This is a genomic window from Epilithonimonas sp. (genome assembly GCF_036780765.1).
In the GTDB taxonomy this organism is placed as follows: domain Bacteria; phylum Bacteroidota; class Bacteroidia; order Flavobacteriales; family Weeksellaceae; genus Epilithonimonas.
The window spans coordinates 25,861-76,275 of record NZ_DAIQCG010000006.1 but is presented as its reverse complement, the minus strand read 5'-3'; the positions used below and the strand labels follow the sequence as shown (position 1 = coordinate 76,275).

At 34.0% G+C, this 50,415-nt stretch carries 52 protein-coding genes and 3 tRNA genes (1 of these 55 only partly in view); 19 read left to right on the top strand and 36 right to left on the bottom strand.

Annotated features, from left to right (window positions below):
* The 18 genes from V7P73_RS10795 to V7P73_RS10710 all read right to left on the bottom strand — a co-directional run.
* A tRNA-Asp gene (locus tag V7P73_RS10795) sits at positions 1-21 on the bottom strand; it reaches 153 nt to the left of the window's first position.
* Between the two features lie 135 nt (positions 22-156).
* Positions 157-474 (bottom strand): thioredoxin, encoded by a 318-nt coding sequence (gene trxA / locus V7P73_RS10790; RefSeq protein WP_123281215.1) that lies wholly within the window; start codon positions 472-474, stop codon positions 157-159.
* Positions 475-540: 66 nt separating this feature from the next.
* A complete protein-coding gene (locus V7P73_RS10785) occupies positions 541-1,713 on the bottom strand; it encodes a cysteine desulfurase family protein (RefSeq protein ID WP_333853481.1) in 1,173 nt (390 codons plus the stop codon).
* Positions 1,714-1,763: 50 nt separating this feature from the next.
* The gene (locus tag V7P73_RS10780; RefSeq protein WP_333853479.1) at positions 1,764-2,351 is read right to left on the bottom strand and encodes an HAD family hydrolase; all 588 of its coding nucleotides are present in this window, start codon (positions 2,349-2,351) and stop codon (positions 1,764-1,766) included.
* Complete coding sequence (locus V7P73_RS10775) at positions 2,351-3,019, bottom strand: hypothetical protein (RefSeq protein ID WP_333853477.1); 669 nt, start codon at positions 3,017-3,019, stop codon at positions 2,351-2,353. Before V7P73_RS10775 ends, V7P73_RS10780 begins: the two co-directional genes overlap by 1 nt.
* A gap of 3 nt (positions 3,020-3,022) precedes the next feature.
* The gene (locus tag V7P73_RS10770) at positions 3,023-3,748 is read right to left on the bottom strand and encodes an SDR family NAD(P)-dependent oxidoreductase (protein WP_333853475.1); all 726 of its coding nucleotides are present in this window, start codon (positions 3,746-3,748) and stop codon (positions 3,023-3,025) included.
* A gap of 29 nt (positions 3,749-3,777) precedes the next feature.
* Complete coding sequence (locus V7P73_RS10765) at positions 3,778-5,094, bottom strand: FAD-binding oxidoreductase (protein WP_333853473.1); 1,317 nt, start codon at positions 5,092-5,094, stop codon at positions 3,778-3,780.
* A gap of 54 nt (positions 5,095-5,148) precedes the next feature.
* Positions 5,149-6,042: a decaprenyl-phosphate phosphoribosyltransferase gene (locus V7P73_RS10760; RefSeq protein ID WP_333853471.1), complete on the bottom strand. Its 894-nt coding sequence runs from the start codon at positions 6,040-6,042 to the stop codon at positions 5,149-5,151.
* 87 nt (positions 6,043-6,129) lie between these two features.
* On the bottom strand, positions 6,130-6,816 hold the full coding sequence (locus V7P73_RS10755) for an OmpA family protein (protein WP_333853470.1): 687 nt from the start codon (positions 6,814-6,816) through the stop codon (positions 6,130-6,132).
* A 15-nt stretch (positions 6,817-6,831) separates the two neighbouring features.
* Positions 6,832-7,326 carry a lipocalin family protein gene (locus V7P73_RS10750; protein WP_333853469.1) on the bottom strand — a complete coding sequence of 165 codons (495 nt, stop codon included), beginning with the start codon at positions 7,324-7,326 and terminating at the stop codon, positions 6,832-6,834.
* Positions 7,327-7,434: 108 nt separating this feature from the next.
* Positions 7,435-9,123, bottom strand: coding sequence for a S8 family serine peptidase (locus V7P73_RS10745; RefSeq protein WP_333853468.1), 1,689 nt, complete (start codon positions 9,121-9,123; stop codon positions 7,435-7,437).
* A 33-nt stretch (positions 9,124-9,156) separates the two neighbouring features.
* On the bottom strand, positions 9,157-9,771 hold the full coding sequence (locus V7P73_RS10740; protein ID WP_333853466.1) for a WbqC family protein: 615 nt from the start codon (positions 9,769-9,771) through the stop codon (positions 9,157-9,159).
* A gap of 340 nt (positions 9,772-10,111) precedes the next feature.
* Positions 10,112-11,746: a signal peptidase I gene (lepB, locus tag V7P73_RS10735; RefSeq protein WP_333853464.1), complete on the bottom strand. Its 1,635-nt coding sequence runs from the start codon at positions 11,744-11,746 to the stop codon at positions 10,112-10,114.
* 90 nt (positions 11,747-11,836) lie between these two features.
* Entirely contained in the window at positions 11,837-12,535 is a 699-nt protein-coding gene (gene dapB / locus V7P73_RS10730; RefSeq protein ID WP_333853462.1) for a 4-hydroxy-tetrahydrodipicolinate reductase, read from the bottom strand.
* A 19-nt stretch (positions 12,536-12,554) separates the two neighbouring features.
* Complete coding sequence (locus tag V7P73_RS10725; protein ID WP_333853460.1) at positions 12,555-13,184, bottom strand: DUF5683 domain-containing protein; 630 nt, start codon at positions 13,182-13,184, stop codon at positions 12,555-12,557.
* The gene (locus V7P73_RS10720) at positions 13,185-14,075 is read right to left on the bottom strand and encodes a ParB/RepB/Spo0J family partition protein (protein ID WP_333853458.1); all 891 of its coding nucleotides are present in this window, start codon (positions 14,073-14,075) and stop codon (positions 13,185-13,187) included.
* Positions 14,076-14,132: 57 nt separating this feature from the next.
* Positions 14,133-14,906, bottom strand: coding sequence for a ParA family protein (locus V7P73_RS10715; RefSeq protein WP_333853456.1), 774 nt, complete (start codon positions 14,904-14,906; stop codon positions 14,133-14,135).
* 188 nt (positions 14,907-15,094) lie between these two features.
* A complete protein-coding gene (locus V7P73_RS10710) occupies positions 15,095-15,928 on the bottom strand; it encodes an energy transducer TonB (protein ID WP_333853454.1) in 834 nt (277 codons plus the stop codon).
* 181 nt (positions 15,929-16,109) lie between these two features.
* Here V7P73_RS10710 and V7P73_RS10705 point away from each other — a divergent pair, with 181 nt between their 5' ends.
* Together V7P73_RS10705 and V7P73_RS10700 are read left to right on the top strand one after the other, a co-directional pair.
* Positions 16,110-17,444, top strand: coding sequence for an aspartyl protease family protein (locus V7P73_RS10705; RefSeq protein ID WP_333853452.1), 1,335 nt, complete (start codon positions 16,110-16,112; stop codon positions 17,442-17,444).
* Between the two features lie 29 nt (positions 17,445-17,473).
* Complete coding sequence (locus V7P73_RS10700) at positions 17,474-17,992, top strand: hypothetical protein (protein ID WP_333853450.1); 519 nt, start codon at positions 17,474-17,476, stop codon at positions 17,990-17,992.
* Here the strand turns inward: V7P73_RS10700 and V7P73_RS10695 are convergent.
* From V7P73_RS10695 to V7P73_RS10685, 3 genes are read right to left on the bottom strand one after another with little or no spacing between them, the layout of a single operon-like run.
* Positions 17,989-18,828 carry a glycosyltransferase family 2 protein gene (locus V7P73_RS10695; RefSeq protein WP_333853448.1) on the bottom strand — a complete coding sequence of 280 codons (840 nt, stop codon included), beginning with the start codon at positions 18,826-18,828 and terminating at the stop codon, positions 17,989-17,991. The two genes, V7P73_RS10700 and V7P73_RS10695, sit on opposite strands and share 4 nt — an antisense overlap.
* Positions 18,828-19,439 (bottom strand): recombination mediator RecR, encoded by a 612-nt coding sequence (recR, locus tag V7P73_RS10690; RefSeq protein WP_333853446.1) that lies wholly within the window; start codon positions 19,437-19,439, stop codon positions 18,828-18,830. The genes V7P73_RS10695 and recR overlap by 1 nt, the downstream gene beginning before the upstream one ends.
* Positions 19,440-19,482: 43 nt before the next feature.
* On the bottom strand, positions 19,483-19,977 hold the full coding sequence (locus V7P73_RS10685) for a dihydrofolate reductase (RefSeq protein ID WP_333853444.1): 495 nt from the start codon (positions 19,975-19,977) through the stop codon (positions 19,483-19,485).
* Between the two features lie 172 nt (positions 19,978-20,149).
* Here V7P73_RS10685 and V7P73_RS10680 point away from each other — a divergent pair, with 172 nt between their 5' ends.
* Complete coding sequence (locus tag V7P73_RS10680; RefSeq protein ID WP_333853442.1) at positions 20,150-21,169, top strand: glutaminyl-peptide cyclotransferase; 1,020 nt, start codon at positions 20,150-20,152, stop codon at positions 21,167-21,169.
* Positions 21,170-21,223: 54 nt separating this feature from the next.
* Here the strand turns inward: V7P73_RS10680 and V7P73_RS10675 are convergent, their stop codons facing one another.
* From V7P73_RS10675 to tsf, 5 genes are all read right to left on the bottom strand, one after another.
* On the bottom strand, positions 21,224-21,622 hold the full coding sequence (locus V7P73_RS10675; protein WP_333853679.1) for a DUF6759 domain-containing protein: 399 nt from the start codon (positions 21,620-21,622) through the stop codon (positions 21,224-21,226).
* Between the two features lie 58 nt (positions 21,623-21,680).
* The gene (gene trmB / locus V7P73_RS10670; RefSeq protein WP_333853440.1) at positions 21,681-22,361 is read right to left on the bottom strand and encodes a tRNA (guanosine(46)-N7)-methyltransferase TrmB; all 681 of its coding nucleotides are present in this window, start codon (positions 22,359-22,361) and stop codon (positions 21,681-21,683) included.
* A 103-nt stretch (positions 22,362-22,464) separates the two neighbouring features.
* A complete protein-coding gene (locus V7P73_RS10665) occupies positions 22,465-23,268 on the bottom strand; it encodes a hypothetical protein (RefSeq protein ID WP_333853438.1) in 804 nt (267 codons plus the stop codon).
* A 148-nt stretch (positions 23,269-23,416) separates the two neighbouring features.
* Positions 23,417-25,825 carry a choice-of-anchor L domain-containing protein gene (locus tag V7P73_RS10660; RefSeq protein ID WP_333853436.1) on the bottom strand — a complete coding sequence of 803 codons (2,409 nt, stop codon included), beginning with the start codon at positions 25,823-25,825 and terminating at the stop codon, positions 23,417-23,419.
* 104 nt (positions 25,826-25,929) lie between these two features.
* A complete protein-coding gene (tsf, locus tag V7P73_RS10655; protein ID WP_333853434.1) occupies positions 25,930-26,757 on the bottom strand; it encodes a translation elongation factor Ts in 828 nt (275 codons plus the stop codon).
* 239 nt (positions 26,758-26,996) lie between these two features.
* Here tsf and V7P73_RS10650 point away from each other — a divergent pair, with 239 nt between their 5' ends.
* From V7P73_RS10650 to V7P73_RS10605, 10 genes are all read left to right on the top strand, one after another.
* Positions 26,997-27,554 (top strand): DUF6759 domain-containing protein, encoded by a 558-nt coding sequence (locus V7P73_RS10650; RefSeq protein ID WP_333853432.1) that lies wholly within the window; start codon positions 26,997-26,999, stop codon positions 27,552-27,554.
* 16 nt (positions 27,555-27,570) lie between these two features.
* The gene (locus V7P73_RS10645) at positions 27,571-28,332 is read left to right on the top strand and encodes a hypothetical protein (RefSeq protein ID WP_333853430.1); all 762 of its coding nucleotides are present in this window, start codon (positions 27,571-27,573) and stop codon (positions 28,330-28,332) included.
* A gap of 87 nt (positions 28,333-28,419) precedes the next feature.
* Complete coding sequence (locus V7P73_RS10640; RefSeq protein WP_074232950.1) at positions 28,420-29,034, top strand: deoxynucleoside kinase; 615 nt, start codon at positions 28,420-28,422, stop codon at positions 29,032-29,034.
* 70 nt (positions 29,035-29,104) lie between these two features.
* A complete protein-coding gene (locus V7P73_RS10635) occupies positions 29,105-29,455 on the top strand; it encodes an ArsC/Spx/MgsR family protein (RefSeq protein ID WP_333853426.1) in 351 nt (116 codons plus the stop codon).
* A 154-nt stretch (positions 29,456-29,609) separates the two neighbouring features.
* Positions 29,610-29,858, top strand: a complete 249-nt coding sequence (gene rpmB, locus V7P73_RS10630) for a 50S ribosomal protein L28 (protein WP_333853425.1) — start codon at positions 29,610-29,612, stop codon at positions 29,856-29,858.
* Positions 29,858-30,040 carry a 50S ribosomal protein L33 gene (gene rpmG, locus V7P73_RS10625; protein WP_027384735.1) on the top strand — a complete coding sequence of 61 codons (183 nt, stop codon included), beginning with the start codon at positions 29,858-29,860 and terminating at the stop codon, positions 30,038-30,040. The genes rpmB and rpmG overlap by 1 nt, the downstream gene beginning before the upstream one ends.
* Positions 30,041-30,059: 19 nt before the next feature.
* Positions 30,060-30,215, top strand: coding sequence for a DUF4295 family protein (locus tag V7P73_RS10620; protein ID WP_333853418.1), 156 nt, complete (start codon positions 30,060-30,062; stop codon positions 30,213-30,215).
* Positions 30,216-30,324: 109 nt separating this feature from the next.
* Positions 30,325-31,278, top strand: coding sequence for a signal recognition particle-docking protein FtsY (ftsY, locus tag V7P73_RS10615; RefSeq protein ID WP_333853416.1), 954 nt, complete (start codon positions 30,325-30,327; stop codon positions 31,276-31,278).
* Between the two features lie 38 nt (positions 31,279-31,316).
* Positions 31,317-31,574: a GlsB/YeaQ/YmgE family stress response membrane protein gene (locus V7P73_RS10610; protein WP_333853414.1), complete on the top strand. Its 258-nt coding sequence runs from the start codon at positions 31,317-31,319 to the stop codon at positions 31,572-31,574.
* 108 nt (positions 31,575-31,682) lie between these two features.
* Positions 31,683-34,565: a reprolysin-like metallopeptidase gene (locus V7P73_RS10605; protein ID WP_333853412.1), complete on the top strand. Its 2,883-nt coding sequence runs from the start codon at positions 31,683-31,685 to the stop codon at positions 34,563-34,565.
* Between the two features lie 71 nt (positions 34,566-34,636).
* Here V7P73_RS10605 and coaE read toward each other — a convergent pair whose 3' ends face one another.
* The 7 genes from coaE to V7P73_RS10570 form a co-directional block, all read right to left on the bottom strand.
* Positions 34,637-35,218, bottom strand: a complete 582-nt coding sequence (gene coaE / locus V7P73_RS10600; RefSeq protein WP_333853677.1) for a dephospho-CoA kinase — start codon at positions 35,216-35,218, stop codon at positions 34,637-34,639.
* A 52-nt stretch (positions 35,219-35,270) separates the two neighbouring features.
* Positions 35,271-36,137, bottom strand: a complete 867-nt coding sequence (locus V7P73_RS10595; RefSeq protein ID WP_333853410.1) for an MBL fold metallo-hydrolase — start codon at positions 36,135-36,137, stop codon at positions 35,271-35,273.
* Positions 36,138-36,160: 23 nt separating this feature from the next.
* Positions 36,161-36,778 carry an FMN-binding negative transcriptional regulator gene (locus tag V7P73_RS10590; protein WP_333853408.1) on the bottom strand — a complete coding sequence of 206 codons (618 nt, stop codon included), beginning with the start codon at positions 36,776-36,778 and terminating at the stop codon, positions 36,161-36,163.
* 21 nt (positions 36,779-36,799) lie between these two features.
* Positions 36,800-37,822 (bottom strand): Holliday junction branch migration DNA helicase RuvB, encoded by a 1,023-nt coding sequence (gene ruvB, locus V7P73_RS10585; RefSeq protein WP_333853406.1) that lies wholly within the window; start codon positions 37,820-37,822, stop codon positions 36,800-36,802.
* Positions 37,823-37,899: 77 nt separating this feature from the next.
* Positions 37,900-39,522, bottom strand: coding sequence for an LIC_10190 family membrane protein (locus V7P73_RS10580; RefSeq protein WP_333853404.1), 1,623 nt, complete (start codon positions 39,520-39,522; stop codon positions 37,900-37,902).
* 61 nt (positions 39,523-39,583) lie between these two features.
* A complete protein-coding gene (locus V7P73_RS10575) occupies positions 39,584-40,126 on the bottom strand; it encodes a YMGG-like glycine zipper-containing protein (protein WP_333853402.1) in 543 nt (180 codons plus the stop codon).
* Positions 40,127-40,271: 145 nt separating this feature from the next.
* A complete protein-coding gene (locus V7P73_RS10570) occupies positions 40,272-41,558 on the bottom strand; it encodes an adenylosuccinate synthase (protein WP_333853401.1) in 1,287 nt (428 codons plus the stop codon).
* 505 nt (positions 41,559-42,063) lie between these two features.
* Here V7P73_RS10570 and asnB point away from each other — a divergent pair.
* On the top strand, positions 42,064-43,725 hold the full coding sequence (gene asnB / locus V7P73_RS10565) for an asparagine synthase B (RefSeq protein ID WP_333853400.1): 1,662 nt from the start codon (positions 42,064-42,066) through the stop codon (positions 43,723-43,725).
* 257 nt (positions 43,726-43,982) lie between these two features.
* The gene (locus tag V7P73_RS10560; protein WP_333853398.1) at positions 43,983-44,219 is read left to right on the top strand and encodes a hypothetical protein; all 237 of its coding nucleotides are present in this window, start codon (positions 43,983-43,985) and stop codon (positions 44,217-44,219) included.
* Between the two features lie 380 nt (positions 44,220-44,599).
* Here V7P73_RS10560 and V7P73_RS10555 read toward each other — a convergent pair whose 3' ends face one another.
* The 3 genes from V7P73_RS10555 to V7P73_RS10545 all read right to left on the bottom strand — a co-directional run bounded on the left by V7P73_RS10555 (position 44,600) and on the right by V7P73_RS10545 (position 48,194).
* Positions 44,600-45,064 (bottom strand): hypothetical protein, encoded by a 465-nt coding sequence (locus V7P73_RS10555; protein ID WP_333853396.1) that lies wholly within the window; start codon positions 45,062-45,064, stop codon positions 44,600-44,602.
* Positions 45,065-45,445: a RidA family protein gene (locus tag V7P73_RS10550; RefSeq protein ID WP_333853394.1), complete on the bottom strand. Its 381-nt coding sequence runs from the start codon at positions 45,443-45,445 to the stop codon at positions 45,065-45,067. It abuts the gene before it with no gap.
* Between the two features lie 124 nt (positions 45,446-45,569).
* Positions 45,570-48,194: a putative LPS assembly protein LptD gene (locus V7P73_RS10545; protein WP_333853393.1), complete on the bottom strand. Its 2,625-nt coding sequence runs from the start codon at positions 48,192-48,194 to the stop codon at positions 45,570-45,572.
* 42 nt (positions 48,195-48,236) lie between these two features.
* Here V7P73_RS10545 and V7P73_RS10540 point away from each other — a divergent pair, with 42 nt between their 5' ends.
* The 4 genes from V7P73_RS10540 to V7P73_RS10525 all read left to right on the top strand — a co-directional run bounded on the left by V7P73_RS10540 (position 48,237) and on the right by V7P73_RS10525 (position 50,254).
* Positions 48,237-49,520 (top strand): N-acetylmuramoyl-L-alanine amidase family protein, encoded by a 1,284-nt coding sequence (locus V7P73_RS10540; protein WP_333853391.1) that lies wholly within the window; start codon positions 48,237-48,239, stop codon positions 49,518-49,520.
* A 60-nt stretch (positions 49,521-49,580) separates the two neighbouring features.
* Positions 49,581-49,652, top strand: a tRNA-Glu gene (locus tag V7P73_RS10535).
* Between the two features lie 265 nt (positions 49,653-49,917).
* Positions 49,918-50,172, top strand: coding sequence for a 30S ribosomal protein S20 (gene rpsT, locus V7P73_RS10530; RefSeq protein ID WP_333853390.1), 255 nt, complete (start codon positions 49,918-49,920; stop codon positions 50,170-50,172).
* Between the two features lie 10 nt (positions 50,173-50,182).
* Positions 50,183-50,254, top strand: a tRNA-Glu gene (locus tag V7P73_RS10525).
* Positions 50,255-50,415 lie beyond the last annotated feature (161 nt).

The window sequence follows — 50,415 nt, the reverse complement described above, 5'->3', positions numbered from 1 at the left end:
AACCAGCTGAACTACCGGATCTCTTGCCATAACTAAGGTTATTACCTTTCGTTATTGTGGTTGCAAAAATACAACAATAATTTACATCTCCAAATTTTTTACAAAAAAAAACGCCTTTCAAAAAGAAAGACGCTCATTTTCAATATAATTATTTTCTTACAAATAAGAATTAAGTTTTTCTGCTATCACTTCTTTAGGTGCCACACCCACGATTTTATCTACCACTTCTCCATTTTTGAAGATCAGAACTGTAGGAATATTTCTGATACCATAATCTACAGATACCTGCTGATTATTATCTACATCCACTTTTCCTACTAACGCTTTACCTTCAAAATCTGCAGCAACTTCTTCGATGATTGGTCCAAGCATTCTGCAAGGTCCACACCAAGTTGCCCAAAAATCCACTAAAACTGGTTTATCTGAATTCAATACTGTTTCCTGAAAGGATTGATCTGTAATTTCTACTGCCATGATTTCTTTTTCTTTATTGTTTTATTAAACAAAATTACAAAATTTATAATTGATTTGATCTGTTGATTATCTATGTAAACTATCAGCTTTTTCTATAACGAATTGCTGACCTATTTCTTCTAACGCACTCACAAATGCATCAATATCAGATTTTTGAGTAAAATGACTGAATGAAACTCTTACCGGAGTTGAGTTGTCCAAATCCTCTTCAGACAAAACAGACATCAAAACCATTGACGGTTTTGCCGCACCAGAACTACAAGCACTTCCTTGCGAAATGGCAATCCCTTTCATATCCAATTGCAATCCAATCAAAGGATTTTTATAAGGAAGTAAAAGATTCAAAACTGTATATAAACTTTTTTCATCAGCGCTTCTTCCATTGAATTTTACACCATCAATTTTTTCTTTTAATTGTTGGATTGTATAATTCTTAATCTCTTGAATATGATTCTTATAATCTTCCATTTTATCTTGAGAAATTTCCCAAGCCTTTCCCAAACCTGCAATTCCAGTCACATTCTCAGTTCCTGCTCTCAAACTTCTTTCTTGAGGTCCGCCTGTGATAATTCCTTTCAGACCTGAAGATTTTCTTACGAATGCAAATCCAGCACCTTTTGGTCCGTGGAATTTATGTGCACTGCAAGATGCAAAATCAACAGGAATTTTAGAAAAATCCAAATCCAAATGTGCCATTGTCTGAACTGTATCAGAATGGAACAATGTATTATTTTCTTTACAAAGATGAGCTACTTTTTCGATATCAAGAATATTCCCGATTTCGTTATTAGCGTGCATCAATGTTACAAGGGTCTTCTTGTCTGATGATTTTAAAACTTCTTCTAATTTATTCAAATCAAAGTCACCGTTGGAATCTGGTCTTAGATAAACCAATTCAACACCTTTTAATTTCTTCATTTCAAGGCAAGTCTCAGCAACACACTTGTGTTCCAAAGCGGAAGTGATGATTCTTTCAACACCGAGATAATTAACTGCAGATTTGATAATCATATTGTTGGATTCGGTTCCACAGGATGTGAAAACGATTTCGCCCGGAGTTACTTTCAAAGAATCTGCAATCTTTCGCCTTACTTCTTCCAAAATGGTCTTGGCTTCTTGTCCCAAACTGTGTGTTGATGACGGATTGCCATAATTGAATCTTAAAACATTCACCATACAGTCTATCACCTCATCGTCGAGAGGCGTAGTTGCTGCGTTATCCAGATAAATTCTTTCCATTTTTATACGATTAGAAGCCAGAAAAAAGGCTGAAAAATTAAGGTACTAAATTAGTGAAAAAATCGGTAATGACATTCATTGGCAAATTTGAACATGGCTTTGTCTCCGGAAGTATCTCCAAAAGCGATGATTTTATCAAATTTCTTATCGCCAATTTCAAGCTTAATTCTATTGACTTTCTCTTCTTTGTTACAGTTTTTCCCAACGAATTTCCCTGTGAAAACATCATCTTTGAACTCTGCCTGCGTAGAAAGTAATTTCATATTAAATTTCTCAGCAAATGGCTTAACCCAAATATCTAAAGACGCTGAAACAATATAAGATTCTGTATTAGTTTTATCGATATTATTAATAAAATCCAAAGCGTTTTCTCTGAATAAATTAGGGTAATTCTCTTCAAAGAATTGTTGTGCTTTTTTTTCTATTTGATATCTAGATTGACCTTTTAGAATCGATGAAATTAAGCTCTTCTTCACAGCTTCTGCATCTGCCAATTTCATTTTTAACAAAATAAAAAGCGGAACGTGTTTCAGAAACTGAACAGAAAATTTGGCTGGGTCATAAAACTTCAAAAACAAAAACATCGTGTCTTTGTAAGTCAAAGTTCCGTCGAAGTCGAATAGATATAATTTTTTCATCAATGATTGATTTTATCAAAATAAACTTTTGAGTTTGAATAACTCCATAGAACTGCATTGATTTTATTATAGAAATCAATTTTTTCAACATTTTCCCAATTTGTATAATACATTGGATTATTTACGAATTGTTTTCGGTAATTATCAACATCAACGACAAGTTGAGACAACAAGTTACTATTCTTTCGGTAAATCTCAAAAACAGATTTCAAATCATCATTAATATTCTTATTTTTAATATTCAGAAGAGTATTTGTGGAAATGATAGAATATGTATCCGGAAAATTCTTAATCTCATCGATTAAGAGAATCTTACTTATTCTTGATTTTGGAGTTAATGATTTATACTTGACCTTTTGTTCAATGTAAAAATCTGATTCCATTTTTCTTACTTCAGAAAAATACATTTGATAAATCTTATCCAATAAATCGAGTTCTTTTTTATTTAATTTTTGAATTAAATCATTTGGAATTTGAGTGTAATTAATTAGAACTCTTTTATCTAAATTATTTATGTATTGGATTCTACTATTGATTTCATTATCATAAATATCGTCTTCTGAAACCACACTTTTCAAAAAAGTGTCTATATCTTTATTTTCATCTAATTTTTGAGAATAGATAATATTAAACGAAAAGATAAAAACAGTACAAATCCAAATTTTCATTATTTAAAGCTTTAATTTCTTAAAAATAAATTCAGGAATATTTCTGATTATCATCATAATGATTGCCCAAATTGGTAAAACGTAAGCAACATCTTTTTTATTTTTGTAAGCTTTATAAATCCCTTCTGCTGCTTTTTTAGGCGTTGCAGTTAGAGCAGGATTGAGAGGTAAACCTTCAGTCATTTTGGTATCCATAAAACCTGGCTTTACCGTCAGAACGTGAACTTTTTTATCGAATAAGTAATTTCTCAATCCACTCAAATAAGCTGTCAATCCTGCTTTTGCACTTCCGTAAATGAAATTACTTTGTCTTCCTCTTTCGCCAGCAACGGATGATAAAACGATCATTGTTCCGCTTCTTTTGGATTCCATTTTTTTGGCGAAGAAATTGAGAACAGGAACTAATTTTGCGTAATTAACATCAATAATCTGTGCTGTATTTTCATCGTCATAAAGACCTTCTTCCGTTCCTAAACCAAGATAACCAGAAGCACAAAACAACAAATCCGAATTGATGTTTTCCAAAGTTTTATAATCAATCTCATTCATTAAATCCAACGGAATAATTTCAGAATTCTGAAGAAATTTAACCTGAAGATGACCAGCGAATTTCTCAGTAGTTTCTGGATTGGAACTTAATAAATAAACGATTGGAAATTTTTCTCCTTTAGCTAAACATTCTTCTACAAATGCCTGTGCAACTTCGGAATTGGAACCAAGAACAATCATATAAATTATAAATTATTAGTTATGAATTATTAATTGTTATTGATAATTCTTTTATGTTGAAGCGAAACGAATTTGGACGAATCTACATTTTGAAGATAATTAGTCAAAGAAGATTTGCTCATACTATCTTTTGTTAAGTAAATTCTTCCTCCGAAATTTTCCACAATTGTGTCCAATTGGTCAACCAGTTTTCCCAGTCCTTTATTGACTTTAAAATCTAAAGCCAAAGTATAACCTTCAGCCGGGAAAGAATTATAAGCTTGAGGATTATGTTTTCCGAAAAGCTTCAAAACAGCTAAGAAAGAACCATTTCCACTTTTTGCAATGGCGTCAAGAATTTGTCTCATTCCTTCTTTTCCATTTTCTTTTGGAATTACCATTTGATACTGGATAAATCCACTTTTTCCATAGATTTTGTTCCAATCATTAATAACATCCAAAGGATAGAAAAAGGTTTCGTAATCAATAAAATTATTAAGCTGTTTCTTTGTTTGCTTATTATAATAAAGGAAATTGAAAATCTTAATCGTCAAAGCATTCAAAACAAATCCGGGAAAATAAAAAGGAACTGTCGGCTTGAATTTTTCTTTTAATTTCAAAGATTTTTTCTGAAGACTGGATGGTAATTCAGCTTTCAAAGCGTGTTCGCCTCGCATCAAAATCGAACGTCCCAGATTTTTTCCTTTTTGAAAACAATCAATCCAAGCAACGTTGTAAGTCCAATCTTCGCTCTCGTCAAACAATTTGAAAACCTCATCCAGATTTTCAGCTTTGATGCTTTCTTGTCTGATGTAAGCGGATTCTATATTTTTCAGTTTGAATTTTGCTGATAGAATAATTCCAGTCAAACCCATTCCGCCGATGGTAGCCCAGAATTTATCTGAATTTTCTTCTCTAGAGCAAATAATAACTTCTGAGTTTTCATTCAATAATTTGAATTCTGTTACATATTCTGAAAAGCAACCTTCTGCGTGATGATTTTTACCGTGGACATCAGAAGCAATTGCTCCTCCAACAGAAACAAATTTGGTTCCTGGAGTAACGTAAAGGAAATAGCCTTGTGGAACGGAGACTTCTAAAACTTCTGACAAAAGAACGCCAGATTCACATTCTATGATTCCGTTGAGTCTGTCAAAAGAGATGAATTTATTCAATCTTTTTGTAGAAAAAATATGCTCTCCAAGAGAAGCATCGCCGTAGCAACGTCCGTTTCCTCTTGCGATAACTTCGTTATTTTCTCTAACATATTGTTTGATTTTAGAAACAGAATCATCCGACTTCATTTCCTTCTCTACAATTGGAAAATTTCCCCAGTTGGTTACTTTCTGTACAAAATTCGGTTTCATCTTTCGGTTTTTAATGATTTAAAAATTGAACGTATTAATTCAACTTTTAATATTTTAATTTTCTTTCTTAAAATAGATTTGTAAAAGGAAAACTATTATCCAAAGGACAATTGTCACTTGGATATATCTGTCTTTATAAACGATTTTGGTTGGCGATTCGGTTTTGTTGTAAACCAAAGTTTGTTGTAAATATCTTAAGAATGCAAACACCACAAAAATCACAGTATAAAATACTCTCGGATGAAATCTCGCCTGAACTTCCGGCGACAATGTAAACATCAGATAACAAATAATTGCTAAAGTACAACTGATGGACAGTGCAATATCTGCAAACTGAACATTATAGCCATCCAAAGCTTTTCTGGTTTTCCCTGAAATCTGAGCATTAATTAATTCTCCCCTTCTCTTTCCAATTGCTAAAACTAAAGCTAAAACAAAAGTTAATAAAACTGCCCAATTCGTAACCACAACTCCTGTCACATATCCACCGGCTAAAACTCTTAGGACAAAACCAATGGCGATGATACAGATATCTACAATTGCTACTTGTTTTAGTTTGAATGTATAGAAAAGATTCATCACAAAATAAAATGCGATAATAACTCCGAATTTCCAGAAATTATTATTAAAAATATAATTCCCAATAAAAATGGATGATACTGATAAGAGAATCAGCAATGCAAATAATATTTTTGCGCTTGTTTTAGAAACAGCTCCGCTTGCTAAAGGACGATGTTTCTTTTCCGGATGCTTTTTATCCGATTCTATATCAAAATAATCATTAATAATATAAATAGAACTCGCGGTAAAAGAGAAAACTAAGAATGCAAAAATACTCTCGTAAAAAAGATGAGTATTGGTAATTTTACCCGAAAAAAATAAAGGAGCAAAAACAAATAAGTTCTTAACCCATTGTTCTACTCTTATTAATTTTAAATAATTCTTCATCCAATGTTTATAATTCTACAAAAATAGCATTAAAATAAAAAAAACCGCAAATTGCGGTTTATTATTTATATTAAAAATGAATGATTATTAATTTGACTTAGCATCGTTAATCATTTTTTCATTTGCTGTAATTGCGAATTCTACACGTCTGTTCTGCGCTCTACCAGCATCTGTATCATTAGAAGCAATCGGACTAGATTTGCCTAATCCTTCCGTAAACAATCTTGTAGATGATATACCATTAGCTACAAAATAATTTTTTACTGCAGCAGCTCTTTGTCCTGATATTTTCAAATTTACAGCATCTGAACCAATACTATCTGTGTGACCATAAATATTAATATTAGTATCTGGATTATTTTTAAGAACTGTTACCAATTTATCAAGGTTACTTTTTGCAAGAGTCGTTAGATTAGATGAGTTAAAATCGAAGTTAACTGTATTTTCGTGAAGCGTTACTTTGATACCTTCACCTACTCGTTCTACTTCAGCTCCAGGTAGAACTTCTTTAATTTCTTTAGCCTGTTTGTCCATTTTATTACCGATAACACCACCAGCAACTCCACCGACAACTCCTCCAAGAACAGCTCCAAGAGGCGCATTACCACCTTTACCAACGTTATTTCCTAAAATCCCTCCAAGTACAGCTCCAGCAGCAGTTCCTATTGCAGCTCCTTTTTGAGTATTATTCGCATTTTGAACAGTTTCACAACTTGTTAAAACAAGTGAAGCTGAAATAAAAAATGCGGCTATGTTTAATTTAGTTAATTTCATTATATGTATTTTTAATTATTTACCTGTTCTTACAAAATTATAACGGATATCTATACGTTTTCCGTCAGCATTTACAGACTGTACCAAAGTGAAACTACTTTCTGTAGCATTTTCAAGAATCAGCTTATAGCCTGAGAGAATTTTTTTAGCTTTTTCTCCTTCACCTACTTTTTTAAGTGAAACTACACTGTTTTTATCAACACTGAAAGTAATTGCCTGAGTTTTTGATGGGCAGCCATTATCTCCGTGCAAAGTATAGGTACCGGTATAATTATTAGGAATCAAAGTCCAAGAGCTACCAACAAAACAACCAATACTTGCTCCCTCATCAAAAGGTTTGATGCTATAATTTTTATCGTAATCAATATTAGAAATATCCCATTGTCCTTTGAGTTTCATTACATCAGAACGTAATGCTTGTGCTTCGCCAGCGCTCACGCCAGTTTTACTTTTACAAGAAGTTACAAAAAACGCACTTCCTATCATTCCTAAAAAAATTAATTTTCTCATAGTTTTATATTTAATTCTAAGTTATGATAAAAAATTATGCCAAATTATAAAAAAATAAAAAACATGAGTTGTTTCTAGATTTTCTATTTTCTTATAACGTTCTAATTATTATAGCTTTGCCTTATCAATCGACTTTTGCAATTTTTGTTTTTTTACAGGTTTATTAGCTGACTTTGTTGAAGCATCTGCTTTGTAAAAATTCTTGTAAGCATATTCCGCGGCTTTAGCAACATCTATTACACCTGCTGATCTTGACAAATTTTCAAAACCATTAGCTGTACTAGCATTGCTTGTTTTTACTAGAGATTCTATAATCTGCTCTGGTTTAAGATTTGGCATATAAGCTAACAAAACAGCTGCAGAACCAGCAACCACAGGAGAAGCCATTGAGGTACCCTGTAGATACTCATATTTTCCGTCTGGAACTGTAGAGTAAATCTCTGAACCTGGTGCAAAAACATCTACCATTTTTTTGTCATAATTGGAGAAGCTAGACTTCAATGCATTAGAATCATTCGTGTTCGAACCAACTACAATCATATTATTGATGAATGGTTTTTCATCTGATTGAGATTTGAAATTAGTTGGAAAATATTGATGTTCAGCGATATCTTCATTTTCATTTCCAGCTGCTTTTACCAAAAGAACACCTTTACTTTCTGCATATTTGAAGGCATCCCAAACTACATTTTTACCTGGAGAAACAGGTTTCCCAAAGCTCATATTAAGGATTTTCGCTCCGTTGTCAACCGCGTAACGAACTGCATTGGCTACATCTTTATCTCTTTCGTCACCATCTGGAACGGCTCTTACGGTCATAATTTTTGCAACTCTTGAAGCTACACCATATTGATTTTCTGAACCGTTTGCCAAACCTGCAATAATTCCAGCAACGTGAGTTCCGTGTTTTGCATCTGGACCTTCATAATGATTGTTACCGTATTTTTTTTCAGAATAATCATCATAGTTGTCTCCTACGATTTCTTTTCTTGGATCAAAATCCAGATTATAACCTTTTTCAGCTTGTGGCGTAAAATAATCCAAAGCCTCTTTCATTTGTCCTTTGAGATAAGTTTCCACTTCAGCAGCTGATTTCCCTGCAATTTGTGGATCGGCCGACATTTGAGATAAAATCTGCATAGCCATTGCGTCTTGCTGAGTGGTTGGTTTTATTCCTGCTAAAGTTTCTTTAGTCAAGTTTTTCCCATTCAATAATTTCACCATATCAGGAATCGCATTATTGATCATTGTATATAACTGTACGCTTTGTTTAGCTTCCTGACTTTTTTTTGTGAAAACATCTTTAGCTTTCATATACATTGCAAACTCTTCTGGCATTTTAGCTTGGTTCGCTTTGTTTTTTGTAGAATCATCACCTTCGAAAACAGACTGGTATTTTTTTACCACTCTTGTCACTTCCATATTATCTACATCGATGTCGCCGTTTTTTCCTCCTAGGAAGTTCCATCCGTAAACATCATCTATGTATCCATTACCGTCATCATCTTTACCATTGTTTGGAATTTCGTTTGGATTTTTCCACATATTTTTTACCAATCCCGGATGATCCACTTCTACTCCGCTGTCCAAAACACCTACAACAACCGTTTTTGGTTTAAGGCCTTTTGATTCTAAGAATTTATAAGCATTCTCAGTATTAACTCCATAGACTTTGGTTGTAGCGTAATCTTTGTGATACCAAGTTTTTAAATCTTTATCATTTTCAGGAGCAGCTTTTTGTGCTGTTACTGTTGCAAAACCGGCAAAAAAAGCAGCCGCTATCAATAAATGTTTCATAATTAAATAATGATTAAATTAAAAAAATTGGTCTTAGTTTTTATTGATATTTTTGATATAAGTTAAACTTTCTGGTCCGATGTTACATATCAAATCAAGAATAGATAAATCTTTTATAAATCCATTTTTGTCCGAAAAGCTCTGATAATATTCTGACATTTCATATTCTGATTCCAATTTAGCTGAGAATTTTCCTCTAAAATCTTCTGCTTCAGGATTTTTGAAATATTCCGTAGTCAACTCATAATTTTTTTCGGTTTTCAGAATAGCAAGAATGATACCCAAAGCTTTGATGTTAAAGTCTTTTAACGATAAAATCTTTTCTACAAAAATACTTTTGAGTTTGTCTTCATAAAACTCGAAATATGGAGTGCTTTGATAAGCTGTTTTTATGGATTTCCAATGGAGTTTTTGCCAATCTTCTGCGAAAGAAATTTCGATGTCTTTGATTTCTCTTTTTCCTGTATGTTTGATTGGAATAATCAAAGGTAATTTTCCGTTGGCTCCGTAAATTGCTGCACGGTTTCTGTAAGTCTGCTTCGGAAAGTTTTCGAATTGTTCTAATGAGATTTCGTTTTCATTATCCAAGAAAACTGAAAACCATGAAACTGGTGGCAAATAAAATATTGGTAAAAGAACTTTTTTCATATTGATTATGTTGCTTTTGCTTAAAGCATTTAATTTAAACGCAAAGCCCGCAAAGATTTTTTAATTACTGAATGTTTTAAGGTTCGCAAAGGCGTAAAACTCAGCAAAGATAACAATGATTTTATATTTATAGTTTATTAAAACTAAAAACACTTTACTGAAGCTTTGAAGCCTCAACAAAGTGTTGAATCTTTATTTCGAAGGACAAATCCCATAGCCCCGATAGGAACGGCATCCTTTTTTGTTTTTTGGGTTATCACTTCGTTCGGGATGACAAACGTGGTGAAAAACAAAAAAGATATAGTGGAGAGCGGGAAATAGCTCCTAATTAATTTTAAATTTATTCATCTTCTTTTTTGTTTTTGAATAATTTGGCGAAATAATCCCAACCGAAGAACAGCACCAAAATAATGACAGCCACCCACCAATAAGATGTTTTGTTGGCTTCGCCCGTGTTGGTCGCTTTGAACATTCTGTCCCAACGGATTTTTTTGCCTGGTGCCTGATAAGTAGAACTTGCATCTGAGAAAAGACCTTCGACACTCATCCAAGTGAACATCGGTCTTCCTACGATATTTTCCTCCGGAACTACACCGAAAAATCTGGCATCCAAAGAAGCATCGCGATTGTCTCCAATCATCATATAATAGTTCTGCTTAATGGTATATTGGTTGGTTTCCTGACCATTAACATAGATTTTCCCGTTTTTGTTTTCTAACTTGTTATGCTCGTACTCGGAGATAATCCATTGGTAAGTTGGTAAAGTTTCCTGATCTAGTTTTACAACATCACCTTTTTTCGGAATTCTAAGAGGTCCGTACCAATCCTGATTCCAAGGCTTGTTGATTGGATAAATGGATTGTGTTGTATCAACATTTTTTGTGTAAGCTGTTTTATCAGCATTCAGTTTAAATCTTACAGCACCTTCTCCTTTTTTCTCGATCATTTCGTGAATCTCGATTACTTGAGGAAGCGCTTTGATTTCTTTAGCGGTCTGATCCGTCAAACCTTGGAAAGCATAGATAAATCCTTCATTAGTTTGATTTTCTTGAACCGGAAGGAAACCAAAAGTTTTGTACAACTGCGGAATATCTAACTGAGAACCTGTCGTTACAATATAACCGTGTTGTTGATACTCGTCTCCAAGAATCTTTTCTGGCGCATTGTTCACAAATAATCTTCCATCTCTGAACTCGATAACATCTCCAGGAATACCAACGCATCTTTTGACGTAAGGATCTTTTCTGTCAATCGCTGTATGCACAGAATCTTGAGGATAATTGAAAACTACGATATCGTATCTTTTGATCTCATCATAACCGGGAAGTCTTAAATAGGGCAACTTCACTGCGTCAACGTAAGATTTAGGATCGTCTTTTGGATTTCCTTTTTGACCTGTATCGAAAATTGTTCCCTGCAAGAATGGCAAAGCTACGGGTCTCATTGGCATTCTGTATCCGTAAGCCCATTTATTAACAAATAAAAAATCTCCTACTAATAAAGTTCTTTCCATAGATCCTGTCGGAATCCCGAAAGGCTGAGTGATAAATGCGTGGATAATAGTTGCAAAAACCACGGCGAAAGTTACAGATCCCAAAAAAGTTTCTTTCTTTTTACCTTCTTCTTCCTCTTCTTCAGTTTCGATTTCTGGATCTTTGCTATAATTAACAGTAGCCATATAGATGAATGGTAAAACCACAGTCAGCACACCGTTTAAAGCACCTCTTTTTCCAAATTTCTTCATCAAGAAAATATGGAAAACCGACATCATAATAGGTCCAACAATGGGAAGGTAAGATAAAATCGCCCACCATTTTGAATGCTTAGTTTCCTTAAGAATAATCAGATAGTTATAAAATGGGATGAAAGATAATAATGGATTGTATCCCATTTTCTTAAATAACTTCCAAGTTGTAAGTCCCATCAAAACGCTGATGATAAGGACGTAAACTGTATAAGTAATAATGTAATTCATAAATTTAGCTTTTGGCTTTTGGGTGGTAGCAGTTTGCTTTAGCTTGCTATTTTACAATTAGTTTTTAGTATGTGGTTTTTGTTACAGTTTTTATAGACCCAAAACATCTTTCATAGAGAAAATTCCTTTTTTATCTACGATCCATTCTGCCGCAATTACTGCTCCTAAGGCAAATCCATTTCTATTGAAAGCTGTATGCTTGATTTCTATTTCATCTACTTCTGATCGGTAGAAAACGCTGTGTGTTCCAGGAACTTCGTCTTCACGAATTGCAAAAATCCCTAATTCTTTATCTTTGGTTTCATCTAATTTCCAGGCTTCATATTTAGAATTTTCAATAATTCCTTCTGCTATGGAAATAGCTGTTCCACTTGGTGCATCTTTTTTATGAATATGATGAATTTCTTCTAGCTGTACCGAATATTCATTTGTATTTGACATCAGTTTCGCCAAATTCTCATTCAAAGCAAAGAATAAATTAACACCCAAACTGAAATTAGATCCATATAAAAATGGTGTATTATTTTCTAAAGCCAACTTTTCAATCTCTGGCTTTTTATCCAACCAACCTGTTGTTCCACAGATTACAGGAATCTTATTTTCAAGGCAAGTTTTTATATTTTCAAAAGCAACTTCTGGATTAGAAAATTCTATCGCTACATCCGCATTATTAAGATTTTCCGCATTCGGTGTTTCTTTTAATCTTGCAACTACTTCGTGACCACGGCTTTGAGAAATTTCATCAATGATTTTTCCCATTTTTCCGTAACCTACTATTGCTATTTTCATGTTTTAGAATTGAATTTTATTAGAATCTGAAACTTAAGCTCAAACCAGCTTTAGTTTGATAATTACTGAATTGGTCATTAATAACCGCCGGCGTTAATGCCAAATCCGGATCGTTACGACCTTCAAATAGATGCGCATCTACAACGGCATCCACTATATTAAGAATATAAATCAAACCCGCGATTCCTATCGCATAATCTCTTTGTCTTTTGAAACGGTCTTGCGCATTCCCCAAAACAGTTTTGTTGACGCCATTGATACCATCAAACTCGTGAGGAAGACCATTCAGTTCTGCTACATAAGCATTTCTGTAGCGTTTATAGTTTTTATCATTCCAAAGTGCAATGCCTACACCTGTTCCTACAGCACCCCAAACAAGGGGGATTTTCCAGTATTTTTTATTGTAGAATTGGCCTAAACCTGGTAAAACTGCAGAATATAAACCGGCTTTTATAGGACTAAGTTTTGTGATTTTTGCCGGCGCATTTTTATCCGCAATATCTCCTAAAACCTGAGCTTCAGACAATGGTTTGGCAGCAGGAATGCTATCTTTTGGATGATTTTCTACGCGTATTGTATCATTGCGATTGACTTGTGAAAAAATCAAACAAAAAGAAAAAAACAAAAATATCGAAAGTACTTTCTTCATTTATCTGATGTGAGCAAGAATGCTTTCCAGCTCTTCTTCATTTTTAAAATCAAGGACAATTTTACCTTTCTTTCCATTCGCTGCAGTTTTGATTTCGACATTCACATTCAGAATATCAGACAAATTTTTCTGAGCTTTTTTCACATGATTTGGAACCAAAGTTTGCTTGATGACTTTTTCTTTCTCCTGCGGATTTTTCATTTGACCTGCCAATTGCTCAGCTTGTCTCACATTCAATTGAAGTTCGATAATCTTATCAAATAACAACTTACGTTTTTCATCAGAATCCAATCCCATAATTGCACGACCGTGACCAGCCGAAATCTGACCGCTTCTGATTCCATTCTGTATATCCGGTGTCAACTTCAGTAAACGAACACTATTAGTAATTGTACTTCTCTCTTTCCCTACTCTTTGGCTAAGATTTTCCTGAGTCATACCAACCTCATCCAAAAGTCTTTGATAAGTCAAAGCAACTTCTATCGGATCAAGATCTTCTCTTTGAATATTCTCAACCAAAGCCATCTCCAGCAAAACCTGATCATTTACCAAACGGATGTATGCAGGAATAGATGCTAAACCAGCAATTTTAGAAGCACGGTAACGTCTTTCCCCAGAAATAATTTCGAATTTTTCGCCATCTTTTCTAAGCGTAATCGGCTGGATTATACCTAAACTTTTGATAGATTCGGCAAGATCACTCAATGCTTTTTCGTCAAAATAAGTCCTTGGCTGATTGGGATTTGGGTAAATATCGTCAATCGAAACTTCTACGATGTTTCCGACCAAAGTTTTTGCACCTTCGTCCGAAGCAGAGTTGATATTGGTTTTGCTTTCAGCATTCAGAATCGCACCTAAACCACGACCCATTGCTCTTGTTTTGTCTCTCATTTTTATAAATGATATAATTAATTAATGATAATTGATAAATTTTATCTCAAGATCATTTTAATTTTTAACTAATTTTTCGTTTTTCAGAAGAACTTCTTCCGCTAACTGAATATATTGAATCGCACCTTTGCTTTCAGCGTCATATTTCAAGATACTTTCTCCAAAACTTGGAGCTTCACTTAAACGTACATTTCGGCTGATAATTGTTTCAAAGACCATTTCTGGGAAGTGAGAATTAACTTCTTCCACTACTTGATTGGATAATCTCAAACGACTGTCATACATCGTCAACAACAATCCTTCAATGTCCAAATTCTGATTATGGATTTTCTGAACATTCTTAACCGTATTCAATAATTTACCAAGACCTTCCAAAGCAAAATACTCGCACTGGATTGGGATAATTACTGAATCCGCTGCTGTTAAGGCATTAATTGTAATCAAACCTAAACTTGGCGCACAATCTATAATGATATAATCGTACTCATCTTTGATTGGCTTCAGTGCTTCACGCATCATATATTCCCGGTTGTCACGATCTACCAATTCTATCTCAGCCGCAACCAAATCTATATGGGAAGGAATAATATCCACGTTGGGTGAGCTAGTTGGCAGGATACATTTTGCAACCTCTGCACTATGCTCTAACAAATTGTAGGTAGAAAAATTAACCTCTTCCACACCAAGACCAGAAGTCGCATTAGCCTGCGGATCTGCATCTATCAAAAGAACTCTTTTTTCCAAAACACCCAAAGCTGATGCCAGATTAACGGCTGTTGTTGTTTTTCCAACTCCGCCTTTCTGATTTGCAACACCTATAATTTTTCCCATAAAAATGAATTTAATCTTCAAAAATACAATTTTTTAGAACTAAGAATGTTTTGAAAATTCTCCCAACTCGTTAAAGTATTGTTAATTAACCACTTGACAAATAAAAAAATTATCCACATTTCGACTGGAAATGTGGATAATTATAAAACTCTAATTAAATCAATATCAATATTACATTGATAATCAACCTATTCTATTCTCATAGAAATCGGCATTCTGAAAGATGACCTTACGGTTTTCCCATTCAGTTGAGCCGGTGTCCATTTTGATTTTATAGATTTCACGGTTCTCTCTGCTTCTTTATTAAAATCAGAATTCTGTCCGGTAATTTTGATATTAGAAATGCTTCCATCTTTTTCTACAACAAATGTAATTACGCCAGAAATCATACCTGTTTGATCCACAGATCCCGTATCGAAACCATTAGCAACCTTTTCACGGAAAGCATTAATTCCACCTTTGAAATCTGCAGCAACATCTACTTTTTTACCATCTACGATTATGTTTGGATCTTCAACTGGAGTTGGAGGAACTGGAGCAGTGTAAGGCGCAACAGTTGGCGGACCAGGAATCACTGGAGGCGCTGTAACCATTGTTGTTTCTGGGCCTGCAGAAGTTACATTGCTGATTGCCGCATTTTTTTTGTCATCGTCTGTTGGCTCTGGTTTATTCTTTTTCACAACTCTTACTGGAGTATACTCTGGGGACTCCACAGTTTTAACTTTAGGAGGAATAACTGTAGCAACAGTTGGTTTTACAACGTTTGGAGTAGTATCGACAGGGTCTAAAATATAAGGTCCAAAATCTTTTGGTTTTTCAACAATTGTATCTGTCGAGAAAGCTGATATAACCAACGGCGTTACAGATAATGCACCAAAGAAAGCTACTCCTATAAGTAACGCTTTTGTTAATCCATTAGAATACTCATTTCTAAGAACATAGGCGCCATAAGCTTTATTTCTATTGGCGAAAACAATTTCGTCCATACGATCTTTCCCAAATACTTGTAGTAAATTTTTCATAACTATAAAATAAAATTTAATTAAACGATTGACAACATTTTTTCTAATTGAATAAAAACATATCAAATAACATTCCATTTTTTAGATAAAAAATCAACTATTTTATACAAATAATAAATATTATTTAATTTTAATTGAAAAATTATTAAACTTGTAAAGAAATAATAAGTAATTTAATGTAATGAAAATCAAACTGTTTTTCTGTATTTTTTGGAGTTTCTGGATCTCGGCTCAGGATGGCTTTGTCTTGGAAAATGCAGATAAAACGGTCCTCAAATTTAAGTTGATTAATAACTTAATTTTCATTCCAATGACCGTAAACGGCGTTGAACTCAATTTTATGTTGGATTCTGGAATTGCGGAAACTTTGCTTTTCAGTTTAGAAAACAAAGAAGTTGATTTTAAAAATATTGAAAAAATCACCTTCAAAGGTTTGGGGGAAACTGTAAGTGTTGAAGCTTTGAAATCGATAAGAAACAACATCAAAATTGGAAATCATTTCGTCGACAAATCTCACACCGTTTATATTGTTCTGGATGAAGACTTCAACATTTCTCAAGATATTGGAATTCCCGTGAATGGGATTATTGGCTATTATTTTTTCAAAAATCATCCGATAGAAATCAATTATTTGAAGAAAACAATCACGGTTTATAAAGACAACTCCAAATTCCCAAAAAGAGTAAAAAGATATGAAGAATTTCCAATGACCGTAGAACTCAATAAACCTTACATGTTGGCTGATGTAGAAATGAAACACAATAAGCAAAGCTCGAAACTACTTTTGGATTTGGGAAACACAGATTCGGTTTGGTTGTTTCCGGTTCTTATCAAAGATTTTGTTTACAACCGTCCGAATATTGATGATTTTTTGGGAAGAGGTTTCAGCGGTGATATTTTTGGAAAAAGAAGCAGAATCAATTCTTTATCAATCGGCAATTTTAAACTCAACAAACCGATTGCTTCTATGCCGGATGAGTTTTCCATCCAACATCTCAATATTGTAAAAGACAGGAAAGGTTCGATTGGCTCAGAAATTCTTAGAAGATTTTCGGTAATTTTTGATTATTCTGAAAAGAAAATTTATTTCAAACCTAATAAAAATTTGAACGATCCATTTTTGATAGACGGAAGTGGATTGGAGCTGAAGCAAAACGGATTAATCTGGGAAAAAGAAGAAGTGAAGGCACAAACCTCAAGAATCAATCATGGAAATAATGAGACTAATGTTTATAATAGTAACGCCGATTCATTTCAATATAAATTTTCATTGAAACCTGTTTTCATTGTATCAGGAACGAGGAAAGATTCGCCAGCACAAAAAGCCGGAATTCTGAAAAATGATGAACTTATAACAATCGACAATAAAACTGCTAAGGAAATGACATTGAGCAAAATACACGCTATTCTCAAAACCTACATCAGCAGAAAAATAAAACTCGAAATCAAAAGAAATGGTTTACCAATGAAAGTAGATTTCATTTTGGAAGATCCAATCCCTTATATTGAGGAATAATTATTGAATGACCAATTGAAACCCGAACTATGAGCGAAACCCTCAACCATATTAGAAACAGACCAAGATTCAAACTTTATACGCATCTTTCTTTGGAGGAGTACGAAGTGAATCTTAGAAAATATTTGGACGATAATAAGGACAAATTCTATGGTAATATCAATAAAGAAGTCGCGACAATCTACGTAAAAATAAAGGAAGACAATTATTGGAAACCCAATCTAGCTTTGAGAATTGAAAAAGATGAAGAGACTGACACAACGGTTATCAGAGGAATTTTTGGACCTAGTTCTGCTGTATGGACATTTTTTATGTTTCTTTATTTTTTTTTCACAATCGCTTGGATGACTTTTTTCACACTTTATTATGTTGAAAAACAAATTAAAACCGATAATTATCCTTGGGCTTTACCCTGCTCTTTTGTGGTTTTAGTTTTCATTGGACTGACATATTTTGCTGCAAGATTTGGGCAGTTTAAAGCTAAAAATGAAATGTTGGAATTGAGAAAATTTGCAGAAGAATCCACTTTTCCTCATGAGAAAATTTAATTTTTAAATTTAATTTTAATCTCTTCGGCAAGATACCTAACCCGTAAACCCATTTTCATAATAACATACTGAATTGGCTTTTGGTTTTTGTAATATTTTTTTATGAAAATATCCATTGCTCCAAAAAATCTATTGAGATACTCCTTATCATATATGGTACTTTCTCCTTTGTAATGTAAAATAGAATATTTGCCATAGTAGAAATTTCTATAACCGTGCTGCAAGATTGTATAGCAAATATCTATATCTTCTCCGTACATAAAATATTGCTCATCAAATCCACCTATCTCCTCATAAACAGATTTTTTAATCAGAAGATTAGCTCCTGTCATAACCTCAACTTCCGCAATACCAAATTCATCAACATCATTCCTATAATAGGTTTTGGTATTGTTGCTAAACGAAGTGAATAATTTTTCGAAAGAATTAACCAAATCCGGCACAGAACGTTTACTTTCTGGTAAAAACTCGCCTTCCAAATTATGCATCCTAAGACCTAAAGCACCAAATTTTTCTTTAGAATCTGCAAAATCGAGGATTTCTTTAAAATAATCACCTTCGATTTCTGTATCAGGATTCAAGATGTAAACATATTCTCCCTTTGCCGAATTGACACCAATGTTATTAGCTTTGGAAAAGCCGAAATTTTTGTCGAGGCTAATGAAGTTAACTCCAGAAAATTCGGACATCAAAGTTTTCCAATCAGAATTCGGAGAATTATTATCAACTACAATGATTTCATATTCAAAACCTTGAAAATATTTTTGAATAGAAAGGATGCAATTTCTCAACAAATCCTTTACTTGATAATGAACAATGATGACACTTACTCTCATTAGCCGGCTTCGTTATAAGCAGTTCTGTTGGTTATAGATCTTCCTAAAGAAATCTCATCTGCATACTCCAACTCATCTCCCACCGCAATTCCTCTGGCAATACTTGAAAATATAACCTGTGAATTTTTGAATTTTTTATAAATATAGTAAGCCGTTGTATCGCCTTCCATAGTTGCACTAAGCGCAAAAATCAATTCTTTTACAACGCCTTCTCCTATTTTCATTTCTATACTTCCGATTCTTAATTGGCTTGGACCAATCCCTTCCATTGGAGAAATTTTTCCACCCAAAACCAAATATTTCCCTTTGTACTTTCCTGTATTTTCAATCGCCATCACATCTCTCACATCTTCTACAACACAAAGCAGTTCATCATTCCTCTTCTCATCATTACAAATATCACAAACTTCTGAGTCTGAGAAATTGTGACATTCTTTGCAATATTTGATATCAGTCACCAGATTTTGTATTGATGATCCTAAAGAAATACCTTGAGAAGCCGGCTGTCGCAACAGATGCAACGCCAAACGAAGCGCAGATTTTCTGCCAATTCCGGGCAAACCTGCGATTTCTTCAACAGCTTTCGACAAAACTTTACTTGGATAATCCATTATTAAGAAACAAGATTCAAGAAATAAGAATCAGGAAAAATTTTTAATCTTTATTAATTTTTTCAAATGTTTGGAAACAGAAATCATAATCGTTTTTATCATCTTTAGAATGACATTCTTCGTCTGTTTTCTGCCAGATCTTTAGGTCAATTTTAGGAAAAAAAGTATCTGCTTCAAAATCTCCGTTCACTTGCGTGATTTCTAATTTATCAGCAATATCGATTGTTTGCTTATAAATTTCGCCACCACCAATTACAAAGAAATCTTCGTTGATTTTTTTAGCAAATTTCAAAGCTTCTTTCAGCGTAGATACAATCAAAACACCTTCCTGAAACCAGTTTTCTTTTCTGCTGACTACGATATTAGTACGATTTGGTAAAGCTTTACCAATACTTTCGTACGTTTTTCTTCCCATCACGACAGGATGATTTTCTGTAAGCGTTTTGAAATGTTTCAAATCTTTTGGAAGTTTCCAAAGCAATTGGTTGTCTTTTCCCAAAGCATTCTTGTTTCCAATAGCAGCAATTATCGTAATCATATTTACAAATCTACATGATTATGTTTAATTAAGAAAAATTTATGAGATTTTAGTTTTTATTATTTCGTATTTTTGGCAAACAGTTAATAATAGAACATTATCGATAATTGCTAAAATAAAATCGATTATAAAAAAATGAAACCGCAAAAGCGGGAAATCAAGAATAATTCTAATGAAAAAAATTTTTATAGCATCAGCTTTTGCTTTATTAATTCTGGCAAGTTGTAATAAGGACAAAGAAATCCTCAATACTTTGAACGACTATAACATTGGACAACAAAGTAAAGGATATCATTTTGGCGACAAATTGCAAATACCGCAAGATGTATTGGATTATGCAGAAGCCATCACAATCAGTTATGGAGATAAAGAAAGTAGTAATTTGACAATCGATCCTAACTTTTTCTCTTTGGGAGAAAACGATGTGACTTTCAATATCAAAACTAAAGGTGGTGAAGTCTTGACTCAGGATGCAACTATCAATGTTTTTGCTAAAGCTAACGCTAGAAAAGTCCCTTATGAAGTTGTGAATCAATATCCACACGATGCTGATAATTTTACTGAAGGTTTTGAAATCCATGGCGATACAGTTTATGAAAGTGTTGGACTAGATGGAAAATCAAAAATTGTAAAATATACTTTAGGAAGCCGCACTCCACTTTTAGAAGTTAAGCAACCTGATACTATTTTCTCAGAAGGCTTAACCGTTTTTGGAGACAAGATCTACCAATTAACATATAAAGCAAAAAAAGGATTCATCTATGATTCTAATATTAAATTGATAAAAGAATTTGACTATCCAGAAGAAATTGTTGAAGGTTGGGGAATGACAAATGATGGTAAAAACCTAATTGTTTCTGACGGATCAAAATATATCTATTTTCTAAATCCTGAAAATCCTTCTCAAATTGTAAGAAAAATTGCTGTTGCAAGCAACAAAGAAGGTTATGATCAAGTCAATGAATTGGAATATCACGATGGGTCTATCTACGCCAACGTTTGGCAAAAGCCTATCGTTCTTCAGATTAATCCTGCCAATGGTGAAGTGATTGGAATCATCGATTTCACAAACATTGCAAAACAGAATACAACAGGAAATGATGATGTTCTAAACGGAATTGCTTTCAAAGGTGAAAATATGGTAATTACCGGAAAGAACTGGAGCAGAATTTACGAAGTGGCTATAAAATAAACCCAATATTAAACTCCTAAAAAAAACGCTTCAAAATATTTTGAAGCGTTTTTTTTATTGTAACGATGCTACATTGTTGTTCGTAACATTTGATGTATTTATAACTGTATATTTTATACTTAATTGTGTATTCTCAGAAAATGTTTTATAAACCTTGTATTGGCTTTGACAAACCTGGGACTTTATCTCGTATTCTCCTTTTTCTACAACAATACTTTCACTTTTCTTAGCTTTGACTGGCAAAATGTAGTGATTGTTTCCAGAAATGTCCATAGTAAAATCACAATCTGACTCATTACTTATCATCAAGACCATACCTTTATTTGCCTGATCCGTATTGAATAAATGATTCAGCAATGAAACTGCTTTTTGCTCCAAATTTAGCTTTTTGGGAGTAGATTGTAAACCCAATATAATATCTGTATTTCTCCCGGAGACAATGGGTGAAACCATAGAAATATTACCAGCACAACTAATTAATAAACAACCAACTATAAATAGCAAAAAAAATCTATTCATCCTTTAGTTTGAACTTGATATAAGTAATTGTTTTGCCTTTCGATGAAAATAAATCTTCATAATAAGTTCTAATATCTTTTAACAATGGGGTGTCTGGTTGATATTCTGCAGCGCCATAAATATCATGATGCGCAGTAAGAATATGATGTCCCAAACCTTGCAACAATCCTAAAGTGTATCCGTGTAAGTATTCTGAATCTGTTTTCAGGTGAATAATTCCGTCTTTCTTAAGAATATGCTTATATTTTTCCAAAAATTCCGGATTGGTCAACCTGTGTTTGGTTCTTCTATATTTGATTTGTGGGTCTGGAAAAGTAATCCAAATCTCAGAAACTTCCTTCTCAGCAAATAGATTTTCTATCAATTCTATTTGAGTTCTGAGAAATGCAACATTCTTCAGATTATCCTGTATTGCTTCTTTAGCACCAAACCAAAACCTAGCTCCTTTTATATCAATGCCAATAAAATTTTTATCCGGAAACGCTTTTGCAAGACCTACAGAATATTCTCCTTTCCCGCATCCTAATTCCAAAACTATTGGTTTATCGTTACCAAAAAATTCGTTCCATTTTCCTTTGTACTGAAAATCATTCAATGCTTCCTCTCTTGTTGGCTGAATGACATTTGGTAATATTGTATTTTCTCTAAACCTCGCTGCTTTGTTTTTCCCCATTTTTTAAATTGTCTCTAAACTTTTAAAAACGTGATAAAAATAAACATTTTTATCTAATTTCAATAAATAATTAATTATTTTAAGAACTTTTATAAAAATAAAATCATTCTTTTTTCAAATCTTCTGTAACTTGCATCAAATGAGAGTTTTGCAATCTTCTCAAATAAATAGGTAGGTATTTTTCTATATAAACTTTAGTAGCCTCGTAATTATTTGATTCCAAGAATATAGAAATATTGTCTGAGCTGTAGATAAATTGAAGAAAGTTTGGAATCAGTTCTTTTGGGATTTTAAGTTTTGTAAAATATTCGTCTCCAAAGTAATCCTGAAGATTTTTGATCCCTTGATTCATTTTTTCATATTTATAATAGCGCTCTTTCTTTTTCTTCTCACCAGAAATCAAATCAAAAATACTATCAACACTAAAACTAAGTCCTTGATTGAATGATAAAACCGGAATCTCAGGAGAAGTCCCATCTCCCTTTGGTTCTGGCAAACCAATCATTTTCTTAAGTTCAAATATTTTTTCAGAACCTTTCAGCATGGAAACATCTCTTCTAAGGTTACCTGTCGGTTTGAAAGAACTAAGAATCACTTCCTGAATTTCATAGTATGCAATCTGAAGTTCTACGAAATTCTTTTTCCTGGCCAACATTTCTTTTGTTACTTCTATATCTTTTCTTTCTGTAGCGATAGACGTAAACCTAAGCAAATCGCCTTCTTTAACAGCAATTTTGAACTCGCCATTATAATTTGCTAATACACTTTTGTGTGCATTGATATTGGTTACATAGACTTGATTAAGATAAAGACTGGACTTATCTCTTATAAATATCTCACCTTCAAAATATTGCCCATAAATTGATGCAATGCAGAACAACAAAGCAATAGTAAATATCTTCTTCATAATAATTGGCAAATTTATAGAGAATAAGTGGAGTATCATTACAAAAAAAAGCCTATAAAGTTAAAATTTCATTAAACTTTATGGGCTTTTTGTTAAGTAATTAGAAATAAATTCTTTTTTAGAAAAGAACTGTTAAAAGATTGATATTTTAATCTGAGTTTCTGTTTTTCAGGAGGATCCAGCCCGTTTTTTGAACTCTATCGGGGTTTCCAGCTTCGTTCCATTCTAATATGTACCAATAGGATGCAGTAGGCAAAGGTCTTCCTTTTAATTTGCCATCCCATTTAAACTGATTTTCCGGGGCACCTTTAAAAACCAAACCCCCATTCCTATCATAGACTTCAAGTCGCGGTTCTATTTTAGTCAACAAATCAGAGTAATCTATAATATCGTTATAACCATCATCATTAGGTGTTATTACATTTTTTTCATTAATGATATAAACAGTCTGTAATACAGAACCACACTGATCTTTGACTTCAACTGTATGTTTACCTTTGGAAACATTTTCAATAACGTTCGAAGATTGTCTATTTCCATCTAGAAAATATTGATAAGAAGGAATGCCATTAGAAGCCACAATTGTGATTTTGTCGCCTTCTATCAAAACATTATTAATAACTAAATCTTCGGGTTCTGATATTTTTACAGGCTGGGGATAAACACAATCATTAAAGCCTAATTCCACAATATAATTTCCGGCAGCAAGATTAGAAGCATAACGATTAGTGCTGATAGTATGCGCCGGATCGGATTCTTTGTACCATTTATAAGAACTGAATCCCAAATTCAAAGCGGGATCAAAACCATCACCTGCATCCAGATCAATTGTAGTCCCTTTGCAAATAATCGTGTCTTTTAAAATCGATGATTTTTTAGACTGTTTGAACCTTAGCTTAAATGAAGAATAATTATCACAATAGTTTCCAGGCTTTTTTATCCGGATGTAAAATGTCTTTTCAGCTTGTGTAAGACTTAGTGTTTGTGATTTACTGATTGACGGCTTATCCGCTTTGAGCTCTGATATTCTATCATAAAATTTGACATCATTGGGATTTAGCGTTTCTGTTGTCATAAAAGCAATAAAATCATCCAGATTCACGGTTTTACTTCCTTTGAATTCATTGTCGCAAACATCAAAAACCGGAATTGTGGCTGGCTGCTGCGGATAATTCATCTGAAGTTGAGAACCGTGATAGAATTGTAAAGTGTAAGTGTCCGGAGTACAACTAAATGCACCAACCTTCACTGTAATATCCTGAGGGTTCTGTGTAAACTCAAAATCATTATCAGGGTTAATTTTAGTTCCGGATTGAGTATAATAATCTACTGTGAAATCTCCATTAAAATTAGTGACAATCTGACCCGTAAAATTCGATAACTTCTCAACATATTTTCCATCAAATTCGTCATCACAAATCATTATCGGAGAATTATTAATGACGGCAACGGGAGCATTTTCTACCTTAACATTACCTGCAAGTGTACATCCTGTGCTGAGCACCACTTCCAATCGGTAATCTCCCGGAACATTAGTAGTGTAAGAAGTTTGATTGAGCGGCAAACCTAGACTAACATTATCCTTATACCAATAATATTTTGCGCCAGAATCATTAATATCACTCGCTGGATTTTTAGGTTGTATTGTAACATTAGAACCATTACAGATAATAGCGGAATCATCTGTTTCAATAGCAGGAATCAAATCTATATTACCGGTAAAGCTTCCAGCTTCCAAAAATACTGCAGAGTCATATTGTGAGTTTGCATTTCTGCCTTCGTCTGCTATTACCAGTTTGATGTGATATTCTTCTCCGGGATCAATCTCTGCCACTGCAGTTAGAATCTTGGTCTGGCCATTAAAATTTGTTGCACTGTCATTGCTTCCATTTTGTTGGCTGTAAAAACCGATAAATCCGTCAAAATACTTAGGATTATCTCTGTCATTAATTGTGGTGACAGAAACCGGATCACCAGTTCCAGGAACAACAGCAATATTTTGGTAAGGATCCTTGCTGCCTTTTTTCTTTATTAGAAATGCAAAAGCATCGCTGTAGTTATAGTTTCCGGGATAATATTCCTCAGATAAAAACATGTATCTGAAGCTGATTTTTTTGCTTAGGGTAGATTTAAAATCAAATTCTAAAAAAGTCGCATTGGAAAGTTCCGACATTGGAAGCCCGGTTGCATCTGCAAGATCCAGATCCCCAGTCCAGCCCGAGGCGGTCGCACTCTGAACAGGCTTCGTCTTCGGTCCTGGCGCTGCTAATATATTACCTGTTGACAATATAATCCCTTCATTCATCCCGAGATTGCTTGTTCCTTTGTTGAAATAGCCATAGCTTGAGTTTCCCGCCCCAAGATTCCCACCAGACACAGTTACGTTGGAAATACTTACGCAGGTAAGATTTTGAGAGCCTATAAATTTATCCGCAACCAGTTGCTGAGGTGTATAGCTTGTAGCATCTACATTGATAAATTGTCCGTTCACTTTACCAAAAAATAAAATCAGAAGAACGGTGATAAAAATCTTATATGAAGACAAATAATATCTCATTTAACATAATAATAAGGATTGCAAATTTACTTCTAAATTTTATAACAAAAAATCCTGCTAAAAATTTTAGCAGGATTTAGTTATATTTTAAAGTAATGTTATGATTACGCAAGAGCAACTCTTACGAATCCTGTAACTTTAAGATCTGCGTTGATAGATTTCACATAATCAGCAACGGATATGCTAGAATCTTTGATGAAATCTTGGTGTACCAATGTATTGTCTTTGTAGAATCTCTGCATTTTACCTTTCAAGATATTATCGATAATGTTTGCAGGTTTTCCTTCCTCAATAAGTTTGTGTCTTTCGATTTCTAATTCTTTGTCGATAGTTTCTTGAGAAACAGCAGTCTCATCAAGAGCAATAGGATTCATTGCAGCAACTTGCATAGAAACAGATTTTGCAACTTCGTCAGCTCCGTCAACTTTTGCAGAAAGAGAAGTGATAGACGCAATTTTGTTTCCAGCGTGGATGTAAGCTCCTAAGAAAGGTCCTTCTATTCTTTCGAATGCTCCGATCTCGATTTTCTCCCCGATAACACCTGTTTGCTCGATCAATTTATCAGCAACAGTCATTCCGTGGAAATCTGTAGCCAATAACTCTTCTTTAGTAGCAGCAAAAATGGCCATTTCAGCGATTTCATAAGCCAACTCGATGAACGCTTCGTTTTTAGCAACGAAATCAGTTTCACAGTTCAAAGAGATTACAACGCCTAAAGTGTTATCCTCGTTTACTCTTGCGATAACTGCACCTTCAGAAGAATCTCTATCCGCTCTGTTAGCAGCAACTTTTTGTCCTTTTTTTCTAAGGATGTCGATTGCTTTTTCGAAATCTCCTTCAGCTTCTACTAAAGCTTTTTTGCAGTCCATCATTCCTGCACCTGTCGTGTTTCTTAGTTTTGCTACGTCTGCAGCTACTGGTGTGTAAGACATAATATTGATTATTTTTTATTTTAATTTTATTTTACCTCCTTCATGTTTTTCAGCGTGCAAATATAGTGAAATTTATAAAAATATTTAGCACCAAAAAACAATCTTAATAAAATTAGAACATTGGGAGGATTTTTCCCAATTCGGTAAAAAATCTAATTAATTTTTAATCTAATTTTCACACTATTTCACAAGATTTAATTTATTTTTACGTTTCAATTAAAATCAGGTCCCTATTAATAATGAAGAAGATATTTTTACTTTTGTTTTTTCTAGTTTCTCTTTCCACTTTCTCGCAAAGCGTCTTCGAAGCAAAATCAACCACAGACAGAGCTGTTGTAGAAAGTTTCATCCGTAATAACCCTAAACATCCTGCTGTTCCAGAGTTAAAACAAAGGGCATTATCCCTGAAATATGGTGGAAATTCTGCAGTGGCCAAACCAACTGTAACAGCAATGACTGAAAATAAAATCGAGAAAACATCCAAAGTTGGAACAACAGCAGCAAAAGGACAACCTTCTGAACAGGCGAAAAACACAGCCGCAGTTCTTACTAGTCTTTTCAACAACGATCCGAACAAAAAAGAAGCAATCATACAGTTCGTCAACAAGTCCAAATGTATTCTTGTCATCAAAATCAGTGGTAAAAAGTTCTACAATCTTTCAGTTCCTGCAAATGGACAAAATTATATTTTAGTTGACAAAGGCAGCTACAACGTTTCAACTATGATTTGTGATGCGACTTACAATCAGAACAAAGCGTTCACAAAAGATGTTATTATTACCTTAAAAGGAAACTAAATCACAGAACATTCTATTGAGATTATTATATTTCATATTAATATTAACTTCGATTCTAACTTTTTCCCAGAAAAAAATTGGATTCGATTCTTTACAGTTGAGAGATGCCCAAGAAGTGTTAGGAGACGACTATGGCAACATCTATATATATAAGAAGAAAGATTTCAGTCTTACCAAATATGATTCGGTGGGAGCACAGCTTGGAAAATTGTTAATGACTTTTCCTTACAAAATACAAAGTGTTACCAATCCTCTTAATATCGTCATGTTTTCGGAAAATGCTCAGGAAATAAAATTCCTTGATCAAAATCTGAATGAAATCCAGAAAATCAATCTAAGTCCAACCTTCGGATTCATAAAAGCCGTTTATGCAGAAGATTTACAATTTGCGTGGCTGATAGATGACAGCAACAAAACGCTTTTTCAATACAATTTTCGGAGCAATTCTATAATTAATTCATTCCCATTCAATATCAACCTTCAATCTCTGCAGGATTTTTTGTTCTATAACAATAAGGTATATATTCTTCTGGAAAACACTTTAGAAGTTTACAATACCAGAGCTACCCTGCTCTATTCTACAACTATCAATAATGCCAGAAAACTTCGGCGGAATAATGATGATATATTGATATTCAATAACCAAAGTATCAAAAAATTCGATGGCAAAAATCTCATCGAAATCTTCCAAAATCCCAATGCAAAAATTGTGGATAAAAATAATGCTGGATTTTTGGCACTCATACAGGACAAGCTTTATCTTTACAGACAAAAATAAATGATAATTGATAAATCATAATTGGTTTTGAAGTTTCAGTTTTCAACACTATCATTTATCAACTATAACTCATCAATTATAACAAAAATGCATATCGCTGTTACAGGAAATATTGGCGCCGGAAAAACAACCCTAACTACAATGTTATCAAAACATTACAATTGGGAAGCACAATTTGAAGATGTAGATCACAATCCTTATTTGGATGATTTTTATGGCGATATGTCGAAATGGAGTTTTGCATTACAGATTTATTTTTTAGGCAGCAGATTTCGCCAAGTGAAGGAAATCCGTGAAAGCGGAAAGAACGTTATCCAGGACAGAACAATCTATGAGGATGCCCATATTTTTGCTGAAAATCTTGCTGAAATGAACTTACTTTCCGAACGTGATTTTAACAATTATTTATCCGTTTTTACATTGATGAAAGACTTTGTTTCGGCACCGGATTTGCTAATTTATCTTAGAGCAGATGTTCCAACTTTAGTGCGACAAATCTCCAAAAGAGGAAGAGAATACGAAGCTGGAATCAGTATAGACTACCTATCAAAGCTGAATAACAAATACCAAAGCTGGATAGAAAATTACAAAGAAGGCAAACTTCTTGTTATTGATGTGGACAATCTAGATTTCGTAGAAAGACCTGAGGATTTCGGGTACATTCTGGAAAGAATAGATGCAGAACTGAACGGTTTGTTTTAAATTATTTTTTGGTGAAATAATTTTTACAATCCTGAAAATTACATTAGCCAAAATTTAACTTTAAAGCATCATGATAAAAGTAATTCATAATAACAGTTGTCCAAAGTCCAAAGCTATTCTGGAATATCTGGACGAGAATGATATCAAATTTCAGATTATTGACATCAATGAACATCCGCTTAGCTTGTTTGAATTAAGAACTTTGTTCAAAAAACTCAATAAAAAACCTAGCAGAATCCTGAGACATTCTACAGAATTATTCAAAAAATATTTCTCTGAATCAGAAACTGTGAATGACGAACAAGCCCTTGAAGTCATTGCTCTCAACCCCGAATTAATACAATGTCCTATCCTTATCAAAGGAAAAATTGCAATGTTGGGAAATCCTTTAGAGAATGTGAAATTCTTCATCGAGAACTAATAGTCATCTCAAAATCAAATAATTAGACTCATGCTTTTGAATTTCAAATGCAATATTAATTTTTACGAATTATTTTTGAAATAATTTGTCTAACTGAAAAATAATCCTTTATTTTGCACTCTCAAATATTCATTAGTCAAAAGAACATCGAGATATGTCAAGAATTTGCCAAATAACAGGTAAGCGTGCAATGGTAGGAAACAATGTTTCCCACGCTAATAACAAAACGAAAAGACGTTTTGAAATTAACTTGCTAGAGAAGAAATTTTTCCTTCCTGAGCAAGAAAAGTCAGTAACCCTTAAGGTTTCTGCTCACGGATTGAGAATCATCAACAAGATTGGTATTGAAGAAGCTATCGAAAGAGCAGCTAGAAACGGATTCATTAAAAACACTACTAAGTAATGGCTAAAAAAGGTAACAGAGTTCAGGTAATTCTAGAATGTACTGAGCACAAAGAAAGCGGAGTAGCAGGAATGTCAAGGTACATTACTACAAAAAATAAAAAGAACACTACAGAGAGATTGGAACTTAAAAAATTCAATCCAGTTCTTAAGAAATATACTGTTCACAAAGAAATTAAGTAATTTATAAAAATATTTTACAATGGCAAAGAAAGTAGTAGCAACACTTCAAGGTGGAGCTGGTTCAAAAAAAATGACAAAAGTAATCAAAATGGTTAAGTCTTCTAAATCAGATGCTTACATTTTTGAAGAAAAAGTAATGAACGCTGACGAAGTTGAAGGATTTTTGAAAAAATAATCCCTTACCCGAATACAATATAGAAACTACTCTTTTAGGGTAGTTTTTTTGTTATATTTGCTTCGGATAAAATCATTTATCAATTATCATTCATCATCTATTATTAATAATGAGTTGGTTTAAAAAAATATTCAAAAAAGAAGATAAAGAAACGCTTGACAAAGGTTTGGAAAAATCTAGCCAAGGTTTTTTCGATAAAATTTCCAGAGCTGTCGTTGGAAAAAACACAGTAGACGATGAAGTTTTGGATGATTTGGAAGAAGTACTCATCGCTTCAGATGTCGGTGCAGAAACAACTATCAAAATCATCAAAAGAATAGAGGATCGTGTTGCGAGAGACAAGTATGTCAATGTAAGCGAATTAGATAATATTCTTCGTGAAGAGATTACTGGACTTCTTTTGGACAATCCTCATTTGGATACAGACAATATCGACACAAGCAAAAAACCTTATGTCATAATGGTTGTTGGTGTGAATGGGGTTGGAAAAACTACAACTATTGGAAAATTAGCCTATCAGTTCAAATCCCAAGGATTGAAAGTAGTTCTTGGCGCTGCTGATACTTTCCGAGCAGCTGCTGTTGACCAATTGGTAATTTGGAGTGAGCGCGTTGGCGTTCCGATTGTAAAACAAGAGATGGGATCCGATCCTGCCTCTGTTGCTTTTGATACCGTTCAGTCTGCAGTTGCTCAAAATGCAGATATTGTCATAATAGATACTGCTGGAAGGCTGCATAATAAAGTCAATCTAATGAACGAACTTTCCAAAATAAAACGTGTAATGCAAAAGGTGCTTCCTGATGCGCCTCACGAAGTTTTATTGGTTTTAGACGGCTCTACAGGTCAGAATGCTTTTGAACAGGCAAAACAGTTTACCGCAGCTACAGAAGTAACATCTTTGGCAGTAACAAAATTAGATGGAACTGCTAAAGGTGGCGTTGTAATAGGAATATCGGATCAGTTTCAGATTCCAGTAAAATATATTGGTGTAGGGGAAAAAATCCAGGATCTTCAGATTTTTAATGGTATGGAATTTGTAAATTCATTCTTCAAAAAGAGATAATAAATCACATTTATATTAACATTAAAAAAATCAAAACTATGGGTATTTTAACTTGGATTATTTTCGGTCTTATTGCCGGAGCAATCGCAAAAGCTATTCATCCAGGAAATGATCCTGGTGGATGGGTTGTAACAGTTATTATTGGGATCATAGGCTCATTTCTTGGAGGAGCTATTGGAACTTATGTATTAGGTTGGGGTGATGTAGATTCTTTTTGGAGTCCAAGAAGTTGGCTATTGGCCATTGGTGGCTCAGTCTTATTATTATTTATTTATAGTATGCTAACCAAAAAGTAAATTCAACAATAATTAAACTTTTTTACATTTTATTGAAAAAGCATCAGGTTTTCTGATGCTTTTTTAATTATTAAATCATATATTTGGTAAGTTAAAAATTTATTAATAATGAAGAAAATCTTTACTACTCTCCTTTCTTTTGGGATGGTGGCTGGTGCATTAGCTCAGTGGACACCTACAACTATGAAAGGTGAAAATCTACGGCAAAATGGAGCAACCAAGTTTTATTCTTTGGATGTTAACGCTATTCGCACACAACTGCAAAATGCCCAACCTACAGGGAAGGACAGCAAACCAGTAATCATTAGTGTACCAACTTTAAATGGTAAAATTGAAAGATTTCAAGTCTACAGTTTACCTGTAGTGGTGCAATCTTTGGCAGACAGATACCAATTGGGATCATATGTTGGAACCGGTATAGATGATCCGGAAAAGTACATCAGATTTTCTGTAGCTCCAGACGATTTCCAGTCGATGATCATTAAAAATGGCATCTATGAATTTGTAGAACCACAGAACAAAGAAAAATCGGTTTATGGCGTCCATCCAAAGACAAACAAAACCAGTGGAGCAAATGGATCTTGGCTTTGTAATAGTACCGAGCCTCTTGTCACAAAGAAGGAAATAGAAAAGCTTGCAAATGGTTCTAGCTTCGCAAACAGTGCTACAGATTTTTCTAAAGCATCTGACAAAAAATATAGAACAATGCGCCTTGCGATGTCTGTGAATGGTGAATACACAGCGTACCACGGAGGTACTGTTGCAGGTGCTTTGACAGCGATTAATGCAACTCTAACTCGTTGCAACGGAATTTTTGAAAATGATTTTGCACTGCATTTGATTTTACAGGATTTTCCTTCTGTAATTTACACCAACGCAAGTACAGATCCATATTCTACGAATTTGAACCAATGGAATCAGCAATTACAAACTACATTGACAACTAATGTTGGAAATGATAACTACGACATCGGCCATATGTTTGGTGCTTCTGGCGGTGGTGGTAACGCTGGCTGTATTGGGTGTGTGTGTATTAATCCAACTACAACTACTCCATTAGGAAAAGGATCTGGAATTACTTCACCTGCAGATGGTATCCCAAAAGGAGACAACTTTGACATAGATTATGTTGCCCACGAAATAGGACATCAATTAGGTGCCAATCATACATTTTCTATGAGTCTGGAGGGCACTGGCCAAAATGTAGAGCCAGGATCAGGATCCACAATTATGGGATACGCAGGTATCACTAGTGCGGATGTTCAGGCACATTCAGATCCATACTTCCATATCAACAGTATTATACAGGTACAGAACAATCTTACTTCTAAAACCTGTGATATTGAGACGGCAGTAGCAAATCAGCCACCAGTAATTGTTGCTATGCCAGACGTGACAATTCCTAAGAGTACTGCTTTCGTATTAACCGCGCAGGCAACTGATGCTGAAGGAAACCCTATTACATATTGCTGGGAACAAACCGATAGTGCATCTTCTACAACCAGTACTAGCAATTTAGGGAACAATACCAATGGACCTACATTCAGATCTTGGAATCCTACAACTAACCCTACGAGATATTTCCCTAAACTTAGTACAGTTTTAGCAGGAAATTTAAAAAGTACAACAGATTGGGAAGCTGTTTCTACAGTTGCAAGAACAACCAATTATAAAGTAACGGTACGAGACAATAATCCGGACAAAACACAACAACAAACTCAATATGGCACTCAACGAGTTGTTGTAGGAACTGCAGGACCATTTAAAGTGACATCTACAAAGGTTTACAACAATGCTCTAGCCGCTTTCACTTGGGATCCAGTGGGAACAACTGCTGCGCCGTATAATGTAGCGAATGTAAAAATAGATTACACCACTGATAATGGTAATACTTGGACGGTTTTAGCAGCATCAACTCCTAATGATGGATCAGAGGAACTAAACTTTAATACGTTCGCTACCAATTCTCAACTTACAATAAGAGTTTCCGCTTTAGGTAATGTTTTCTACGCTGTTGGTAAGGTAACAGTGTCTGCAATGGTAAATTGCGACGGAACAGCGCCTGCTGGTCTTGTAGCTTCAGAGATTAGTCAGACCGGTGCAAAAATAGATTGGGATGCTGTAGCTAATGCTACTTATACATTAAGATATAAAAAAGCTGCTGATACCAACTGGACAGAGGTTAACAATCTCACAACTAATACTTATACGATTTCTGGACTGGTATTAAGTACAGCTTATAATGTGAGTGTAGCTGCCGTTTGTAGTGGAACAGTGGGTGCTTACGCCACCACTAATTTTACAACAAAAGGTATTGAATATTGTACAGCGGGAGCAACTTCTACAAGTTTTGAGAAAATATCCAATGTGACGTTTGCAAACATTAATAATAATTCTACTTCTACAGCAGGATATGAAGATTTCACTACTGTTATAGGAAATGTAAATGCTGGTCAGACTTACAATTTTTCAGCATCATTTTCCGGAACTTCTTATGCTGAGGACCAAGTGTTAGTATGGATAGATCTAAACCAAGATGGTGATTTTGATGATGCTGGTGAGAGAGTATTGGTAACAACTGCAAAGAAATCTCCATGGACAGGAAGTATTGCAATACCTGCTACTGCAAAAATAGGACAGACAAGAATGAGAGTACGTCTTCACGATTCTACACTCACACCAAACACTACACCTTGCGGAACATCCGGTTATGGACAGGTAGAAGATTATACTCTGAACGTTGGACAGCTAGCCGTTTCTGATGTTAAGAAAAACTCAGTAAATGTGTATCCTAACCCGGCAAAAGATATCATTAATATTTCTAATGTATCTTCAAAAGCTCAGTTCGAGATCTACTCTGTAGGTGGACAATTGGTAAACCAAGGAACAACAGATGGAAAAGTAAATGTTTCTAAGTTAACAAAAGGCGTTTACATCCTATCTGTAGAATCAAATGGTGAGAAAACTCAAACTAAATTCATCAAGAATTAATCAATAATTCTATCAATAGAAAACCCCGAATAATATTCGGGGTTTTTCTTTTTTATGAGATAAAGTAATTTCTAATTAAGTTCATTAACAACAGCATCAGTTGCAACTCGCAAACTTTCCAAATCAGAATTATTGTAAATGATATAATCCGCTAATTTGATTTTATCTTTTTCCGGCATTTGCTTCTGTATAATGGCTTCTACTTCACGATAAGTTTTATCATCTCTATCCATCGTTCTTTTGATTCTGAGGTTGTCATCCGCTGTAATCAAAAGAGATTTGTAGCATTGCAGATGCAGTTTCAGTTCAAAAAGAAGCGCGGTTTCTTTGAAAACAAATTCAGATTTTTGAGAATTCACCCACTTTTCAAAATCAATTTTTACTGCTGGATGAATCAAATGATTTAATGGTTCTAATAGTTCAGAATTATTAAAGACTTTTTCAGCAACATATTTCCGATTATAAACGCCATTAGAATAAGCCTCAGATCCCAAAAGGCCAATGATTTTTTCTTTTAAAACAGAATCTTTGTTGACAATATTTTTTGCCTCGTCATCCGAATAATAAACAGGAAAACCTTTTTCCTCTAATAATTTTGCAACTGTTGTTTTTCCGGAGCCAATTCCACCCGTTAATCCAATAATCTTGGGTATGGGAACATCTTCTTCCTGATTTTGATTAATATCTTGTATTTCCATAATTTATCTAATATCCAAAAACTTCATTAAAACTAAAAGTCTGGTCTAATTTCACTCCTCTTTCTGTCATTTTCAAACTTGCCAATTCATTATGAGCATCGTGCTCAAAAAACAAAAGATAATCATTATCCACACATTGCTTCAAAAACTTTCCTTTCTCTTCCAAGGTAAGCAATGGTCTGGTATCATAACCCATTACATAAACCTGCGGAATATGTCCTACTGTCGGAATCAAATCTGCTGCAAAAACAATTGTTTTTTCCTGATACTGAAGAACAGGCAGCATTTGTTTTTCCGTATGTCCATCTAGAAAAATGACATCCATTTTCAAATCGGGAGCGAATCCATAATTACCGGTTGTTGGCAATGGTAAGAAATTAAGTTGTCCACTTTCTTCCAAAGGCAAAATATTCTCTTTCAGGAAACTTGCTTTTTCTCTAGGATTAGGTTCCGTTGCCCATTTCCAATGATTTTCGTTGGTCCAGAAATGCGCATTTTTGAACGCTGGTCTGTAACCAGATTTATCATCATTCCATTCTATTGCACCACCGCAATGGTCAAAATGAAGATGCGTTAAAAAAACATCCGTAATATCTTCTCTTACAAATCCATATTTCTTCAAATTTTTATCCAAAGAATCATCTCCCCAAAGAGAATAATGTCCAAAGAATTTTTCGTCTTGTTTATCGCCAAGTCCACAATCTATTAGGATTAATTTTTTGCCATCTTCCACTAAAAGTGAGCGAGTTCCTAATTCGATGAGATTTTTTTCGTCAGCTGGATTTGTTTTTTCCCAAAGCGTTTTCGGAACAACACCAAACATTGCACCACCATCTAATTTGAATTTTCCACATTGGATTGGATAGAGTTTCATAAATATTTTGTTTTTTGAGAGTTTTAAATCGAATCTCGATTTTCCTTCATCAACTCTGCAATTTTTTTATCATTTGCAAAATCTGATTGCCCTAAATTAAGAATAATATTTTCAAAATCACTATCGTTTCTATTTTGACTTAATTTATTTGCTATAAAGATTTCTGTTGGATAAATATTGATTCCAAAAGCACCTTTCATTTCTTTTTTCACAAATTCATTGCCCATATTCTCAACAAACATTGGACATTTCTGAACTTTCTCATATTTAAAAGTAAGCTTTTTCAAATGCTCATAAAGTTCATCACCTGTCATTACCTTCACTTTTCCACGGATTTGAACCGCTTCATAGTTCCACGTTGAAACATTTGTTTTCTCATACCAAGATGACGAAATGTAAGAATGAGCACCTAAAAAATCACATAAAACCTCATCATCATCGTCCAAAATTTTGGCTTGAAAATTAGCTTTAGAAATATGAGTTTCTAGAAAAAAATCTTCTTTGTCATCATTCAACAAAAACATAGAATGTGTTGCCGATAATTTTTCTTTATCCGAAATCAAAAGTGCAAAAGCATTTTCACTGATGATTTTCTTCATCCATTCTTGGTCTTCGCTTTTATATATTTTTGGAATGAACATTACTGTAATTTAGAATAACTATTAAAATAATTCGCCCAAATTTTTAGGTCTAGAAATATTTAGATGTTTATAAGCTTTATCGGTCACTTCCCTACCTCGTGGAGTTCTGATAATAAAACCTTCCTGAATCAAAAATGGTTCATAAACTTCTTCCAAAGTCTCAGGGTTTTCGCCAATGGAGGTTGCTAAAGCTGAGATTCCGACTGGTTTTCCGCGGAAATTCTCTATCATCACACGCATTATTTTGTTATCCATATCATCTAAGCCAAACTCATCGACATTCAAAGAATTCAATGCAAATTTTGTGATTTCGATTTCTATTTCTCCGTTACCTTTGATTTCTGCAAAGTCTCGGACTCTTCGCAAAAGTGCATTCGCAATTCTAGGTGTTCCTCTACTTCTTCTTGCAATTTCCAGTGCAGCATCTTCATAGATTGGAACGCCTAAAACCCTTGCACTTCTTTCAATTATCATCCCGAGAAGTTCTATTGTATAATATTCCAATCGGCTTTGGATTCCGAATCTTGCGAGCATCGGCTTTGTCAACATTCCGCTTCTTGTGGTTGCACCAATTAATGTAAATGGGTTAAGTCCAATTTGAACAGAACGAGCATTTGGACCCGTTTCCAGCATAATATCAATCTTATAATCTTCCATTGCGGAATAAAGATATTCTTCCACAATCGGCGAAAGACGATGGATTTCATCAATGAAAAGGACATCATTTTCTTCAAGATTAGTAAGTAATCCGGCCAAACTTCCTGGTTTATCCAAAACTGGGCCTGACGTGATTTTACAATTAACACCCAATTCGTTGGCTATAATATGCGACAAAGTGGTTTTCCCTAATCCTGGTGGACCGTGCAAAAGAACGTGATCTAGAGCACTTCCACGATTTTTTGCGGCTGCAACAAAAACTTCTAGATTGTCCAAAGTTTTTCTTTGTCCTGCAAAATCACTGAAACTCTGCGGACGGATTTTTTCTTCCTGAATCAAATCGTCATCAGAATAATTGTCTTTATCGGGATGTAAAAAATCGGGCATTGATATTAATTAATAATTAAAAATTAAGTAAACCAGAATTTAAATTCAGGAAAATAGTATTCAAAGATAGAGAAATTTTAAGGGACTTTTGGATTGTATTTCTCGGTTTCGGATATGATTTCCTTTAATTGAATTTTCTCTTCTTCGGTTAATTTTCTTTGATAGAAACCCTTCTGCACATCTTTATCAAAATATTGTGGAAAAATCCCGTAATAATCATAAAGCTTCAAATCATAAATGTTAAGAGAAGGAAAAAAATCTTTCTGAAAAGGATATTTCGGAACATGAAAGTTTAAATTCCCAATCTTATATTCTGAATTGAAATTAACCAAATTATTCTCTTTTGGTTTATAAAGCTGATACCAACTAAAACCCGTCATCTTTTTTCCAACATTGAACTTTTGAACAAATCCAGGAAACATAAAAATCACTGATACAAAAACTGAAGTAATGATAGCTGTAAAAACAGATTTCTGTTGTGAAACACTTTTAAAAATCAGAAATAAGACGACTAAATAAATATCAATAAAAAATCGGTATTGTGCCGAGAAGATTATTATCAAAATAAACTTCAATAAAACACAAATAAAAAGTAATATGTAAAACTTTTCTTTTCTTCTAAATGCCAAAAATCCTAAAATGAGAACACTTAATATAATTCCAAAATTGAAAACTGATTTCCATCCAATCGTAAACCAATGATGCATTCTTTCCAAAAGATTAAAATCCTTAATCTGCTGATAAGAATAATGCATATCATAAGATTTCATCAGTCCAATTTGTGAAGAATAAGTCAAAATCTCTTGACTTGGTTTCCAAGGTAAATTAAAATCAATAATAGAAACCGGAAAAACAGGAAATCCGAAAAGCCAAATATTTTTGAACAAAAATAAAGTTCCAAAAGCTAAAATTGGAATCAACATTTGGCATTTGAAATTTTTTCGGGAAAAACTTTCCAAAACAATCAATAAAGGTAACCAAAACATTGTTGGCTTGATGCAAAATACAAATATGGAAAGGTATAAAAGTAATTTTCTGTCTGGGTTAATTAATAATTCATTCAGAACAATTAAAGCAATTATAAATGTTGGTAAGTCCGGACTTGGCTGCTGAATAAAAATTAAGAAAAACGGAATAAAAAGCAACAAAACCCATTGTTTTCTTTCGTAAATATAAATTAGAAATAATGCTAATAAATAAACATTAACCCTTAAAAATCCATCCGTTAAATTTGAAAATCCCGCTTGATAAATATGCCAAAATGATGATTGCCCAAGTAATAAATCAAGATTTGAAATTCCTTTTACAAAACCAACTTCCTTGAGAAATGTAATGGTTGGAAGGTAATAACTGTAATGGTCATACAAATAAGGCGAAAATGACCCGACCAAAAGAATTAATACAATAAAAAAGTAAAACCAACAGTTGATGTTTTTCCTGAATTCTAAATAAGAAAAATCTCTCTTTTTAAAAAAGAGTAGGATTCCGATAACTCCAGAAATTAAAAAAGCAATTTCTATATAAGAGTTTAATGGTAGGAAAAAAGCTAAGATTGTTTGTAAAAAAGTAGTGCTTAGAATTCCTAAAAGAGAAATTATTGTAAAACTCTGGCTTTTGATTTTCAGAAGTTTACTCGCAAAAATTCCATTGCCAAAATTGGTCAGTAAAAATATGAGAATAGTTTTGAGAATTATAAGCATAAAAAAGATTGCTTACCAAAAATAAGCAATCTTTCAGTGTTAAAATATATATGAAGAAAATTTACTTCTGCACTCTACCCGATTTTCTATCTTGTGCTCTACCAATTGTATAACCGGTTGCACCACCTGCAACACCACCAATTACTGCACCTAAACCAGGATTTTTCTTAGAAATAATGGCACCAGCGGCCGCTCCACCAACTGTACCAATAACTGTGCCTTTTGCTGCACTACTCCAACCTTTTTTCTGAGTTGCTGTTGTTCCAGCTGAACTTGAGGAACCTGAAGACGAAGAATTAGAAGCCACACTTCCTGATGATGACGATGAAGAACTACTTCTTCTAGAACTTTTTCTCGCAACACGATTAGATTCGGCTTTTCGTTCCGCTTCTTTCTCTTCTTCAACCTTATTGAGACTATCTTTTTGTTTTTCAAAATTGATTTTCTCTTTTTCTATAGCTAGTTTTTGTTTCTCAAGATCAATTTGTCTTGCCTGATAGTCCAATTTTTGTTGTTCTAAAGTTGCCGTCTGAACTTTTTGATCATCTTTGTTACAAGATAATAATAAGATAGAAACAGCTCCTGTTAAAAATAAATTTTTCATAACTTATAATTTTCTCACAAAATGTGAATTATGACTAATTAAGGTCTTTTCAATTATGATACCAAAATGAAATTTTATTTAAATCCAACTCATAAAAAAAGCCGGAATTACAACTCCAGCTTATATATATTTTAAAGGATTAAATCTAAAAAAGTTCTTTTCTGATGATGTTTTGAGAACGCTCTGGCCCCACCGAAACCAGATAAACGTTGATTCCCAAATGCTCTTCTATGAATTCGATATATTTTTTCGCATTCGCAGGAAGTTCGTCATAAGTTCTTGCATTAGTAATATCCTCATCCCAACCTTCCAATTCTTCGTATATTGGTTCGTAGTCATATAATTTAGTTGTAGAAGAAGTAAAGTAATCAATGATTTTTCCGTCTTCAGTTTTATATTTTGTAGCAATTTTTAAAGGATGAATTCCTGTAAGAACATCCAATTTAGTAATTACCAAATTATTAATTCCATTAATCATACAGGCATGCTTAAGAGAAACCAAATCCAACCAACCAGTTCTTCTCGGTCTTCCTGTTGTAGCGCCAAACTCGAAACCAATTTGTCTGATTTTTTCCCCTAATTCATTATCTAATTCTGAGGGAAAAGGACCATTTCCAACTCTGGTTGTGTAAGCTTTTGCAACGCCAATTAAATTTTGTAAAGCTGTTGGCGGAACACCTGCGCCTGTACAAACACCGCCTGTAGAAGGCGAAGAAGAAGTTACAAACGGATAAGTCCCGAAATCTATATCCAACATCAAGGCTTGAGCACCTTCAAACAAAATGTTTTTCCCATCTTGGATTGCTTCATTGATTTCTAATTCTGTATCAACAATTCTATCTTTTAGTCTTTCTCCCAAAGCCAAAAACTCCTGATAAATCTCTTCAACATCCAAACCTGGTTTTTCGAAATATTTTTCAAAAAGAGAATTTTTTACTTTTAAATTTTTCTCGATTTTTTCTCTCAGAACTTCAGGATTCAAAAGATCAATCATTCTGATTCCTACTCTTGCGATTTTATCTTCATAACAAGGTCCTATTCCTTTTTTGGTAGTTCCAATCTGGGTTCCGCCTTGTTCTTCTTCTCTATAAGTATCTAGTAAAATGTGATAAGGCATTATCACGTGTGCTCTTCTGCTGATGAAAACGTGATCTGTTTTAAGACCTTTGCTCTCTATCTGCTCGATTTCTTTGATAAAAGCCTTTGGGTTAACAACTACACCGTTGGCAATGATACACTTCCCTTTACATTGCAAAACGCCTGAAGGCAAAAGGTGCAGAACAAATTTTTCTTCTCCAACATAAACGGTATGACCAGCATTATCACCACCTTGGAAACGGACTACATAGTCTGATTTGGCTGATAAAACATCCGTGATTTTCCCTTTCCCTTCATCTCCATACTGGAGACCTACAACTACGTAAGTTGACATATTTTTTACTTTTTTTAGATTATTTACAAAGTTATACTATATATATGGCTTAGCAAAATCAAAAAAAATAAAAAACCCTCTTACTATGAATAAGAGGGCAAAAACACAAATGATGAAAAAAATTATAAATGCATCACTGCACCTACAATACAATTTTCGATACAAAAATCGTACAATTTTTATAATTTCCAACAAAAAAAATGAAACTATATTTAAAAAAATTAATTATATTTTAACAATATGTTCAATTTCATAAAAATATAAACTTAATTATATAAATTATTTATTTTTTTCCACTTAAATCCCAAATTTAATTTGTTAGTAATTTTATATAAAAAATTAATCATAAACATTAGACGATTAAAAAAAACAGAAAAACAAACCTAAATCAATACAAAAACAAGAATTATTTAAACTAAAACTAAAAAATAATTTTAATTTTAAACAAACAAACATATTTTTGCCATATAATTTTAATTAAAAACTGAAATAAATATTATAAAATATGTGCGGAATTGTATGTGTATTTGATACAAAACAAAAAAATGAAGTTATAAGACCTCAAATATTAGAAATGTCTAAAAAGATTAGACACCGTGGTCCAGATTGGTCCGGAATCTACCAGCACGACAATGTGATTTTCTCTCACGAGAGATTGGCTATTGTAGATCCTACTTCTGGTAAACAACCATTATTTACAAAAGATAAAAAAGTTGCTTTAGCCGTTAACGGCGAGATATATAATCATCAAGAGTTAAGATCAGAATTTCCGGATTACGAGTTTTTGACTCAATCTGATTGTGAAGTCATTTTGGCTTTATACAGACGAGATGGAAAAGATTTCTTAGAAAAGCTGAACGGAATTTTTGCATTCGCCTTATATGATGAAGAAAATGACGCTTATTTAATCGGAAGAGACCATATGGGAATTGTTCCTTTATATATGGGTTGGGACAAAAACGGAAGTTTTTATGTAGCTTCTGAATTGAAGTCCCTGGAGGGTGTTTGTAACAAAATAGAAGAATTCTTGCCAGGCCATTTCCTTTACAGCAAAGACGGACAGGAATTACAGCAATGGTACAAAAGAGATTGGACAGACTTCGAAAATGTAAAAGATAATGAAACCGATATCGCTGCCATCAGAAAAGGATTGGAAGAAGCGGTTCACAGACAACTGATGAGCGATGTGCCTTATGGAGTTTTACTTTCTGGCGGCTTGGACTCTTCTATCATCGCGGCTGTAACTGCAAAATTTGCAAGACAAAGAATAGAAAGCGGCGACACTCAGGAAGCTTGGTATCCGAGATTACACAGTTTTGCTGTAGGCTTGGAAGGTTCTCCGGATTTGGCTGCAGCAAGAAAAGCAGCAGACCATATTGGTTCTGTTCACCACGAAATCAAATACACTGTGCAGGAAGGTTTAGATGCCATCAAAGACGTTATCTATCATTTGGAAACTTATGACGTAACAACTATCAGAGCTTCCACCCCAATGTATCTTTTGGCGAGAGTCATCAAATCTATGGGAATCAAAATGGTGCTTTCAGGAGAAGGCTCGGATGAATTGTTTGGAGGTTATCTGTATTTCCACAAAGCACCTTCTGCTCAAGCTTTCCACGAAGAGACTGTTAGAAAACTAGGCAAACTTCACCTTTATGATTGCCTTAGAGCCAACAAATCTCTGATGGCTTGGGGAATAGAAGGTAGAGTTCCTTTCCTTGACAAAGAATTTATGGATGTAGCGATGACTATCAATCCAAAAGATAAAATGGTAACGCCGGAAAGAATGGAAAAATGGGTTCTGAGAAAAGCTTTTGAAGATATTCTTCCGGAAAGTATTGCCTGGAGACAGAAAGAGCAATTCAGTGACGGTGTTGGCTATTCTTGGATTGATACTTTGAAGCAAGTCGCAGAAGATGAAGTAACTGACGAAATGATGGCAAATGCGAAATTCAGATTCCCGATTAACGTACCGATGAGCAAAGAAGAATACCTATACAGAACTATTTTCGAAAGTCATTTCCCAAGTGATTCTGCAGCGAGTTGCGTACCTTCTGTCCCTTCAGTAGCTTGTTCTACGCCAGTGGCTTTGGAATGGGATGAAGCCTTCAAAAAAATGAACGATCCGAGTGGAAGAGCTGTGAAAGTACATGAAACGGCTTATTAAAGATTATTAAACTAACTATACTAACTACAAAGGAAAACCACAAGTCTTGGCTTGTGGTTTCTGTTTTAGCTTAAATCTAATTTTTTACTTACAGGAAATTTAGCATTTTTTAAAATTTTAAATAAACCGTCTTGGCTAGCCCAGACGGTTATTTTATTACTAAGAGAAGCAATTTATGAATTCATCAAAATAACGATTTTAAATTACTAAAAATTCAATAAAAACGACTTTGACCTACAAAAAACGTAGGTGGACCTATGATTTTGGTAGGTCAACAAATACTTTTGGTAGGTCAACCTATTAAACTGGTAGCTCTACCTATGCTGTTGATAGCTCAATCTAGTGTTTTGGCAGGTCAACCTATACTTTTGGTAGGTCAACAAATACTTTTGGTAGGTCGAGTTATGGTTTTGGTAGCTATAATTATGACCACGAAAGGTCAATTCACGAATTGGGTTAGCAACTTCGTTTATTGGGAGACTAAGTTTTGTTGAAGGATGAGGGTGTTTGTTAACAGTCCACTCCTACAGAGCTTAAGCCCGTTGTGCGGGATTGTTTCCATTGACAGTTGGTGGTTCTGCCCCATTATTTTGTTGATATTATTAAAGATTACAGTTCTGTCGTTTTAACGATAGTCTAAATAACCTGAGTTCGGGTTAAGAAAATTATTGAATATCAATAGGAATGGGCTTTAGCCAAAACTTAAAATATGTTTTAGCTAAAGCCTTTTTAAATTACATTTTAATACATCGGGCTGAAGCCCGACGCTATTGATAATATATTCTGTTTGATATTCAGAAATTTAAAGCAAATCGTTACCAGGACTCAGGTTAAACAATAAGATTCAAATTTACTCCAACAAAAAACCACAAACTTAAGCTTGTGGTTTTTGATTTTTTGTCTGTAATTGTTTGGCTCTTTTTTTCCGTCTTTCGTAGATAACTTCTGTTATTTTTCCACCAATCCACGAAAATGGGAAGAAAATCAGGAAGATGGATATTTTGTAAAAAACAGGATGGTACGGATAAATAATGATATCCAGCATCGCAATGAACAACATGATGAAGCCTATCAAAATGGCATAAGCTACTTTAGCATATTTCACGATCATGGCAGTTACTACTCCACCGAAGGTTACGCCCAATCCACCAAAAAACAACAGTGCTATATAGAAAGAATCTTTGCCCTGGACAGACTGCAAGAGTAATTCCCAATGGCTAAAAGGCGCAAACTGCTTGTAGGTAATCCACGAGGAGTCTATCTTTACCCCAAGTGTGATAATGAGAGCGGCTACCGTAAGACCAGCCAAAACACCTAATGTATTCCTAAGAAAGTTCATCTAGTCTTTGTAAGCAATCATAGAAATTTCTACATCCACATTTTTGGGAAGGCAAGATACCTGCACGGTTTCTCTTGCCGGAAATTGATCGTTATCAAAATAAGAAGCGTAGATCTCATTCACTACTGCAAAATCGTCCATATTTTTAAGAAAGATAGAAGCTTTCACAGCATTATCAAAATTCATATCAGTCGCTGTTAGGATGGCTTTCAGGTTTTTCATCACCTGATGAGTTTCCTTATCAATGCCTTCTACCAGCTTCCCAGTTTCCGGATCTACAGGGATCTGACCAGAGATGTACAAGGTTCCGTTTACCAAAGTTGCTTGTGAGTAAGGTCCGATAGCTGCGGGAGCATCTGATGTATGAATGATTGTTTTCATTTCGAGAGATAAATTTTTACAAAACTATATAAATTAGATGGAAGTTGGAAGCCAGATGTCAGAAGATTTCTTCATTCTATTCAAATAATCAATCTCATCCATCTTATATCTCCTTCTCTGAGCTTTAAAAAGTACTGTTAGGTTGTGTAAAACTTCTTTCTTTATATTTCACCGCGTCTTTTAAGATATTGGCCTTGATCCCGATAAAGAAATCATAAACCTTATATGCTCCAAAAGGAACCCAATTGAAAGTGATCGTGAAACTACGTTGATCTCTGGCAAACCCCAGTCTGGTATAACCCAGCTCTTTCTTTTCTATATCATAGTTTGTACTTCCGTTGATGTTCCAATATGGTGTCAGTTTTATACTTCCGTCCAAACCAAGCGATGCAACTTTGGTTCCTAAACGGGAAAGACCTCTTGTATAGGAATAATTGGCATTCACATTCAGTGTCCAAGTTGGAGAATAGTGGGAATAATTATCATCATCAAAGAAATAATTCTCGTTCCGTATCTCACCTTTCTTTTTATATTTTTTGGAGCCTTCTTCTTTCTTCCCAAAAATAGCTTCACTCATCGGATAAGATAATTGGAAATTAATCCCTTGTAAACTGAAATGTCCAAAATTCTCTGTTCTTACACCAGTATCACTTCCTTCTGTGAATACAATTTCGTAAGGTTCGATGGTCATACTGGAGTTGACATTCAATTTATTATTAAAAAAGGAAGACTGCGCAGTAACACTGAAAACTGACCATTTGTACTTTTCTGCCGCAAAGTTGTAACCTCCGGAGATATTAAGATTTTCAAAAATCTTAACTTTTTTCACACCAGTAGAGTCGGTTTTGGACTTCACTTTCATCTCCAAATTATTTGAGATATTGAAACCCATAGTTTGTTGCAGTCCGGAAGCTGGCGCACCATAAATCCCACCATCGAAGATAGAATAAGGCGTCATCTCTCCTCTGGCATTAGAATAATTTTTATAATAACCCCAACTCCTTTCACCGAAATCCGGAGAATAAGAAAAACTCATACTCGGTGTTACCATATGACGGATTGCTACAATCGAAGAATTTTTGTTGAAGTTTTTCTGACCATACAAAACCGTCTGCAAACTTGCGCTTGTAGAGAAAGTAGTATAACCGGCAACATTACTTTTATAATTATCCTCCACCAAGTTCGTCAATGGATTATAACTTTTCTCGAGAGTTTTTGTCGTTAAAACATTATCAGCATTAGCAGATAAAGTAAATGTGAAATATTTGGCAATTGTTGTGTTTGTAGATAATGAGATATTGTTTTTCGCACCCGTTTTCAGGTCTTTCCACATTTCTTGTTTGAAAAGCTTATCTTCTGTAGTGGTAACATAATTACTCAATGCAAAACCTGTGTTTACGTTGATGTTTTCCAACAATCCTGTTCTAACACCTGTTTTTGGTTTGAAAAGATAGAACTGATTAACCGCAATCGTCATATCCGGCAAACGCAAATCTGTAAGTCCTGTCGCAAAGTTCTGGTTATAGGCCATACTCGCACTGATGGTCATTGGAAGATTCAGGAATCTTTTCGTAACGTTTACCCTAGAAGTTTGTGTGGTGTTCAGTACGTTTCCGTTGAAGATGTAATTGTTGTTAACAGTATTATTGTAAAACTTACTGCTCACAACATCCACACTTGCATTGAAAGTGAAATATGGATTAGCTTTAGAATCCTGAGAATGTCGCCATGCGATTCGGAAAGTTTTGGTTTTAGAGTAATCATCCAAACCTTTGATCCCACGAACCGTGTAACCATAATCTGCTGCAAAGTTTCCAGAGTAGCGGTATTTTTTAAGATAATTAAGTTCCGGCTTCAAATTCCAGCTTCCTTTAGTATATAAATCTGAAAGAATTTTCAAATCGAAGTGATCTCCAATTGGTTGATAATAACCTAAACCATTCAGGAAGAAACCAACATCCTGTCTTTCTCCAAAACTCGGAATCAAAATACCCGCCGATCTTTTATCCGAAAAAGGAAGGATCGCAAAAGGCATTATCAAAGGTGTAGGAACCTGTTCTATGTACATTTGGATGGGACCCGTTACAATCTGTGAGCTGTTTTTGCCCTTCAAAAGTTTGATAATACGTGCAGACATATGATAGTCCGGCAACGAATCTTTTTTCTTCAGAAAATATTCATCCGTAGTGTACATTCCTCTGCTCATCACAAAAACAGAGTCGTTATATTTCTTGGTTTTTTGAGCAACAATCACACCTTCACTTTCTTCTGTTCTGGCATTGAAAGCGATGGCTTGTTTGGTTTTGATATTATAAATTACCTCGTTGTATTCGTACTTTTTGCCTGCTTGTGTAGCAATAGCCGGTTTAATAATCTTCCCTTTTTCATCCTGCTCTCCTCTAGCATAGATTTTTCCAGTTTCCCATTCGAATCTGATATAATCTGCATCGATTTGCATATCCTGATAGATGATCTGGGCATTCTTATAAAGAGAGGTTTGCTTGTTGGTAATGGAAGAAGTATTTCTACGTTCTGCCTTCATTTTCACTACACCTTCCAACTCTTCTTTGGGAAGAATTGTATCTTTTTTCTTTACACCTAAGGAATCTTTGGTTATATTTATAGAGTCACGAATACCACTTTTTTCATCAACATTTTTAGGCACAGTTTGTGATAAAATATTGTTAAAAATTAGGATATTTAAAATTAGTAATATACTTTTGAAAATACTTCGAGCCAATGCAGTCATTCTGAAATTGGGTTCAAAATTAATTAAATTTTAAAGATTAAAATGACCAGCTTCAAATTTTATAATAAAATTTTCTTTCTGTTAACATTTTTTATCGGTTTTAGCAGTATTTATTCTCAAAAAAAATTCACTATCGTTCTGGATGCAGGACACGGTGGAAGCGACATAGGCGCTAATAGAAATTATAACGACATTGGAACTGTTCAAGAAAAAAACGTCACTCTGGGAATCGTTTTGAAATTGGGGAAAATGTTAGAGAAGAATAAGGATTATAAAGTCATCTATACCAGAAAAATAGACGAATATCCTTCTTTAACCAACAGAACAACACTTGCTAACAGAAGCAAAGCCGACCTTTTCATCTCAGTTCATGTTAATTCCTCACCAAGTAGAAGTGCCACAGCACAAGGAACAGAAACCTTCGTACAAGGCCCTAATCAAAACAAAGCCAACTTGGATGTTGCAAAAGCTGAAAATGACGTGATTTTCCTGGATGAAAAAGATAGAGAGAACTTTGCTTCTTATAATCCGAATTCTCCGGAATCATTAATTGCTCTTAAAATTCAGCAAAGTAAATATCTTGAAGCGAGCCTTATCATTGGAGGCTTGGTTGAAGAGAATTTTGTAAAAAAAGATAAAAGAATGTCTCGTGGTGTAAAACAAGAAAACCTTCACGTTTTGAGAATGAATGCGATGCCATCTATCCTTATTGAAACTGGATTTGTTAATAATTACGAAGATGCTCACTATATTTCTACAGAAGATGGACAGCAAGCCATTGCGGAGAGTATCTTCAACGCCATTACAAGTTATAAAAAGCTTGTCGACAGAAATGTAAAAGAGCCTGAGCCTGAAAAACCTGTAGAGCAACCTCTGAAAAACGATTTCAGAATATTATTGATGAGCACGCTTTCTAGATATACAGAGGATGATCCTGCCCTGAAAGGTTTGAAATATATTTTACCAATCAAAGAAAATGGATTCTACAAGTATTATTATGGAACAACAAACTATGTTTCTGTAAAAGACACTAATCTGAAAGTAGCAAAAGATGCCGGATTTAGAAATTCTATGGCTATTAGTTTTATTCCAAACCAAGCTTTAGGAATGGGTTATTATACTATAGAAGTTTATGCTGGTAAAGATAAGTTAGATTCTAAATCTAATATACTAAAGGCTCTTCCAAATATTGTAAGAAATAAAGAAAACGGGATTTTCTATTATACTCATGGGAAGTACAGAACTTTGGAAGACGCTGTAAAGGCTCAGAAAGATTTGGAAAATAAAGGAATTACCAATACTGTCATCGAGAAAAAATCAAAATAGATAAAAACGATTTGCAAAAAGTAGAGAGTTTCTCTACTTTTGCAGACCGTAAAAACAAATGGCCTATTCGTCTAGTGGTTAGGACTCAAGATTTTCTTTCTTGCAACAGCGGTTCGATTCCCCTATAGGCTACGATTTAAAAATGAAAGTTATTTTAGCTTTCATTTTTTTTATCTGAAAATCACAACTTTAAAAAAACATCTAAAAAAATATTTTGAATTTTAAAAAATATCTATACTTTTGCACCGCCTTAAAGGAGAAAGAAAGATACTGAATCTTTATCTTCAAAAATGATTTAAAATCATAGCAACTTATAGGCAAAATAAAATTTAATTTTTTAAAAAAAAGTTTGCAAATTAAAAAATAGTTTTTATCTTTGCACCCACATTTGAACGATATGGCAAATCATAAATCAGCATTAAAGAGAATTAGACAAAACGAAGTAAGAAGACTTCGTAACAGATACTATCACAAAACTGCAAGAACGGCTTTGAAAGCGTTGAGAAACGAAGAAAACAAAGCAGTGGCAGCAGAGCAGTTACCTAAAGTTATCTCTTTATTGGATAAATTAGCAAAGAAGAACATTATTCACAAGAATAAAGCTTCTAACTTGAAAAGTAAATTAACTAAACACGTAAACGGTTTAGCTTAATATAAAGTTTGGCCCGTTCGTCTATCGGTTAGGACCTCAGGTTTTCATCCTGGTAAGAGGGGTTCGATTCCCCTACGGGCTACTTAAAAATACCTTCATTAATTTTTCTGGAGGTATTTTTTTTAAGCATTTAAAATTTGTATTTTTCATTTAGAATAATATGGATAAACAAAAAGAAAAATTAATTAGGCCCGTTCGTCTATCGGTTAGGACCTCAGGTTTTCATCCTGGTAAGAGGGGTTC

Coding starts and splice junctions, on each gene's coding strand:
- trxA (WP_123281215.1), bottom strand. CDS start 474: ATGGCAGTAGAAATTACAGATCAATCCTTTCAGGAAACAGTATTGAAT.
- V7P73_RS10785 (WP_333853481.1), bottom strand. CDS start 1,713: ATGGAAAGAATTTATCTGGATAACGCAGCAACTACGCCTCTCGACGAT.
- V7P73_RS10780 (WP_333853479.1), bottom strand. CDS start 2,351: ATGAAAAAATTATATCTATTCGACTTCGACGGAACTTTGACTTACAAA.
- V7P73_RS10775 (WP_333853477.1), bottom strand. CDS start 3,019: ATGAAAATTTGGATTTGTACTGTTTTTATCTTTTCGTTTAATATTATC.
- V7P73_RS10770 (WP_333853475.1), bottom strand. CDS start 3,748: ATGATTGTTCTTGGTTCCAATTCCGAAGTTGCACAGGCATTTGTAGAA.
- V7P73_RS10765 (WP_333853473.1), bottom strand. CDS start 5,094: ATGAAACCGAATTTTGTACAGAAAGTAACCAACTGGGGAAATTTTCCA.
- V7P73_RS10760 (WP_333853471.1), bottom strand. CDS start 6,042: ATGAAGAATTATTTAAAATTAATAAGAGTAGAACAATGGGTTAAGAAC.
- V7P73_RS10755 (WP_333853470.1), bottom strand. CDS start 6,816: ATGAAATTAACTAAATTAAACATAGCCGCATTTTTTATTTCAGCTTCA.
- V7P73_RS10750 (WP_333853469.1), bottom strand. CDS start 7,326: ATGAGAAAATTAATTTTTTTAGGAATGATAGGAAGTGCGTTTTTTGTA.
- V7P73_RS10745 (WP_333853468.1), bottom strand. CDS start 9,123: ATGAAACATTTATTGATAGCGGCTGCTTTTTTTGCCGGTTTTGCAACA.
- V7P73_RS10740 (WP_333853466.1), bottom strand. CDS start 9,771: ATGAAAAAAGTTCTTTTACCAATATTTTATTTGCCACCAGTTTCATGG.
- lepB (WP_333853464.1), bottom strand. CDS start 11,746: ATGAATTACATTATTACTTATACAGTTTACGTCCTTATCATCAGCGTT.
- dapB (WP_333853462.1), bottom strand. CDS start 12,535: ATGAAAATAGCAATAGTAGGTTACGGAAAAATGGGAAAAATCATTGAT.
- V7P73_RS10725 (WP_333853460.1), bottom strand. CDS start 13,184: ATGAAGAAAGTACTTTCGATATTTTTGTTTTTTTCTTTTTGTTTGATT.
- V7P73_RS10720 (WP_333853458.1), bottom strand. CDS start 14,075: ATGAGAGACAAAACAAGAGCAATGGGTCGTGGTTTAGGTGCGATTCTG.
- V7P73_RS10715 (WP_333853456.1), bottom strand. CDS start 14,906: ATGGGAAAAATTATAGGTGTTGCAAATCAGAAAGGCGGAGTTGGAAAA.
- V7P73_RS10710 (WP_333853454.1), bottom strand. CDS start 15,928: ATGAAAAATTTACTACAAGTATTTGGGAAAGATCGTATGGACGAAATT.
- V7P73_RS10705 (WP_333853452.1), top strand. CDS start 16,110: ATGAAAATCAAACTGTTTTTCTGTATTTTTTGGAGTTTCTGGATCTCG.
- V7P73_RS10700 (WP_333853450.1), top strand. CDS start 17,474: ATGAGCGAAACCCTCAACCATATTAGAAACAGACCAAGATTCAAACTT.
- V7P73_RS10695 (WP_333853448.1), bottom strand. CDS start 18,828: ATGAGAGTAAGTGTCATCATTGTTCATTATCAAGTAAAGGATTTGTTG.
- recR (WP_333853446.1), bottom strand. CDS start 19,439: ATGGATTATCCAAGTAAAGTTTTGTCGAAAGCTGTTGAAGAAATCGCA.
- V7P73_RS10685 (WP_333853444.1), bottom strand. CDS start 19,977: ATGATTACGATAATTGCTGCTATTGGAAACAAGAATGCTTTGGGAAAA.
- V7P73_RS10680 (WP_333853442.1), top strand. CDS start 20,150: ATGAAAAAAATTTTTATAGCATCAGCTTTTGCTTTATTAATTCTGGCA.
- V7P73_RS10675 (WP_333853679.1), bottom strand. CDS start 21,622: ATGGTTTCACCCATTGTCTCCGGGAGAAATACAGATATTATATTGGGT.
- trmB (WP_333853440.1), bottom strand. CDS start 22,361: ATGGGGAAAAACAAAGCAGCGAGGTTTAGAGAAAATACAATATTACCA.
- V7P73_RS10665 (WP_333853438.1), bottom strand. CDS start 23,268: ATGAAGAAGATATTTACTATTGCTTTGTTGTTCTGCATTGCATCAATT.
- V7P73_RS10660 (WP_333853436.1), bottom strand. CDS start 25,825: ATGAGATATTATTTGTCTTCATATAAGATTTTTATCACCGTTCTTCTG.
- tsf (WP_333853434.1), bottom strand. CDS start 26,757: ATGTCTTACACACCAGTAGCTGCAGACGTAGCAAAACTAAGAAACACG.
- V7P73_RS10650 (WP_333853432.1), top strand. CDS start 26,997: ATGAAGAAGATATTTTTACTTTTGTTTTTTCTAGTTTCTCTTTCCACT.
- V7P73_RS10640 (WP_074232950.1), top strand. CDS start 28,420: ATGCATATCGCTGTTACAGGAAATATTGGCGCCGGAAAAACAACCCTA.
- V7P73_RS10635 (WP_333853426.1), top strand. CDS start 29,105: ATGATAAAAGTAATTCATAATAACAGTTGTCCAAAGTCCAAAGCTATT.
- rpmB (WP_333853425.1), top strand. CDS start 29,610: ATGTCAAGAATTTGCCAAATAACAGGTAAGCGTGCAATGGTAGGAAAC.
- rpmG (WP_027384735.1), top strand. CDS start 29,858: ATGGCTAAAAAAGGTAACAGAGTTCAGGTAATTCTAGAATGTACTGAG.
- V7P73_RS10620 (WP_333853418.1), top strand. CDS start 30,060: ATGGCAAAGAAAGTAGTAGCAACACTTCAAGGTGGAGCTGGTTCAAAA.
- ftsY (WP_333853416.1), top strand. CDS start 30,325: ATGAGTTGGTTTAAAAAAATATTCAAAAAAGAAGATAAAGAAACGCTT.
- V7P73_RS10610 (WP_333853414.1), top strand. CDS start 31,317: ATGGGTATTTTAACTTGGATTATTTTCGGTCTTATTGCCGGAGCAATC.
- V7P73_RS10605 (WP_333853412.1), top strand. CDS start 31,683: ATGAAGAAAATCTTTACTACTCTCCTTTCTTTTGGGATGGTGGCTGGT.
- V7P73_RS10595 (WP_333853410.1), bottom strand. CDS start 36,137: ATGAAACTCTATCCAATCCAATGTGGAAAATTCAAATTAGATGGTGGT.
- V7P73_RS10590 (WP_333853408.1), bottom strand. CDS start 36,778: ATGTTCATTCCAAAAATATATAAAAGCGAAGACCAAGAATGGATGAAG.
- ruvB (WP_333853406.1), bottom strand. CDS start 37,822: ATGCCCGATTTTTTACATCCCGATAAAGACAATTATTCTGATGACGAT.
- V7P73_RS10580 (WP_333853404.1), bottom strand. CDS start 39,522: ATGCTTATAATTCTCAAAACTATTCTCATATTTTTACTGACCAATTTT.
- V7P73_RS10575 (WP_333853402.1), bottom strand. CDS start 40,126: ATGAAAAATTTATTTTTAACAGGAGCTGTTTCTATCTTATTATTATCT.
- V7P73_RS10570 (WP_333853401.1), bottom strand. CDS start 41,558: ATGTCAACTTACGTAGTTGTAGGTCTCCAGTATGGAGATGAAGGGAAA.
- asnB (WP_333853400.1), top strand. CDS start 42,064: ATGTGCGGAATTGTATGTGTATTTGATACAAAACAAAAAAATGAAGTT.
- V7P73_RS10560 (WP_333853398.1), top strand. CDS start 43,983: ATGATTTTGGTAGGTCAACAAATACTTTTGGTAGGTCAACCTATTAAA.
- V7P73_RS10555 (WP_333853396.1), bottom strand. CDS start 45,064: ATGAACTTTCTTAGGAATACATTAGGTGTTTTGGCTGGTCTTACGGTA.
- V7P73_RS10550 (WP_333853394.1), bottom strand. CDS start 45,445: ATGAAAACAATCATTCATACATCAGATGCTCCCGCAGCTATCGGACCT.
- V7P73_RS10545 (WP_333853393.1), bottom strand. CDS start 48,194: ATGACTGCATTGGCTCGAAGTATTTTCAAAAGTATATTACTAATTTTA.
- V7P73_RS10540 (WP_333853391.1), top strand. CDS start 48,237: ATGACCAGCTTCAAATTTTATAATAAAATTTTCTTTCTGTTAACATTT.
- rpsT (WP_333853390.1), top strand. CDS start 49,918: ATGGCAAATCATAAATCAGCATTAAAGAGAATTAGACAAAACGAAGTA.